The following is a 54,426-nucleotide window of genomic DNA, read 5'->3' as shown; positions in this document are numbered from 1 at the left end:
GCGCAACCAGACCTATCGGCGCGAGCACCTGACGGAGCTCCTGGAAAAGGATGGCGCGCTCTTCGAAAACTGGACGCACGATGCCTCCATCCTGCCGAGCGCCTTCTTCGTCTACTGGAAGCATCGCTTCCGCCGCGAGGATGAGGCGATTATCGCGCGCTGGCGCAAATGGCGGGGCGAGGGGTTCGAGGCGGCTTTCGAGGAAACCTACGAGCGCGTGCTGAAGAACGGCGCCATCACCGCCCGCGAGGTCAAGGCGGAGGATCATGTCTCCGGCGGCTGGTGGAACTGGCATCCGAACAAGACGGCACTCGAATATTTCTGGCGCACCGGCAAGTTCGCGATTGCCGGCCGCACCAATTTCCAGAAGGTCTACGATCTCGTCGAACGTGTGCTGCCGGCCCATTTCCATGAGCCGGAAGTGGAGCATGACGAATTTGTCGATTGGGCCTGCCGCAGCGCGCTGCAGCGTCTCGGCTTTGCGACCTCAGGCGAGATCGCCGCCTTCTGGGATCTGGTGACGCCGCAGGAGGCCAAAAGCTGGGTCGAAACACATCGCGACGAACTGACCGAAGTGTTGATCGAGCCTGCCGGCGGCGGCAAGCCTCGACCGTCGCTTGCTTTCCTCGACTTTCATGACACGCTCGACAGCCACGCCGAAGCGCCGGCGCGCATCCGTGTCCTCAGCCCCTTCGATCCCACGCTGCGCGATCGCAACCGTACCGAACGCCTGTTCGGCTTCTTCTATCGCATCGAGATTTTCGTGCCGGAACCGAAGCGCGAATACGGCTATTACGTCTTCCCATTGCTGGAGGGCGACCGGCTGATCGGACGGATTGACATGAAGGCCGACCGCAAGGCGGGGACCCTTGATGTCAAGCGCCTCTGGCTGGAACCGGGCGTCAAGGCATCGGCCGGCCGGCTGGAGAAGCTGGAAGCGGAACTGGAGCGTGTCGCCCGCTTTGCCGGCGTCGAAAAAGTGGTGTTTCTCGAGGGCTGGCGGGGGTGATCTGCTTTTCCGTTTCGAAAGATCGGCTGCGGATTGCATTGACGCGTAAGCGAAACTGCCTCTGACCTATGGGGACTGCGGTCGCATGGACACTATTCGGATTTTCGATGGGCACAACGACGCAGTCCAGTTCATGCTAGACTATAAGCCCGACGGCCGCGATTTTCTGGCTCGATCGGAAGCCGGACATCTCGATCTTCCACGAGCACTCGAAGGAGGCCTGGCCGGCGGATTGTTCGCGATGTTTGCCTCGCCGGAGCATGAGCCGGTGGATGATCTGACGATCACAGATGACGGATACGAAGTTCGCTATGCCGAAACCCTGCATCCCGACCATGCGCGGCTGCGGATCGATGGGCAGCTTTCGGCCATAGGGAAGCTGATTGGACGCTCTGGCGACAAAATACGCCTTGCGACGAGCGTCAGCGAGATCGAGGCGGCACGACATGACGGCGCCTTTGCCATCGTCCTCCACATGGAAGGCGCCGATGCCATCGGCCCCGATCTCGGCTATCTGGATAGCCTCTATGATGCTGGCCTCCGATCCCTGGGCATCGTGTGGAGCCGCCCGAACATTTTTGGCTATGGCGTTCCCTTCGCTTATCCGAGATCGCCTGACACCGGCCCCGGCCTTACGGATTTAGGCAAGGATTTGGTCAGAAGATGCAATGAACTCGGCATCATGATCGATGTTTCCCATCTGAATGAGCGCGGATTTTGGGATGTCGCGGCATTGAGCACCGCTCCGCTCGTCGCCACGCATGTTTGCGCCCATGCCATATGTCCATCGACCCGCAACCTGACCGACCGGCAATTGGATGCCATCCGCGATACCGGCGGGGTTATCGGGTTGAACCTGGCCGTCAATGACATTCGCGCGGATGCCCATCTTGAGGAAGATACCCCGCTTGAAGCCGTTATTCGTCAGATCGATTATCTCATCGCCCGCGTTGGAGCGGATGGGGTCGCCCTTGGATCGGATTTTGACGGCGCTGTTATGCCTCGTAAGATCAGGGACGCAAGCGGCTTGCCACATCTCATGGAGGCCATGCGCAAAAGCGGGTTCGATGAGCCGATCCTGCGAAAATTCGCCTATGACAATTGGCTTCGCGTATTCGGCCTCACATGGCCTGATTGATCGTGAGCTTTGTCACCTTTCCCTTGAGGGGGAAGGTCGCCGCATAGCGGCGGGTGGGGGTGATCCTGAGTGCGGGGAGACATCACCCCACCCCGGAGCTTCGCTCCGACCTTCCCCCTCAAGGAGAGGGTAAAAGTTCGCAAACTCGGTCTTGGCGATCTTGATGCCGAAGCCTTCCAGGCCAAGATGAGGTTGCGTGCGGCTGGTAGCTTATAGCAAAGTCATTTCCAGACGGTCCCAGCGCGGCGTTACAAGCCTACGCTTTTGATAGAGGTCATAACTTAGGGTGTCGCATAGGCAGAGGCGCCTATCAAAAGGGAGGGTTCGTTGTCGTCACCAATTCTTGAAGGCAGCAACGTCAGGCTCCGCCCGCCATGTGCCGAGGACGCCGATGCGCGTTTCGCCTTGGGGAACCATGCCGAGATCGCGGAGATGTACGGCGTCAACAAGGACGACATGAAGCCGGTTACCCGGGAGGGCATCGCCCGGTGGCTGCAATGGCTCACCGATCATCCGCATGCATGGGTCATCGAAATCAACGGCGCCTTTGCCGGCGAAATCAGATTGGACAACGTCAATCGCGAGGATCGGCGCGCGACGATGGCAATCGGCATCAACAATCCGGCCTTGCTTGGCAAAGGCTTTGGCACGGAAGCGATCACTCTTCTGCTAAACCATGCCTTCGGCGAGATAGGACTGCATCGCATCGGAATCCGCGTGCTCGCCTACAACAAGCGCGCCATCCGCGCCTATGAAAAATGCGGTTTCATCGTCGAAGGAAGGGAGCGGGAGACCGCTTACGTCAACGGCAGCTGGCACGATGACATCATGATGGGCCTGCTGGATCGCGAGTTCTTGTCGAGAAGCGACCGTTAATTTGACTTGGAATCCGGCTGCCTGAAAACCCGTGACGGTGCACGAAAAGCAGATGCAGAATTCCGCTCTACTTGGCAGCCTCGCAAACGAGGCTCGAGGAAACACGATGACTCATCTCAATGGCAGCTCGAAGCTTTGCTTCAGCGTTTCCATCGGTACGTCCGTCTTGACATTCAAAACGCTGGGAATGCGTGTCAGATAGTCGGCCTGGAAGCGCCAATAGCTGTGTAGATCTGCCGTGACAATTCGAAGGATTGCATCGCATTCCCCGGTCGTGAGGTAGCATTCCATCACTTCCGGAAAGCGACGGATCGCCTCGCCAAACTGGACCGTTATCTCGGCATCCTGTGTTTTGAACCAAACGCGGGCAAAGACCGTAAGGCCGGCACCGACCTTCGTCGGATCGAGCACGGCAACGTAGCGATCAATGACGCCTGCTTCCTCCAGCAATCGCACTCTGCGAAGGCAAGGTGAAGGGGACAACCCGACCTCGTTCGCCAACTCGACATTGGAAATACGCCCGTTTCGTTGAAGCGCTCGCAAGATGCGGCGGTCGATATCGTCTAAGACCATTGGTGCTTTCAGCTTCTAAGCCTTCAGTACTTGGCATTTTATGCCAAATTTTGATGCATCTTTGCCTTTTTCGCAAGCTTGTTGCGCATGTGTTAGCCTAACATTCCATCCGTAAAACGCAAAGATGGAAACCCGTTCATGCCGAAAAAGTTCAAGAAGATCGTGCTCTCTTATTCAGGTGGTCTGGACACGTCGATCATTCTGAAATGGTTGCAGGAGACCTATAAGTGCGAAGTCGTAACCTTCACCGCCGATCTGGGCCAAGGCGAGGAGCTGGAGCCGGCGCGCCGGAAGGCTGAAATGCTCGGGACCAGGGACATCCGGATCGTGGATGTCCGCGAAGAATTCGTGCGCGACTTCGTTTTCCCGATGTTCCGCGCCAACACACTCTACGAGGGCCAGTATCTCCTTGGCAGCTCCATCGCCCGTCCGCTGATCGCGAAGCATCTCATCGGCATTGCGCAGGAAGTCGGCGCGGACGCCATTGCCCACGGGGCAACCGGCAAGGGCAACGACCAGGTCCGCTTCGAACTAACCGCCAATGCGCTCGATCCCTCGATCAGGATCATCGCCCCATGGCGCGAATGGGACATTCAGTCCCGGACGCAGCTCATCGACTATGCCGAAAAACATCAAATTCCCGTTCCCAAAGACAAACGAGGAGAAGCGCCGTTCTCGATCGACGCGAATTTGCTGCATACCTCGACCGAGGGCAAGGTACTGGAAGACCCGGCCGATATTGCGCCAGATCATATCTATCAGCGCACAGTCGATCCCATGGATGCACCCAACTTGCCTGAGTTTATTACCATTGGTTTCGAGAAGGGCGACGCGGTTTCCCTCAATGGCGACAAGCTGTCTCCGGCTGCCCTTTTGACCGCGCTCAACGAACTTGGTGGCAGACATGGAGTGGGACGGCTCGATCTGGTCGAGAACCGGTTTGTCGGCATGAAGTCACGCGGGATTTATGAGACACCAGGCGGCACTATCTTACTGGCAGCTCATCGCGGGATCGAGTCAATTACGCTCGACCGCGCCGCTGCTCACCTGAAAGACGAGATCATGCCCCGCTATGCGGAGCTCATCTATAATGGTTTCTGGTATGCGCCAGAACGAGAAATGCTACAGGCGCTGATCGACGCGAGCCAGACCTATGTCAGTGGCGAGGTGACGGTCAGGCTCTACAAGGGGTCGGCCAGCGTCGTCGCGCGCAGCTCGCCCCATTCGCTCTATTCGACGGATCTGGTTACCTTCGAAGAGGGTTCGGGCATTTACGACCATCATGATGCCGAGGGCTTCATCAAGCTCAATGGGCTGCGTCTTAAAAGCTGGGCGGCCCGCAACAGACAATCAGGCAAACCCGGCTTGTTGCAAAATTCATAAGCACCGAGGAAGTGAGCCAGGCCCAGCGAGCGACAGCTTCTATCACCTCCCCCTTGAGGGGGGAGGTCGCGCGGAACGCGCGGGTGGGGTGACAGTTGGCTGGCTGCGGAGGTCGCCGCAATCACCCCACCCCGGAGCGTCGCTCCGACCCTCCCCCTCAAGGGGAGGGTGGTGAAGATCAGCAGATTTCCGTGGTGGCGATCTTGATGCCGAAGCCTTCGAGGCCGACATAGTGCCGCTCGCGGCTGGTCAGCAGCTTGATCGAGCTGACGCCGAGATCTTTGAGGATCTGTGCGCCGAGGCCGATTTCGAGCCACTCGCTGTCGCGCGCCTGCGCCTCGGTATGGCTCTCGCGCTCGGCCTGGCGTGCCTTGCGGCCATTGTCGAAATGGCCGACGCCGACGGAACCTTCACGCAGATAGACGATGATGCCGCGGCCTTCCTCGGCGATCTTCTTCATGTAGAAATCGACAGGCCGGCGCTTGCCGAAAATATCCTCGGCGACGCTTTCAGGATGCAGGCGCACCGGGATGTCGATACCGTCACGGATATCGCCGAAGACGACGGCGAGATGCTGCATCGTGTCCCAGGGCAGAGAATAGGTATGCGCGCGAGCCTTGCCGAAGGCCGTATCGATATCGAAGCTGGTGCCGAGCTCGATCAGCGTTTCCTTGCGCTGGCGATAGGCGATGAGATCGGCAACGGAGACCATCTTCAGCCCGTGTTGTTCGGCGAAACCGGCCACCTGCGGGCCCCGCATCACCGTGCCATCGTCATTGACGAGTTCGCTGATGACGCCGATCGGCGGTAGGCCGGCAAGCTTGCAGAGATCGACTGCCGCTTCGGTATGGCCCGAGCGCATCAGTACGCCGCCTTCGCGAGAAACCAGCGGGAAGATATGGCCGGGGCGGACGAAATCTGCGGGGCCGACATTCGGATTGGCGAGGTTGCGGACGGTCAGCGTCCGGTCGTCGGCGGAAATGCCTGTCGTGGTGCCATGCTTGAAGTCGACGGAGACGGTGAAGGCCGTCGTATGCGCGGAATCGTTTTCCGCCACCATGGCGTTGAGGTTCAGCCGCTTGGCTTCTTCGCGCGGCATCGGCGTGCAGACGATGCCGGATGTATGGCGGACGATGAAGGCCATTTTTTCGGGCGTGCAATGAACCGCGGCGACGATCAGGTCGCCTTCGTTTTCGCGATCATTGTCGTCCATGACAACAACGATCTCGCCGGCCTCGAAGGCCCGGATGGCATCGACAACACGCTTCTGGTCGTAAGACATTTCGAAATTCCTACCTCTGCTGGCCCGTCTGGCCGCGATCCCTCAGATAATGGTCGGCAACGGCGCAGGCAACCATCGCTTCGCCGATCGGCACGGCGCGAATGCCGACGCACGGATCGTGGCGGCCCTTGGTGCGCACATCGACATTGTTGCCGTCGGCATCGATCGACTGGCGTTCCGTTAGGATCGAGGAGGTCGGCTTGATGGCGAAGCGCGCGACGATGGGCTCGCCCGTGGAAATGCCGCCCAGAATGCCGCCGGCATGGTTGGACAGGAAGATGCGCTTGCCGTCGTTGCCCATGCGCATCGCATCGGCATTCTCCTCGCCGGTCAGTTCAGCGGAGGCGAAGCCTTCGCCGATTTCGACGCCCTTGACGGCGTTGATCGACATCAGCAGCGAGGCGATATCCTGGTCGAGCTTGCCGTAGATCGGAGCGCCGAGCCCTGCCGGCACGCCTTCGGCCACGACTTCGACCACGGCGCCGATCGAGGAGCCGGCCTTGCGGATGCCGTCGAGATATTCTTCCCACACCGGCACGATTTCCGGATCCGGGGCGAAGAAGGGGTTTTGGTCCACCTGAGCCCAATCCCAGTTGGCGCGGTTGATCTTGTGCTTGCCGATCTGCACCAGCGCGCCGCGAATCGTTGCGCCGGGCACGACGAGGCGGGCAATGCCGCCGGCCGCGACGCGTGCCGCCGTCTCGCGCGCCGAAGAGCGCCCACCGCCGCGATAGTCGCGGATGCCGTATTTGACGTCATAGGTATAATCGGCATGGCCCGGGCGATAGCGCCGCGCGATCTCGCCATAATCCTTCGAACGCTGGTCGGTATTTTCGATCAGCATCGAGATCGGCGTGCCGGTCGAGATCATCGTCTCGCCGTTCCCGTCCATCATCACGCCCGAGAGAACCTTGACGAGATCATCCTCGCGCCGCTGCGTGACGAAGCGGGATTGTCCCGGCTTGCGCTTGTCGAGCCAGGCCTGAATGTCTTCGAGCTTGAAGCGGAGGCCCGGAGGGCAGCCATCGACGACACAGCCGAGCGCCGGGCCATGGCTTTCGCCCCAGGTGGTGACGCGGAAAAGATGACCGAATGTATTGTGCGACATGGGAAACGACCGGTTTGCTGCAGCCCGATGAACAGACTGCCTTTTCTCTCTTGCAATTTCGGCCCACTCATAGAGCATGATACCGAAAAGTGTAAGCGGTTTTCGGGCGACACCATGCTCTGCTTATTTGATTCCAATGCCGGATGATCGAGGCCAAAAAGCCGGCAAGACAAAATCTTTCTTTTCGCCGTCACGGAAGCGCTGCCCGGCGCCGTCTCCCGCCGGTCATCGGTATGGTAAACAAAGATTAATCCGCACTGTGGATTGTGACGACACATTCACCAATTGGGCGAGCTAAGCCACTATTGGGGGCAACTTCCGCCATATTCGACGTGTTTTCTAAGCCGCATAAGAAATCACAATCAAATCGACCTGAAGGGTGAACAACCATGCGCTTTTTTGTAGCGACGCTTTTGGCCACGGCAAGCCTGCTTGCGCCCGTCGCGGGCTTTGCCGAAAGCGCCGATGTCGAGGCAACGATCAAGAAGGTCGATGCGAAGAACTTCAGTATCACCCTGGATGACGGCAAGAACTATCAGGTACCGGAGGATTTCGATTTCAACGGCCTGCAGACCGGCGTGAAGGTTGTCGTCTTCTACACGGAAGTCGACGGCAAGCGCGTCGTCAACGATCTTGATATCGTTCAGTAAATGATGGTGCCGCCGGGGCAACCAGCGGCTCGGAAATAACTCAAGGCTTCAGGGAACGATCATTCCGGCATGGTTTCGCAGAGCCCCGTCGCCCTTGGTCTCAATGCGGAACCGCTCTACATCCAGCCGATGATTTTCATATGCGGATCGACCCTGAGGATCTGATCCTGATGAATCGGGATTTCGGCCGCCTCTTCCTTTTCGACATCGCCGATCAGGCGGAACAATGTGCGGATGACGCCGCCATGCGTGACGCAGACGGTTGGCCGATCGACAGATGTCAGCCATGAGCCGACGCGCCAGGACAGGATCTCGTAGCTTTCGGCATCATCGCCCGGTGGGATGAAATCCCATTTGTTCGCCTTGCGCTCGGCAAGCCGGTCCGGTTGCGTTGCCTTCAATTCCTTGAGGGTGAAGCCTTCCCAGGCGCCAAAGGACAGTTCGACCAGCCTGTCATCGGTGCGATAGTCCTTGGGCGGCAGGCCCATGGCGTCCCTGGCGATCTCCATCGTCTCGCGCGTGCGGCGCAGGGGACTGGCGATGAAATCGAAGGGTCGGTTTTCGAAGGTCAGGATTTCGGCAAGATCGATGCCGTTCTGCCGCGCCTGTTCGCGGCCGATGGCATTGAGATCGATGTCCCTCTGCCCCTGCAGGCGCCGCTCGGCATTCCAGTCGGTCTGACCGTGACGTATCACATAGAGGATGGGCGACACGGTCAGATTTCCTGTTGTCAGTCCTTCGCGACGGAAATGTCAGGCGCATCCACGGCCTTCATGCCAACCGTGTGGTAGCCGGAATCGACGTGGTGGATTTCGCCCGTGACGGCCGTCGACAGATCGGACAGCAGATAGAGCGCGGAATTGCCGACCTCGTCGATGGTCACAGTCCGCTTCAGCGGCGCGTTGTACTCGTTCCACTTCAGGATGTAGCGGAAATCGCCGATGCCGGAAGCTGCGAGCGTCTTGATCGGGCCGGCCGAAATCGCGTTGACGCGGATGCCGCGGCCACCGAGATCGACGGCGAGATAACGTACGCTTGCTTCCAGGGCCGCCTTGGCGACACCCATGACGTTGTAATGCGGCATGACCTTTTCCGCACCGTAATAGGTGAGGGTGATCATCGAGCCGCCGTCATTCATGATTCGCTCGGCACGCTGTGCAACTGCCGTGAAGGAATAGACGGAGATGTCCATCGTCTTCGTGAAGTTGTCGCGGCTGGTATCGAGGTAGCGGCCGGTCAGCTCGTCCTTGTCAGAGAAGGCGATGGCGTGCACGACGAAATCGATCTTGCCCCATTTCGCCTCAAGCGTGTCGATGACCGCATCGATCGTTGCCGGCTCGGTGACGTCGCAATGGCCTGCCATGAAGGCGCCGAGTTCCTGAGCGAGCGGCTCGACGCGCTTCTTGAGGGCGTCGCCCTGCCACGTCAATGCGATTTCGGCTCCGGCGTCCGAACAGGCCTTGGCAATGCCCCACGCTATGGAACGGTTGTTTGCAACGCCGAGAATGACGCCGCGCTTGCCTGCCATGAGGCCAGTGGCTTGAGCCATATTATGCTCCCTTGAATTACAATTGAACCTGCCTATGGCATAGGCCGATCCCCTGTTCAAGCATTGTCAAGATCATCAACTGTTAGGGATCGTAACAAAGGGTGCTGTTGTCACCAAAATTTCACAGGAAAAACCCTTCACGCATGCTGCGCATCAGATCCGTAACCTTATCATCCGGTTTTTCCCACAGCATCAGCCGCAATTCGACGACGAGATCGCCTTTTCCACCATTGCCATCGGGCAATCCCTCGCCGGGAATGCGCACGATCTGATCCGAACCGGACCAGGCCGGCACCGTGATATTGACCGGCCCGTTCAGCCCCTCGACAGTCGTTTCGCAGCCGAGGACCGCATTCTCGATGGTGACGGGCAATATCGTGCGCACATCGCTGCCGTCGAGCGTGAAGCGCCCGTCGGTCGACAGATGAACGGTGATGGCGACATCGCCGCGCAGCATGCCCTGCAGCTTCAGCCCCTGGCCCTTCAAATGCAGCACCTGGCCGTTGGCAATATCCGTCGTCGCCTGGAAGCGCGCTTCGCGGCCATCCGACAGAGGAACGATGATCCAACGGCTCTTCAACATGTCGTCGAGCGTCACGGTGGCTTCGGCGGCAACCTCGGGCGTCTTTTCCGGCGGCTTTTCCTGGACATTGCCGCCGGTAAAGCGGCGTACGAGCGAGCCGAGAATGCCGAAGGTGGAGCGGGAACCAGCGGGAGAGGTTCCCGTCGCCAGCAGTTCCTCCTCCGCGTGTGTTTCTTCCCCGGCGGATGCGTTGGCCTCCTGTTGCTTCTGCGCAACCGTCTCGGCGGCTGCGGCTTGATCCTGCTGCTGCGCGCGACCCGATTTTACCCCGAATATGCGCTCGACCACATCTTCGGGTGTCTCGCTTGCCGCATTGTGCTGAGCTGATGCCGCGGAGGCCGCCGCCTTGCGCGCATTCGCCCGGGCAAGCTCCTCCATGATCTTCTCGGCATTGGCGCGCGCGGCCCTGGCACGCTCGGCAGCCTCGCGTGCCGCCTGCCGCTGCTGCATGATCGTCTGCTCACGGCTCTGGCCCTTGGCTTCCGCCATGCGCGCGATCTGATCGTAACGGCTGCGCTTCTGCGGATCCTTCAGCGTCTCGTAGGCCAGGCCGATTTCGGCGAAACGCTCCGACGCGGTCGGATCGCCCAGATTGTGATCCGGGTGGGCGGACTTTGCCAGTTTGCGCCAGGCAGCCTTGATTTCGTCGACTCCAGCATCCTGCTTAACGCCCAACACCTTGTAAGGATCGCGCATCTTTCCCGCCATTATTCATGGGTATGCCAAGCTCCATCGCAGCATCCCAAGCAAAGAACCAATTGATCGCGCTTCATCCCCTTGCGTCCCGTTAGGGAGGCATGGCCGAAGCGCGTGTGAACCGATCCTGCGGGAAGAGTTGCTAATCAGGCGTTACGCCGGGCGGGAACCATCGACTTCCATTTCAGCACATGGTTAGCCGATCGCTAACGATGAATGCGGGGAAATCGTAACGACATGGCGCGTCGACTATCCCCGTTCGGCTGGGTCGATGGCATGCGGAAAAAGGGGGAAAAGGCGATCAGCCGGCTTGCTGGAAACTCAGCAGCTGCCATTCGCCCTGACCGACGAGGCAGGTCCTGCCGGAAAAATTGGCGATGCCCTGATAGGAATGACGGCTGGTGCGGAACTGGCGGCAAACCACGCCGGATGCATTGCTTTCGACAATGGCGTCGATGACGCCGGCGCTGCCCGTGGAGGCGTTTGCCCAGGGGATGGATTGGCCGTTGAGCTTCTGAAGATCCGCCGAGGTCACCGCATTGCGCACCGTGGTTTCATCGGAGATGCTGTCCGTGGTTACAGGCGCCGTCGGCACCGTGCCCGTCGATACGCTGCGATCCACCTTGGCCGAGCTCAGGTAGTCCATGCCGCCGCCGACGCAGCCGCCAAGGGTGAAAAGGGAGACAAGGACGACAGCCATCGTCACGCCTTTTGCAAGCTTGCGCTTTGTATGAACGGTCGACTTTGCTATGACTTCCACCCGAACGTTTTTTGGCCTGCCAGAGGGGCCGGCGGTTATTAGGAATTGCGGAGTATTTGAACTAATATGTCGGAAAACGAGTTAACAAGCGGTGACTTCACCGAGCAGAACGAACCTTTCGCTCTTTTCGCGGCCTGGCTGCGCGAAGCAGAGACCACGGAGCCGAACGATCCGAATGCGGTCGCCTTGGCAACGGTGGATAAGGATGGATTGCCAAATGTCCGCATGGTTCTTCTGAAGGGTTTTGATAGCGACGGATTCGTCTTCTATACGAACTTCGAAAGCCAGAAAGGTCAAGAAATTCTTTACCACAAGAAAGCGGCCATGTGTTTCCACTGGAAATCGCTGCGCCGCCAGGTGCGCCTGCGCGGTGTGGTTGAAGTGGTGAGCGACCAGGAAGCGGATGAGTATTTCAAGACCAGGGCGCGCGGCAGCCGCATCGGCGCCTGGGCTTCGAAGCAGTCCCGCCCGCTCGAGGGCCGCTTCGCGCTGGAAAAGGCGGTTGCCGAATATACCGCCCGCTATGCCATCGGCGACATTCCGCGCCCGTCCCACTGGTCAGGCTTTCGCATCCGGCCGCTCTCGATCGAATTCTGGCACGACCGCCAGTTCCGCCTGCACGATCGCATCGAGTTTCGCCGGGAAGTGCCGGAAGGCGCCTGGCAGAAGGTGCGAACGTATCCTTAAGATCTATGCTGTTTCCCGGCGCCCCATCAAGTGCATGGGGATGCCGGAGGCAAGCGCCGATGCGTAGCGTGGCTTCTGGTAGTGGCCGTTCAGCGACAGCCGCGGAAGGAGCATAGGCGCTGCGCCATTCGTCGGCATGATCGTGCCGGGGCGCGTCGTGACGCCGACGGAAAAGCCGAGCTCCGCCGCAAGCCTGCCCTCGCGTGGCGATACAGCTTCAAGCGTGCCGTAAGGGTAGGCAATCGCGATCGGCCGCCGTCCGGTGACATCGGCGACATAATCGGCCGAAAGCGCCATTTCCGCCGCTGCCTCCGCCTCCGGCAGCCGCGACAGCGCGCGGTGGCTCACCGTATGCGCGCCGAGCGAGGCTAGGGGATGGCGAGCGAGCTGCCTCAAGTCAGTCCGATCCATGATCGATGCGCTGACGATGTCGAGCGGTTCCAGACCGTGGCGCCGGGCAAGTTCGTCGATCCGGGCGAGGGCTTCGCTTTCCTCATGGCCGTGGACGAAAGCGGCGAAGCGGGCAAATGCCGCATGCTTGTGGCTCTCCTTGCCGAGCGGCAAGAACTCTTCGCCGGCGCCGAAATCGAATGTCAGCCGATCCAGCCGGCCGAGCAGCTCGGCGAGTGTTTCCCACCATATGCTGTGGCTTCGCTCCGACAGCCCCTGGGCGACGAAGACGGTAAAGGGCGCACCATGACGGGCGAAGACCGGCAGGGCATGTTCGAGGTTGTTCCGATTGCCGTCGTCGAGCGTGAAGGTGACAAAGGGCGGCTTGTCGACGGCATTCGCCAGTCGTGACGGAAGAGCGTCAAGGGCGATGAATTCATAGCCGTCCTTTTTCAGCCGTGCGATCGCGCGGTCGAGAAAATCGGGCGAAACCTCGAGATGCGCATTGGGCGCGAAGCGGCGGGAAAGGGCAGGGCGGACATGGTGAAGGGTGAAGATGGCGCCAAGGCCGGCAACGTCGCGCATCAGGCCGGCACTCTTCAGAATTGCGGCAGCCTCCAGTCCGCTGGAAATCATCCTGCGCTTGAGGCGGACCTTGATGCCCTGTTCCATGCGGATCGACCCGGTTGACCAAGGTCAATGCTGTAGCGCATCCTCGTTAAACCTTACTGAATCTTTGCCATAATTTCCAATGCGTTAATGGTTATTTTACCAGGAACGGCAAAATTGAAGAACTATCGAGGCTGTTGCCTCAATATCGCACCGCTATCAGGTTTTTTGTCGCAAAATCATACAGGGATTGATGCGGTGTGTTGGCATTCTTTCGGTCGGGGACAATTATGAAAAGACTTTTGATGGCTCTGTCAGCGGCCGTCTTGCTGGTGAGCGCTCCTGCGGCGAGCTTTGCCGGCAGCGCTTATTTCATCATGGATGCGAAGACCGGCAAGGTACTGACATCAAGCAATGCCGATGACCTCAACCATCCGGCATCGCTGACCAAGATGATGACCTTGTACATGGCCTTCGAGGCGATCCATCGCGGCAAGCTCAGCTGGAACACAAGAATACCGGTATCACGCGCCGCCGCCGCCAAACCGCCGACCAAGCTCGGCCTGAAGCCCGGCAGCACGGTGACCGTTCGCGAAGCCGTCGACGGCATGATCATCAAGTCCGCCAACGACGCCGCGGCCGCCATGGCGGAAGCGCTCGGCGGCAGCGAAAGCGGCTTTGCCCGATTGATGACGCAGAAGGCGCGGGAAATCGGCATGCGCCGCACCGTTTTCGTCAATGCTTCCGGTCTTCCGAGCATGCAGCAGGTGACGACGGCACGCGATATGTCGACGCTCGCCGTCGCGCTCATCAATAATTATCCGCAGGAATACCGGCTCTTCTCGCAGACGAGCTTCAACTATCGTGGCCGCAGCGTGCGCGGTCACAACAATCTGATGTATCGCTATGAAGGGATGGACGGGATCAAGACCGGTTATACCAACGCCTCCGGCTTCAATCTCGTCAGCGCCGTGCGCCAGGGCAATCGCCGCGTGATCGGCGTCGTCATGGGCGGCGCCACGGCGCGCGGGCGCGACGCGTTGATGGCATCGCTGCTGGATCGCTATATTCCGAAGGCAAGCCCCGTTTCGTCATCGCGGCTGATTGCAAGTGTCGGCGGCGGCAAGGTTCCGCAGCAGGTCGAAGTGGCCTCCGCCTCCGACGACGTTGGGGTCGATGTCGATACCCAGACCACGGCCACGACGACGACACCAGCGCCGGCGCGCAAGCGCGTCGAGGTCGTCCCGATGGCATTTGCCGCGGCCTCGAACGTCACCGTGCCGATGGATCGCCCGGCTGCGATGGATGAGATCCTCGTTGCCAACAAGCCGGTGGCGACCGGCAACTGGCAGGTGCAGATCGCCGCAACCCCGACCGCCCAGGCCGCCAAGGATCTGCTTTCCGAAGCCAAGTCCAGGGCCGGCAATGCGCTCGCCAACGCTTCGCCCTATACCGAAGCCGTCGGCAAGGGCGCTAACACGATCTATCGCGCCCGCTTCGTCGGTTTCGCAAACCGCGACGATGCGAATTCCGCCTGCTCCGCTCTGAAGCGCAAGGATTTCGATTGCATGCTGCTGCCGAGCAAGGGCTGAGCATAGTCCCAATTGGATAAAAGCGAGCCGGCGGGGCAAGCCTCCGCCGGCTCGACTTTTTTGTAGGAATCGTTCATGTATGCTGAGAACATAAGAGGAACGATATCGATGCTGTCAGATCTGATGAAGCAATTCGAAACGGCTTCGGCAATCTATGCCGCCGATAACGGCCTGGAACGAGACGACGACTGGTTTGTCCTGAAGCTCCAGGAGGAAATGGGCGAATTGATCCAGATCTGGAACAAGGTCACGGGCCGAGGGCGCCGCAAGGGCATGAGCGAGTCCGAGCTGGCGACGGCGCTTGCCGATGAAACGGCCGATGTGCTCGGCCATATCCTTCTCTTCGCGCACCGCAACAGCCTCGACCTCAGCGCCGCGGTCGAGCGAAAGTGGCGCTTCCGCCCGCGCGATTAGCAAGGGCAGGGGCCGGCTTAAGCCTTAGTGCCGCCGACGGTGATCTGATCCATCCGCAGATGCGGCTGGCCGACGCCGACGGGCACCCATTGGCCAGCCTTGCCGCAATTGCCGATGCCGGTATCGAGCTTCGTGTCGTTGCCGATCATCGAAACGCGCTTCATGGCATCCGGCCCGTTGCCGATCAGCATGGCGCCCTTAATCGGCGCGCCTATCTTGCCGTCCTCGATGAGATAGGCCTCGGTGCAGCCGAAGACGAATTTGCCAGACGTGATATCCACCTGGCCGCCGCCGAAGGAGACGGCATAGATGCCCTTCTTCACCGAGGCGATAATTTCTTCCGGCGTCTTGTCGCCGCCGAGCATGTAGGTGTTCGTCATGCGCGGCATCGGGGTATGGGCGTAGCCCTGGCGGCGGCCGTTGCCGGTCGCCTTCATGCCCATCAGCCGCGCATTCTGCCGGTCCTGCATGTAGCCGACCAGCTTGCCGTTTTCGATCAGGACGTTATAGGCCGAAGGCGTGCCTTCGTCATCGACCGTGATCGAGCCGCGGCGGTTCTCGATCGTGCCGTCGTCGACGACGGTGACGCCGGGTGCGGCGACCATCTGACCCAGCAGCCCCGCGAAAGCCGAAGTTTTCTTGCGGTTGAAATCGCCTTCCAGCCCGTGGCCGACGGCTTCGTGCAGCATGACGCCCGGCCAGCCGGAGCCGAGCACGACGTCCATCGTGCCGGCAGGCGCCTCGATCGCTTCGAGATTGACGAGCGCCTGGCGCAGGGCCTCGTCGGCGCCATGATGCCAATTGTCCTGGGTGACGAAGTCGCCGAAGCCGATGCGCCCGCCGGTGCCGAAGGAGCCGGATTCCTGCCGGTCGCCGTCACCGACGATGACGGAGATGTTGATACGCGTCATCGGACGGATATCGCGCACGCGATGCCCGTCGGCGCGAAGGATGTCGACCACCTGCCAGCTCGCGGCGATCGATGCCGTCACTTGGCGTACCTTATCGTCCTTGTCGCGCAGATAGGTATCGATCTGCTGCAGGAGCTTCGCCTTCTCCTCGAAGCTCGGCGTGCCGATCGGGTTCTCGTCGCCGTAAAGCACCTTGTTGGTGCGCTGGGGTGCTGCGGCGTAGGAGCCGGCATAGCCTGAAGTGACCGCGCGCACGGCATCGGCGGCGCGCTTCAGCGCAGCTTCTGAAAGGTCGCCTGCATGGGCATAGCCCACGGCCTCGCCGGCAACGGCGCGAAGGCCGAAGCCCTGTTCCGTGTTGAAGCTGCCGCCCTTCATCCGGCCATTGTCGAATGTCAGCGATTCCGCCTGGACATGCTCGACGAAGAGCTCGCCGTCATCGGCGCCCGACAGCGCTTCGGCGACGATGCCGCGCAGCTTGGCTTCGTCGGCATCGAAAAGAGTAAGGAGATCGGTATTCATGGGTCAGTGCTCCGTTCAGAGCCGATGTAGGTTTCGGATGGCGCAAGAGCAAGCCCATCCCCTCAGGGAAGGGCGTCGTAGCCGTCCGCGAAGCCCTTCAAGTCCACAGGAATGCCGATGCCTTCCTCCGGCGACTGGAAGACGATGAAGGTTGCCGTCGCGCCGCTGCGCAGCGTCTTCAGCAATTCGTCCTCGAGCACGACTTCGGCATAGCAGCCATCGGAGAAGCAACGCACGAAATAGGCGCGGCCGATATCCTTGCCGTCGATATTGAGGCCGAGACCGTTCGGCAGGAGCACGCCGAGCGGCGCAAGCACGCGCAGGATCTTCGACTTGCGGTCGGCCGTCTTTAGCACGACGACGGAAAGGCCGATTTCCGGGCGGTCCTCGGCGATAACATTCTGCATCAGCGCGCATTGCTCGGCCGAAGCGCCGGCCGGCTTGTCGCAGACGACGGACCATGCGCCGTGGCTGGAGCGTACCGTGCCCGGAGGTTGCGGAACCTGGCTTGTCGGAACCTGCTGCGTATGCGGCTGCGGCTGGCCCTGCTGTTCGGGCTGCAACTTCTGGGTCTGCTGCGCCGGCGGCTGAGTCTGTTGCGCCCATGCGGGTGCCGCAACCGCAGCAGCGACGCTGCTGGTAACAAGCAAAAGCCGGGCGAGGGAACGAAAGCCCATGGAAACCTCTAGATTCGAATCAGTGCCGATATTGTTGAAGCCCAGGCCGGCAAATGAAAAGCCCCGGTTGCTGGATTCCAACCGAGTGCGGCGGAAATACGACGTCTACTCCATTTTGTCCCGGCGGCGCCATGGACCATCATGCAATTTTTCGTATGATGATGAAATGCTTGCCATGTCCGGGGCGGGCATGGGGGGATATTCGCGCAAAAATGCCGCACTAACAAATCTCTTGAGTTGTTGCGGAGCACCCCAAACTGTGGTTTGAAGCGCAATGGATTGTAGGGATACTGCGTTTGAGGAAGATCTGGGATCAAACGCTGGAGGGAGAGACATCGTGATTAAAAGAGCTTACGCGGCTCTGACGGCTATGATCTGTCTGCTTTTCGCGACAGGCAGTTATGCCGATCAGCCGAGACCCTGGGAAACCGGTATGCAGCAGGCGGCGACCGGCAACATGCATCAAATCCGCTGGTTCGAAGCATACACGCTTTGGTTTATCATTCCGATCACGCTGCTGGTTCTCGTCCTCCTGGTGGTGGTCATGGTGAAGTTCCGGGCTTCCAGGAACCCGGTTCCGTCCAAGACGAGCCACAACACCCTGATCGAAGTCATCTGGACCATCGGCCCGGTCCTCATTCTTCTCTTTCTGGCCATCCCCTCCTTCAATCTTCTCACCGATCAGCTGACATTCCCCGAGCAGACTGACGTGACCGTCAAGGCGACGGCGACGCAGTGGCAGTGGAATTACGAGTATGAGAACGCGGGCGCCACGCCGGTCGCTTTCGATTCCTTCATGCTGAAGGAGCAGGACCGCACCACCGCCGGCAAGGACGACAAGTCGAAATATCCGCGGCTTCTCGCTGTCGACAACGAAATGGTCGTGCCGGTCGGCAAGAACGTCCGCGTCCTCGTCACGGCCGCGCCGGCCGACGTCATTCATTCCTTCGCAATGCCTTCCTTCGGCGTCAGGATCGACGCCATTCCCGGTCGCCTGAACGAAACATGGTTCAAGGCCGATCGCGAAGGCCTTTATTATGGTCAGTGTTCCGAGCTCTGCGGCAAGGATCACTCTTTCATGCCGATCGCCATCCGCGTCGTCTCCGATGATCAGTACAAGCAGTGGCTCGCCTCGGCCGCAACTGATCTGAGCAAGGCGAACAAGGCTCTGATGGCCGCCGTCGACGAACCGACGACCGTCAAGGTCGCCGAAAACACGGCCAAGTAAGAGGGTTAGGAACAATGGCTGGATCCAAGGCACACGACGACCACTCGCACGATCTTCAGGACGCACACGCGCATGACGATCATCACGCGCACAAACAGACCTTCGCCGAGCGTTGGCTGTATTCGACGAATCACAAGGACATCGGAACGCTCTATCTGATCTTCGCGATTTTCGCGGGCGTGATCGGCTTCCTCCTGTCCGTTGCCATCCGCATGGAATTGCAGGAGCCCGGCATCCAGATCTTCAGCGGTCTGGCGTCGATGGTCTATGGCTTTTCGGGCGATGCCGCCATCGATGGCGGCAAGCAGATGTACAATGTTTTCGTCACCGCCCATGCGCTGATCATGATCTTCTTCATGGTCATGCCGGCGATGATCGGCGGTTTCGCCAACTGGATGGTGCCGATCATGATCGGCGCGCCTGACATGGCCTTCCCGCGCCTGAACAATATCTCGTTCTGGCTTCTCGTTCCGGCCTTCCTGCTGCTCATCCTCTCGATGTTCGTCGAAGGTCCCGCGGGCGCCTATGGCGCGGGCGGCGGCTGGACGATGTACGCGCCCTTGTCAGGCACGGTCGGCCATCCGGGCCCGGCGATCGATCTGGTCATCTTCGCGCTGCATATCGCCGGTGCTTCGTCGATCCTCGGCGCGATCAACTTCATCACCACGATCCTCAACATGCGCGCTCCGGGCATGACGCTGCACAAGATGCCGCTGTTTGCCTGGTCGGTGCTGATCACCGCCTTCCTGCTGCTGCTGTCGCTGCCGGTTCTTGCCGGCGCCATCACCATGCTGCTGACGGACCGCAACTTCGGCACGACTTTCTTCTCGCCGGAAGGCGGCGGCGACCCGCTGCTCTACCAGCATCTCTTCTGGTTCTTCGGCCATCCGGAAGTCTACATCCTGATCCTGCCCGGCTTCGGCATGATCAGCCACATCATCTCTACCTTCTCGCGCAAGCCGATCTTCGGTTACCTCGGCATGGCCTACGCCATGGTCGCGATCGGCGCCGTCGGTTTCGTGGTCTGGGCACACCACATGTATGTGACCGGCCTTTCGCTCGACACGCAGCGCTACTTCGTCTTCGCCACGATGGTCATCGCCGTGCCCACGGGCGTGAAGATCTTCTCCTGGATCGCGACGATGTGGGGCGGTTCCATCGAGTTCCGCACGCCGATGATCTGGGCGCTCGGCTTCATCTTCCTGTTCACGCTCGGCGGTGTCACCGGCGTCCAGCTCGCCAATGCCGGCCTCGACCGCGAACTGCATGCGACCTACTTCGTTGTGGCACACTTCCACTACGTGCTGTCGCTCGGCGCCGTCTTCGCCATCTTCGCCGCCTGGTACTATTGGTTCCCGAAGATGACCGGCTACATGTACAATGAGCGGATCGGCAACTGGCACTTCTGGATCACCTTCATCGGCGTGAACATGGTGTTCTTCCCGCAGCACTTTCTGGGTCGTGCGGGCATGCCGCGCCGCTACATCGACTATCCGGATGCCTATGCCGGCTGGAATTTCGTCTCCTCCATCGGCTCCTATGTCGCAGCGGTAGGCCTTTGCTTCTTCTTCTGGGGCGTTATAGATGCATTCTCGAAGAAGCGCGTTGCAGGCGATAACCCCTGGGGCGAGGGCGCAACCACGCTCGAGTGGCAGCTTTCGTCGCCGCCCCCCCATCACCAGTGGGAAGAGTTGCCGCGCATCAAGTAGCCTGTTTCTGGACGCCGTGATAAACGGCGTCCAGCTCAACTGACAATTGGAAGAAAGAATGACGCTCATCGACAATCACGAAGCGCTCGCAAAGAAAGGCGAAACCGGCCTGTCGGAAGCGAGTGCGCGCGATTATTTCGAGCTTCTGAAGCCGCGCGTCATGTCGCTGGTTGTCTTTACCGCTTTCACCGGTCTGGTGCTGGCTCCCGGTCACATCAATCCGGTCCTCGGCTTCATCGCCATTCTCTGCATCGCCGTCGGTGCCGGCGCCTCCGGCGCTTTGAACATGTGGTATGATGCCGATATTGACGCCGTGATGAGCCGCACCGCGCGCCGGCCGATACCTGCGGGTCGCATCAAGCCGTCGGAAGCGCTGGCCTACGGCCTCGTGCTGTCAGGCTTCTCGGTGACGATCCTCGGCCTTGCCATCAATTGGCTTTCCGCGGGCATCCTCGCCTTCACCATTTTCTTCTATGCCGTCGTCTACACGATGTGGCTCAAGCGTTCGACGCCGCAGAACATCGTCATCGGCGGCGCGGCCGGCGCCTTTCCGCCCGTCATCGGCTGGGCCTGTGTGACCGGCAGCGTGACGATCGACAGCATCGTGCTCTTCCTCATCATCTTCCTGTGGACGCCGGCGCATTTCTGGGCGCTGGCCCTGTTCAAGATGGGTGACTATGAGGCCGTCGGCGTGCCGATGCTGCCGAATGTAGCCGGCATTCCGACGACCAAGAATCAGATCGTCGTCTATGCCGTTCTGACCGCCATTGTCGGCGTCGTCCCGGCCTTCATGGGCTTTGCGAGCCTGGGCTATGGTGTCGTCGCCGCGCTGCTGGGCGCGGTCTTCGTGCACTGTTCCATCGCCGTCTGGCGCATGGCCGACGGCGATGTGAAGATGGTGCCGGCAAAGAAGCTTTTCGCCTTTTCCATCTTCTATCTCTTCGCGATCTTTTCCGCGTTGCTGATCGACCGGCTCGTTGCCGTGCTGATATCGGGCGGCATTGGAGGCTGGCTATGATCGATCTGGTCAAGCTCACGGAAGCGCAGAGGAAATCGCGGCGCGGGCGCAACATAGCGCTCGGCCTGGTGCTTGCTGGCCTGGTGATCCTGTTTTACGCGATCACCATCATCAAGGTCGGTTCCGGACACGTTTGAGGAGGCGTGATGGAGGGGGAGGTCACAAAGAGCACGGGAAGCGGCGGCCGTAACAACGGGATGATCGTTGCCATGTGCCTGAGCTTCGTCGTCGGCATGAGTGCCATGTGCGCCGCCGCCGTGCCGCTCTATCGCATGTTCTGCCAGGTGACGGGTTATAACGGCACGACGCAGCGCGTCGAGCAGGTATCCAACCTCATTCTCGACAAGCAGATCCAGGTTTCCTTCGACGCCAATGTCGCACCCGGCCTGCCATGGGATTTCAAGCCGCTGCAGAAGTCGGTAAGTCCGAAGATCGGCGAGACGGTCGAGGTCAAGTTCGAGATCGAGAACAAGTCGGACAAGATGGAGCGCGGTCAGGCGATCTTCAACGTCTCGCCGCTGGAAGCCGGGGTCTATTTCAACAAGGTCCAGTGCTTCTGCTTCAATGAGACGGATCTCGCGCCGGGGGAAAAGCGCGAGATGTCGGTGGTTTTCTATGTCGATCCCGAGATCACCAAGGCTGTGGAAACCAAAACGATCAACGCGCTGACACTGTCCTATACCTATTACCCGCGGGAGGGCGCAAAGCCCGTGGCATCCAATGACGGCGCCGTAAAGCCGGTGGAAAAGAAACTTTGATGGAGAGTGCTTTCGGTTCGACCGGGAGCAATATGGGAAAAAGTTATTCGGGGATTGTTGATATGGCCGAAGTGCATCAGAGAAAACACGATTATCACATTATCGAGCCCAGCGCATGGCCGATTACCGCGGCCCTCGGGGCTTTCGTGATCACCTTCGGCGGTGTCTGCTTCATGCGCTATCTCAATGGCGGCGCGGTGCATCTGTTCGGGATCAATTTCGCGCAGCCCTGGCTGTTTTTCATCGGCCTAGCCGTGATCCTCTACGTCATGTACGGCTGGTGGGCCGATACGATCAAGGAGGCGCACGAGGGCGCGCATACCCGCGTCGTGTCGCTGCATCTGCGCTACGGCATGATCATGTTCATCGCCTCCGAGGTGATGTTCTTCGTCGCCTGGTTCTGGGCCTATTTCGACGTCAGCCTGTTCCCGAACGAGGCGATCCAGGCATCGCGCACGGCCTTCCTCGGCGGCCAGTTCCCGCCGAAGGGCGTCGAAGTCCTCGATCCCTGGCACCTGCCGATCTACAACACCATCATCCTGCTGCTGTCGGGCACCACGGTTACCTGGGCGCACCATGCGCTGCTGCATGGCGACCGTAAGGGGTTGATCCAGGGCCTGACGCTGACGGTCCTACTCGGCGCTTTGTTCTCCTGCGTGCAGGCCTATGAATATGCCCATGCGCCGTTCGAGTTCAAAAATTCGATCTATGGCGCGACCTTCTTCATGGCGACCGGCTTCCACGGTTTCCACGTGTTGGTCGGCACGATCTTCCTGCTGGTCTGCCTGGGCCGCGCCATCAGGGGCGATTTCACGCCGAAGCAGCATTTCGGCTTCGAAGCGGCCGCCTGGTACTGGCACTTCGTCGATGTCGTCTGGCTGTTCCTGTTCTTCTGCATCTATATCTGGGGCAGCTGGGGCGCACCGGTCGCGGCCGGCTGATCGGTATCGATCTTTCGAAAACAAAAGGCGGGCGCTCGGCGTCCGCCTTTTGCTTTTGGGCCTTAATTCCCCGATGTTAATTTCTCGAAAGCAGTCGGGCGTGGCACACCTCCAGCCAGAAATTGCCGGATTTGCTCGGCACAGTCCTCAGGGCTGCTCACCGACGTATCGACTTCCAAATCATAGATGCCGGGCCGGTGCACATGCTCCTGCCAGGCAATGACCGGCACGGGGATAGGCTTGCCGGCTTCAACTCTCACGTAAACCCCTTGTCTTTCCGGTCCTTCCGCCAGCCGTCGCTGCATGACGACATCGAGCGGGCAGCGCACGCCGACGAACAGAGCGGGCAGTCCCGCCAGCAGGCCGGCGCAATCGGCAAGAATGCCAAGCGGTTGCGAATAGGCGTCGTGATGGCCGAATTCGGCGACGACATTCAGCCCCATGCGGCTGTGCGCGGCGATCGAGGCATAGAGTGCGGCATAAAAGCGCTGAACCAGCGGTTCAAGATCGGGCCGCTCGCCGCCGGGGCGCAAGCCGATACCCGGGCGATAGCGCGGGGGCGTCACATGTCGCACATAGGCGTCGACACCGAGATTGACCCACACGCCCTCGAATTCAGCCTGAATCAGCTCGACGATGCTGCTTTTTCCGGATCGCGGCGCACCGTTCAGAATGACGATGTGGCCGAGCGGCGGGGCTTCGCTGGATGGCATGAATCCAATCCTTTTGCATGCTTTCCAGGCCGATGACTACCATATCCGAGCTTTTCGATTGGACGGATGCGCGCATCGCGGTTACTGATGATGAAAGGGGCGAAGTCCATATATTCGCCCGCAATGGCAGGCTGATAGAGACAGAACTTTGAACTCAGAGCAAGACAAGACGCCAGACGGGACATCCCATAGCGACAGCGCTCTCTTTGCGCCCGTCGATCCGTTCAAAATCGGCATCCAGGGATGTTGTCCGCGTTGCGGCCAGGGCAAGCTCTTCAATGGATTATTGTCGCTGAAGCCGCGCTGCGCCGCCTGCGATCTTGACTATGCCTTCGCCGATGCCGGCGATGGCCCGGCCGTCTTCGTCATCCTGATTGTCGGTTTCATCGTCATCGGCCTCGTCCTGTGGACGCAGATCAATTATGCGCCGCCGATCTGGGTCTATATCGTGTTGTTCGCGCCGCTGACCATCATCCTGTCGCTGCTTTCCCTGCGCTGGTGCAAGGGCATTCTGATTGCGCTTCAATATCGCAACAATGCCAGCGAGGGGCGCATCAGCGGTGACTGAGTCAAGCATGCCGGCCCGTCGCACCAATCCCTTGTGGCAGATCGGCAAGGCGTTGCTTCTGCTGGTTGCTCTCATCATCCTGATCGGGCTTGGCACCTGGCAGGTCGAGCGCCTGCATTGGAAGGAAGGGCTGCTGGCCGATATCGCCGCGCGCAAGGATGCGCCGGCCTTGCCGCTGTCGGCGATCGAGGCGATGGCAGCCTCCGGCGGCGACATCGAATATCGCGTGGTGACCGCCACGGGCCACTATCTCAACGACCAGGAGCGGCATTTCCTCACCACCCATGACGGCGATCCCGGCTTTCATGTGTATACGCCGCTGCAGTTGGACGATGGTCGCTACGTCTTCGTCAATCGAGGCTTTGTGCCCTCCGAGGCAAAGGCGCCCGAAAAGCACAAGCAGGGCGAACTGACCGGCGAACAGACGATCACCGGCCTCGCCCGCGCCAAACTTACCGACCGGCCCTCGGGCATGCCCGACAATGATCTCGCCAAGAACATTTTCTACTGGAAGGATCTGGACGTCATGGCGTCCAGCGTCGGCTTGCCGAAGGACAAGGTGCTGCCCTTCTTCATTGATGCCGACAAGACGCCCAATCCGCAAGGCTTGCCGATCGGCGGCGTTACCATCATCGATCTGCCGAACAATCATCTGCAATATGCGGTGACATGGTATGGCCTGGCGGTAGCGCTGGTGGCAATCGTCGCCATATCCTGGTGGCGTAAGCGCCATCCGCACGCGCCCTCACAATAGAGACATGCAATAGAATAGCTTCATTTCGATGGAATATTCGGCTAGAGCATGATCCCAAAAAGTGCGCAGTGGTTTTGGAATAAGATCATGCGGACTAAATAGAGCAGGCGACATAGCGCACCTATCTTGGCTGAGCCACCGTTTGCGGATTTCGGAAGAGACATGAACATAGCCGTTTCCAAACCTGACCTGACCATCCGGCTTTGCGGGCCGCGCGGCTTCTGCGCCGGCGTCGACCGCGCCATCCAGATCGTCGTTCTGGCGCTGAAGGCCTATGGTGCGCCTGTTTATGTCCGCCACGAGATCGTGCACAACCGCTATGTCGTTGAGGGATTGGAAGCTAAGGGCGCCATCTTCGTCGAGGAGCTGGATGAAATCCCGGCCGAACATCGCGCCCAGCCGGTCGTCTTCTCGGCGCATGGCGTGCCGAAGTCCGTGCCGGCCGATGCCGATGCGCGCAATCTCTTCTATCTCGATGCCACCTGTCCGCTGGTCTCCAAGGTGCACAAGCAGGCCATGCGCCACAATCGCCTCGGCCGCCATGTCGTCCTGATCGGCCATGCCGGCCACCCGGAGGTGATCGGCACCATGGGCCAGCTGCCCGAGGGCACCGTGTCGCTGATCGAGACGGTGGAGGACGCCGACGTCTACCAGCCCGCCGACCCCGACAATCTCGGCTTCGTCACGCAGACGACGCTCTCGGTCGACGATACCGCTGGCGTCATTGCGCGCCTGCAGGAGCGCTTCCCCAATTTGACCGCACCGTCAGCCGATTCGATCTGCTATGCCACGACGAACCGCCAGGAAGTGGTGAAGGAGGCGGCTCCGGGCTGCGACCTCTTCATCGTCGTCGGCGCGCCGAATTCCTCCAATTCCAAGCGCCTCGTCGAAGTGGCGCTCAGGGCAGGGGCGAAGAAATCCGTGCTCGTTCAGCGCGCTGCCGAGATCGATTGGGACACTATCGGTGACATCAAAACGGTCGGCCTGTCCGCTGGTGCATCTGCGCCAGAAGTCATCGTCAACGAGATCATCGAAGCGTTCCGTGCTCGCTATAATGCCGTGGTGGAACTCGCTGAAACTGTGAAGGAAACCGAGAATTTCCTCGTCAATCGCGAGCTTCGCAGTATAGAGCTGACGACGGCAGACATGGCTTTCGTCAACGGGGATTGAAGAAGGTTACCTTGTCCTTCGAGGCTTTGCCGCTTGCGCTGACGCTGCATCGGCAAAGCACCTCAGGATGAGGGGACAAGAGTTTCGCCGCCAGACGCCTAGATCAGCCCTCATGGTGAGGAGGCGCTCCTGAGCTTGTCGAAGGGGGGCCGTCTCGAACCACGAGGGCGGATGGTTGCGGCGGCATGCATATATCAAGGGAATAACTCGTGGCCGTTTATACCGATATTACCGAAGACGATTTGAAGTGGTTTCTGACCGAATATGATGTCGGAGAGTTGCTCTCCTACAAGGGCATTGCCGAAGGCGTCGAGAATTCGAACTTCCTGCTGCACACAAGCCGCGATCCGCTGATCCTGACGCTCTATGAAAAGCGCGTCGACAAGGGCGACCTGCCGTTCTTCCTGGGGTTGATGCAGCATCTGGCGAGCCGCGGCCTGTCCTGCCCGTTGCCCCTGCCACGCCGTGACGGCGCCTTGCTCGGCCATCTCTCCGGCCGCCCTGCCGCCCTAATTTCCTTCCTCGAAGGCATGTGGCTGCGCAAGCCCGAGGCGCATCATTGCCGCGAAGTCGGCAAGGCGCTGGCCGCCATGCACATCGCCGGCGAAGGTTTCGACATTCGCCGCCCGAACGCGCTGTCGCTGGAGGGCTGGCAGACGCTTTGGGAAAAGTCCGAGGCGCGTGCCGACGAAGTCGAAGTAGGCCTGCAGGGCGAGATCCGCAGCGAACTCGATTTCCTTGGAAAGCATTGGCCGAAGAACCTGCCGGAAGGCGTCATCCATGCCGATCTTTTCCCTGACAATGTCTTTTTTCTCGGCAACACGCTGTCCGGCCTGATCGATTTCTATTTCGCCTGCAACGATCAGCTCGCCTATGACGTTTCGATCTGCCTCAATGCCTGGTGCTTCGAAAACGATCACGCCTTCAACATCACCAAGGGCATGGCGCTGCTTGAGGGCTATCAGAGTGTGCGGCCGCTGAGTGTAACAGAAATCGCCGCATTGCCGACGCTTGCGCGCGGCTCGGCGCTGCGCTTCTTCCTGACGCGGCTCTATGATTGGCTGACGACGCCAGCCGGCGCTCTCGTCACCAAGAAGGATCCGATCGAATATCTGCGCAAGCTGCGCTTCCACCGCCAGATCGCTTCAGCCGCGGAATACGGGCTGAAGGCATGATGCACGTCGATATTTTTACCGATGGCGCCTGCTCGGGCAATCCCGGTCCCGGCGGCTGGGGGGCAGTGCTTCGCTACGGCGAGGTCGAGAAGGAACTCTCCGGCGGCGAGGCGAATACGACCAACAACCGCATGGAGCTGATGGCGGCGATCTCGGCCCTCGGCGCTTTGAAGGCGCCTTGCGAGGTCGATCTCTATACCGACAGCGTCTACGTCAAGGACGGCATCACCAAGTGGATTTTCGGCTGGAAGAAGAACGGCTGGAAGACCGCCGACAAGAAGCCGGTGAAGAACGCCGAGCTGTGGCAGGCGCTGGACGAGGCCTATGGCAGGCACAAGGTGACGCTGCATTGGGTCAAGGGCCATGCGGGACATCCTGAGAACGAGCGGGCCGACGAGCTCGCCCGCAAGGGCATGGAGCCTTTCAAGCGGAAATAGGTCCGGCGATGGGCCTGGACTCGCCGCGCCGGCCTCGAAGCGATCAGGTCAGGATGTGATCGAGCGAGCTTCTCACGCGCGGCTTTTCGGCTGCGGAGAGTGGCAGGATCGGACGTGGCGGATCGGCCCTGCAAAGATCGAGCGCTTCCGCAATCGCATACATGACGCGGAAGCTGCCGAACTCCTTGAAAAGGCTCCATAGTGGCTGAAATTTTTGATCGAGCCGTTCCGCTTCGGCGGTATCGCCAGCCTGAGCTGCTCGCGTAAGGGCCAGTGCTTCGGCGGGCAGGAGACCGGCGACCACGCTGTACCAAGCGTCACAGCCCGCCAGTAACCCGGCCGCTGCTCCCCAATCGCCGCTATAGCCGATGGAAAAGCCCTGTGGTGTTTCCTTGCGCAGATGTGCCATCTCTCCCTGGAAATCGCCTCCTTGCGGTAAGGGCATCTTCACCGCCGCGATGTTCGCCACCTTTGCCAGCCGCGCAATCAGCTCATTGCTGAAGGTGAATTTCGTCGTGCCTGGATTATTGTAGATGCAGAGCGGCAGGTCGCCGGCCTCTGCGACGGCTACGAAATGCTGATAGACCTCTTCCTCCAGCAGCGGCGTATAGGACATGGGGGCAAGCAACAGCCCGTCCGCGCCGGCAGCCTTGGCGTCGCGCGCCAATGCCTGGGCCTCGTCGGTTCGCAGCGCGCCGACGCCGACGATGACGGGGATCTTGCCGCCGACATTTGTCATCGCCGCCTGCACGGTGCGGCGGCGCTCGTCGCGTGAAAGAAAAGCGTAGCCGCCGGTGCTGCCGAGCAACCCGATGGAATCGGCGCCGGCCAGATGGATGCGTTCAAGCAGGCGCGTGAGCGCTGCAATATCAACGCGTCCGGAAGCATCGGTCGGGGTAATGGGAAAGGCCGAAAGACCGGTAAAGAGCGTCACGATTGTCCTCCTTCTTTGTCAGGCTCCGGACAACCTCGGCGATCGAAAGCCGGCTGTTTGCCCATGAATACGCCGCGCAAGTCATATCCCGCTCAATAGTTTGGTGGCAATCATCCACATGACAAAAGCGATGAGTGTTTCCAGAATGCGCCAGGACGAGGGTTTCGCGAAGATCGGCCTTAGCCATCTCGCGCCAAAGCCGAGCGAAAAGAAGAACAGGAAAGAGCCCGTCATGGCACCGGTTGCAAACGAAATCTCATGCCCGGGAAACCGCGTCGAGATCGTGCCGAGCAGCACGACGGTATCGAGATAGACATGCGGATTGAGCCAGGTGAGCGCCAGGCACATGGCGAGCGTCTGCTGAAAGCTCGATGATTTCGCCTCTCCGGCAGCCAGAACCGCGGAAGAGCGCAAGGCGGAATAGAGGCTCTTGGCCCCATACCAGATGAGGAACGCCGCTCCCGCATAGCGCATGACCGGATCGAGCCAGGGCAGCAGGGCGGAAATCTGGCGAAAGCTCGTCACGCCAAGCACGATGAGCGCGGCGTCGGAGAGGGCGCAGGCTAGGCAGACAGCGAACACATGTTCGTTGCGCAGGCCCTGGCGCAGGACGAAGGCGTTTTGTGCGCCGATCGCGACAATCAGGCTGAGCCCCATCGTGAGGCCCGTCATGTAAATCGAAAAATTCATGCTTAAGCAATTCCAGGAAAAGTGCGAAGCGGTTTTCCGTCCGGAATTGCGCGAAAACGAAAGGCTCTAGCGACATGCTCCAAAACGAATGAGCATTTCGGTATCGCCATATGTGGATTTAAGCTAATTAATGTTGCTAATCCGGATTAAGAAAAACTAAGCCATGCTCGATTATTCAGCTCTCCGTGCCGTCTCCATAGTCGTACAAACCGGCAGCTTCGAAAAGGCTGCGGGCATTCTGAACGTGACGCCGTCGGCAGTCTCGCAGCGAGTGAAGCAGCTTGAGGAACGCCTCGGCCTCGTCCTGATCGTCAGGGGCAATCCCTGCACCGCGACGGAGAAGGGTGAATGGCTCTGCCGCCATATGGAGAATGTCGGCATGCTCGAAGACGAGCTGTTCGGGCGCCTGCCGGCGCTCGTCGATCCCGGCGAGCCCAAGCAAAAGGTAACGCTTCACATTGCCACGAATGCCGACAGCGTCGGCACGTGGTTCTTAAAAGCCATATCGGGCTTTGCCAAGCACTCTCCCTATCTGCTGAATATAGCCATCGATGACCAGGATCATACCGCCGAATGGCTGCGGCGCGGGCGGGTGATCGCGGCCGTCACTGGCCTGGAAAAGCCGATCCAGGGATGCCGGCGCACATCCCTTGGCGCGCTCCGCTATCATGCGACCGCAAGCCCCGATTTCATGGCCCGGTATTTTAAAGCGGGCGTGACCCCGGAAGCGATCATGAATGCGCCGGCTTTGACCTTCAACCAGAAGGACAGGCTTCAAAGCCAGTGGATACGCCAGACATTCGGAAAGGATTTTGCCTATCCGAGCCACTGGCTGCCCTCGACACAAGGCTTCGTCGATGCCAGCCTTGCAGGCATGGGGTGGGGCATGAACCCCATCCAGCTCGTGCGGGAACATCTGGAGGCCGGACGCTTGGTCGAGCTGATCCCCGGCTCCCCGTTGGACATTCCATTATATTGGCAGGTGAACCGCCTCGCCGCCGATCGGCTCTCCGAATTGACGCGCGAGATCACCGCGGCGGCCAAATACCGTCTGCTGGCGTGAGCTATGCTTCGAGCCGAACACGCTGGCATTCGCCCCGCCACCTGGAACGCAATGTTCGCGAATCGGTACCTTGCCCCGCAGCCCTTTCCCTCTATGCTGACCGCGATTTCCAGGGAGGCTGACTTATGATCCTGCATTGCGTTTTTCTTCGACTCAAATCCGCCACCACACAGGACGAGAAGAGGGCACTCTTCGAATCCGTCGCCGCCTTGCAGAAAGTCATTCCCGGCATAGTCGACGTGAAATATGGGCCGAACGTCTCGCCCGAGGGACTGCATGGCGGTTTCGCGGATGGCTTTGTCGTCACCTTCGAAAGTGTCGAAGCGCGCGATGCCTATCTGGTGCATCCCGATCACGTCGCCGTCGGCGAGCGCATCATGTCTTCTACGGATGGCGGCCTGGCCGGCCTGATGGTCTTTGATTTCAATCTCTAGGCTGGAAGGGGCTGCAGGTAAAATATACCTACAGCCCCGATCGCGCGGTGTTCGCTCAGCTCGATTTCGCCATCGCTGCCGCGAGCTGATCAACGTTATAACGGAACATTTTTTCGTAAGTCGAAGCCGGCCCATTGGCCTTTGAAAGCGATTCGACATAGAGCTCGCCGCCAGGCTCCGCTCCGGTTGCCTTGGCGACCTGCTTGACGAGGCGCGGATCGTTCGAGTTTTCGAAGAAATAGGTCTTCACATGCTCGGTCTTGATCTGCTCGATCAACTTGGCGACTTCGGCGGCCGACGCTTCCGTTTCCGTGGAAACGCCGAGCGGCGACAGGAAGCTGACCTTGTATTCGCGGCCGAAATAGCCGAAGGCGTCGTGGCTCGTCAGCACCTTGCGGCGATCGTCCGGGATCTTGTCGAACTTGCCGTGCGCATAGGCATCGAGCTCGGTCAGCACCTTGGTGTAGCGCTCGGCATTTGCCTTGAAGTCTGCGGCGTCGGACGGATCGGCAGCAGAAAGAGCCTTCTCGATATTGGCAACCCAGATCTTCACATTGACCGGGCTGTTCCAGACGTGCGGATCGGTGACCGTCTTGCCGTCATCGACCATGGTGCGGGTGTTGATGCCCTCGGAGGCGACAACGGGCGTTCCCTTGTAGCCGGATGCAGTGATCAGACGGTCCATCCAGCCTTCCAGTCCTTCGCCGCTGACGAAGACGACCTTGGCGGCGTTCAGCGTCTTGGCATCGGCCGGCGAGGGCTCGAATTCATGGGGGTCGCCATTCGGGCCGACGAGGCTCGACACTTTCACATGGTCGCCGCCGACATGCTTGACGACATCGGCAAGCACGGTGAAGGACGCAACGACATTGAGCGTTTCGGCGGAAGCGGGTGCTGCGACGCCAAAGGCGACGAAGGCCGTTGCTGCTGCAGAGAGAAGCAGTTTCCGTTTGTTCATACTAGTCTCCTTGTTCGGATTAGCCCCGGAGATGGGGACGGGGGAAGAACCGCCGGGCAAGGCCCGAAGGTGCGAAGAGAATGGAGAAGCAGTAGATCAGGCTGGCGGTGATGATGATCGTCGGGCCCGAGGCAAATTCGAGATGATAGGAGGCGATGAGACCGAGATAGCCTGAAGCCATCGCCGTGCCGGTGGCGATCGCCATCATCGCAGGCAGGCTGCGCGACCAGAGCTGCGCCACGGCCGCCGGCAGCATCATCAGCCCGACTGCCATCAGCGTGCCGAGCGCCTGAAAGCTTGCGACGAGATTGAGCACGACCAGCAGCAGGAACAGGAAGTGATAGAGCGGCCCGCGTCCGCCGACGGCACGCAGGAAACCGGGATCGAAGCATTCCATGACGAGCGGCCGATAGATGATGGCGAGCGCCAGCAGCGTCGCCGTCGTGATTGCGCCGATCTGGTAGAGGGCAGGCGCATCAATTGCGAGAATGGTGCCGAAGAGCACATGCAGCAGATCGATGTTGGAGCCGCGCAGCGATACGATGAGAACGCCGAGCGCCAGCGAGGTCAGATAGAAGCTCGCAAAGCTCGCATCTTCCTGCAGCACGGTCGCGCGGCTGACGAGGCCGGACAACAGCGCCACGGACAAGCCGGCCACGAGCCCGCCAAGCCCCATGGCCGTCAGCGACAGCGAGCCGGCAATGAGATAGCCGATGGCCGCCCCGGGCAGGACGGCATGGCTCATGGCATCACCCATCAGGCTCATGCGCCTGAGCATCAGGAAAACGCCGATCGGCCCGGAGCCGAGGCCGAGGCAGACGCAGGCAATGAGCGCGCGCCGCATGAAGCCATAATCCGCGAAGGGTGCGAGGAATATATCATAGGCGGTCATTCGGCCGGCTCCCTCTTTGCCAGGCCGCCTTCGTCGTGCTCTTCTTCCGGCAGGCATGCCTCGGCTTCTTCATCCCAGCGTTCGGCCATGGCGCGCGCCTTGATGAGGTTGGTTGCGCTCATGATCTCCTGCGTCTTGCCCCACCCGACCAATTCGCGGGCGATCAGCAGCGTTTCGGGGAAATAGGCTCGCACCTGCTCGAAATCGTGCAGCACGGCAATGACCGTACGTCCCTCCCTGTTCCATCGCAGCACGAGGTCGAGAAGATCGCGTGTCGTGCGCTGGTCGATCGCGGTGAACGGCTCGTCCAGCAATATGACCCGGGCATCCTGCAGCAGCAGCCGCGCAAAGAGCACGCGCTGAAACTGCCCGGCCGAAAGTGAGCCGATATACCTGTTTTCGAAGCCTGAAAGCCCGACGATGCCGAGCGCTTCGCGCGCCCGTTCGGCATCATTTCGGGAGAACTGGCCGAAGGCGCCGGCATTCCTCCAGGCACCGAGCATGACGGTATCGGCAACCGAAATTGGAAAGCGTCTGACCATCTCTGCTGCCTGCGGCAGATAGCCGAAATCATTGCGCGTCAGCGCGCCGCGGTCGATCGAGCCCTCCGCCGGCCGCAGTTCGCCGACGATTGCTTTCAGAAGCGTCGACTTGCCGGCCCCGTTCGGCCCGGCAATCGCCGTCAGGCTGCCGGCGGCAAATCCGCCCGAGATGTGGTGCACGGCCGGGTGACGCTCATAGGTGACGGTGAGATTGTTGAGCCGGATCAGATCGTTCATGCCAGCGCCACCGCCCAGCCGATGGCCGCCCAGAGCACCGCAATGCCGATCGCCACATAGGCAAGGCGCGTCAAGGCGGAGCGCCCCATAAGGGACGGTGCGAAAGGATCACGGTCAGAAGGCATTTCGGGGCTTTCAATAATGTAATAACATTACGTGTAGTAGCCGATGAAATACGGCAAAAAAGAGGCGGAGAGCGGATCGATGGTAGTTGAGCATCGGCAATTGGCGTTCCGCGTCAATAATGCTATAAATAGCGCATTATTTGTTATTCAGCGGTCTGACTTTAAGGGAGCGATGCTTATGAATGTTTCTATCGGCGAGCGCTGGGAAAAATTCGTGGAGAAAACGGTGGAAGAGGGACGTTACAGCTCCGCCAGTGAAGTGGTGCGGGAAGGTCTCCGGCTCGTGGAGGAACGTGAGGCGAAAATTGCGGCCTTGCGGCATACTCTGGAGGCATCGATCGCTCGTGGAGGCGATATATCCGACGAGGAGTTGGGTGCCGCTTTGGAAGCTAAGGCTGCTGAATTGGCAAAGGAAGGTTATTAAGTGGCTCGGCTTCGTTATACAGCCGATGCTCAAACCAATATTCTTGATATTCTCGTATATATAGCGCGCCAAAGTGGCAGCCAAAAAGTCGCTTTGAAATTTACGGAGCAACTACGCCGATGGTGTCTTCGAGGTTTTGAATGTGCTCGAGGGACACCGCGATTTCGATACTCATTTCATCGAAGAAGAATAAAGCGAGAGCGCCTCTGAGGCGCTCTGCATCTTCCATCTGAATAATATCAGAGTTGCTCGATCATCGCCGCAGCGCCCGAGACTGTCGCCTGGCCAGGGCTTTCCTCAATGTTAAGCGTCTTGACCACGCCGTCTTCCACCAGCATCGAATAACGCTTCGAGCGGATGCCGAGGCCGCCGGCGGAGAGGTCGACGTCGAGGCCGAGCGCCCTGGTGAAGGAGCCGTCCCAGTCGGCGAGGAAATGGATCTTGCCGAGGCCGCCTGATGATTGCGCCCAGGCGCCCATGACATGCCAGTCGTTGATGGAGACGACCGCGATGTCGTCGATACCCTTGGCGAGAATGGTGTCGCGATTCTCGAGAAAGCCCGGCAGGTGATTGAGCGAACAGGTGGGCGTGAAGGCGCCGGGAACGGCAAAAAGCACGACACGCTTGCCGGCAAACAATTGCTCGGTGCTGATCTCGACCGGGCCGTCGGCGGTCTTTTCCTTGAAGGTGGCGGCAGGCAGCGTGTCGCCGATGGCGATAGACATGGGTTCTCTCCTCTGGTCGTGAATTCGGGGCGCTCGAACGGCCGCCGATGGCATGAAGACGGTTTCGCGAACTATAGATCCGGCCTATTCGAACGCAAGTGTGGTTTCCATAGCCCGATCGCCGTCGACGACCAGAATGCCCCAGCGCTTGCCCTTCGGATCGTAATTCTTCGGCAGCTTGCCGATCTCGATATCGGTCGAGAAGCTGTTTCCATCCCGCTTTGCGTTCATTTGCTGGAAGAACACATAGCCCGACGGTCCCGTCACGTAGATCGTCGGCGCATCGCCGGTTGCCTCCGGCAAGGTTAGCTGCAGCGAAAGCTTCTTCGCATCGGCGGAGACTTTGTGGCTTTGGATGGCGAAATCGGATGAAGGGGCTTCCGGCAGCAGCGCTTTCGCCGCGTCCAGCACGGCCAGTTCATGCGGGGTCGGCTGCTCGCCTGCCGGCAGCGGCAATGCATACTCAGCCTGGAAGGGGATGCAGATTTCTTTGCAGAGGCCTACGAAAGCGGTCAGCTTGAGTTCTGTGGGTGTCTTGCCGGCAACGCGAAAATCGAGCGGCAAGGTCACCGGCGCATCATAGCCGATCTCCCTGATATTGCCGACCGTGATCTGCTTCGGCACGGGATAGCCGGCCTTTTCCAGCGTCACGCCGCTATCGGGTGCCGGCGTCACCTGGGGCGGAATTCCGCCCTGGCCCGGCTCGCGCCAATAGGTGATCCAGCCGGGTTCCGGCTCGATCTGCAGGGCGGCGCGGATATGCCCTTCAGCATCGGACGCAAGCGCCACCAGGCGCATGCGTCCGCCCTGATTGCCCACCCATTCGCTCGTGGCGGCATGAGCCGTTGCGGCGGTGAATAGAGTGGCAGCGAACAATGCCGAGAGGCGTGCGAGAGTGCTTATTCCAATCATGAAACAAGGATTTAACGGATCGGGCCGTCGGGAGCCAGCATGACGGAAGAGGGAAATGATCATTTTCAGTTGATTGATTTATGACATTGCCCCATCTTGATTATAGGCGGTGCAGTTGCAGACTGCGGTCAGGAGGCACGATGTCCCTATCGACGCTGAAGAATAGACGGGAAAGAGGTTTTCTCGACGGTCAGTTCCTGATCGCCATGCCGGGTATGGAGGATCGGAACTTCCACCGGACGGTGGTTTATATCTGTGCCCATTCCGATGCAGGTGCCATGGGTTTCGTCATCAATCGGGGCCAGAAACTGACATTCACCGACGTCCTCTTGCATCTCGAAATGATCAAGGACGACGATGCCATCGTGCTTCCGCAAGGCGCGCGAGATTTTCCCATCCAGACCGGCGGTCCGGTTGAAAGCGGGCGCGGCTTCGTCCTGCATTCCGACGATTACATCAGCGACAGCAGCATTCCGGTCAGTGACGATATCAGCCTGACGGCGACGCTCGATATCGTTCGGGCCATTTCCAAGGGGAGCGGTCCGAAGCGCGCGACGATGCTGCTCGGCTATGCCGGCTGGGGCGCCGGTCAGCTCGAGGCGGAGATCGGCAATAACGGCTGGCTGAATTGCCCGGCGAACGAAGAACTGATCTTCGATCGCAGCCTCGACAACAAGTATGACCGCGCCTTGGCGCTCATGGGCATCAACCCCGCAATGTTGTCGCCGCACGCCGGCCATAGCTGAGCGATTTGCGCTGTTTCGGAACGAAATAGCGAATGTGACGTTTTCCAGGCAGTGCAACGGCAATACCGCCGTGCAAGCCAGGGAGGCGTCAGACATGAGCAGCACGACCGACAAGATGTCCGGCAAGGTGAACGAAATCGCCGGCAAGGCCAAGCAGGCGACCGGCAAGGCGACCGGCAACAAGAGCATGCGCGCCAAGGGCGCTGCGCAGGAAGCCAAGGGCAAGATGCAGACCGCCGTTGGCAAGGCCAAGGACAAGGTCAAAGGCGCAGTCGACCGGATGTGACCGGCTGTTTGTATTTACCAATCCATGGTCGCTGCTCCGTCCGAATTGACGTTGCAGCAGCGATGTTGGGAGGAGGAGCCTGTTACGGAAACGTGGCAGGCTCTTTATTCTCGCCTATACGTCTTTTCCGAGGGGAACATGCGGCTTTTCACCTGCGACCATTGTGGCCAGCCCGTCCATTTCGATAATAGACAATGCGTCCGCTGCGGCCATCAGCTCGGCTTCCTTCCCGACCGCCTGGCGATTTATGCACTCGAGGCCGATGACGATGCGACATGGCATGCGGTTTCCGAGCCCGAACGGCCTGTACGCTTCTGTGCCAATGCCGAACTCGACATCTGCAACTGGCTCGTCGATGCTGACGATCCGCAGCCCTATTGCGTCGCCTGCCGTCATAATCGACTGGTACCGAATACCGATACGCAGCAGGGTATAGACCGCTGGCGGCGTATCGGTCAGGCTCAGAGGCATCTGTTCTATTCCCTGCTGCGCTGGAATTTGCCGCATCCCGATCGGCAGCAGGATCCGGCTGGCGGTCTGGTGTTCGATTTCCTCGAGGATGAAGTGCAGGGTGGCACCATCGTTCCGGCCATGACCGGCCACGAGGAAGGGCTGATCGCCATTCGTGCCGCCGAAGCGGATGACGCGACGCGCGAACAGACGCGCACCTCCATGAACGAGCCCTATCGCACCTTGCTCGGTCACTTCCGCCACGAGACCGGCCATTTCATCTGGAACAAGCTTGTCCGCGACCGCGGACAATTTGACGGCTTCCGCGCGGTCTTCGGCGATGAGCGCGCCGACTACGGCATGGCGCTTCAGGCCCATTACGACAACGGTCCGCCTGCGAACTGGCAGGAGAGCTTCATTAGCGCCTATGCCAGCGCCCATCCGTGGGAGGATTTTGCCGAATGCTTCGCGCATTATCTGCATATCGTCGATACGCTGGAAACGGCGCGTTCCTTCGGCCTGGCGATAGACCCCTATCGCTATCACGACATGGCCGCCGAAGTGGATTTCGATCCCTATAAGGCCGAAAGCGCCGAACAACTGGTCAATGCCTGGATCCCGTTGAGCGTGGCGATCAATTCCATCCAGCGCAGCATGGGACAGCCGGATTCCTATCCCTTCATCCTCTCGCCGCCGGTGGTTGCGAAGCTCGACTACATAAGGCAGCTGATCGACGGGCCGTGATCATTACCCTCCCCTTGAGGGGAGGGTCGGAGCAACGCTCCGGGGTGGGGTGATTTCCGAGCGGGGTCACCCCCACCCGCGCGTTCCGCGCGACCTCCCCCCCTCAAAGGGGGGTGGACCTTGTTGTTAGGCGCGCTTCGTCAGCGGAAAGCGTTCCTTCAACAGACGTATCACCGAATCCGATCCCATCGGCGGGCCGAAGATGAAGCTCTGTCCGTAGCTGCAGCCGATCTTGGCAAGCTCCAGCGCGTCTTCTTCAGATTCGATGCCTTCGGCGACCACGCGCATATTGAGTTCGCGCGCCATGGAGATGACCGAGCGCAGCAGAACGGCCTTCTTGTCGCTGTCGTCGCGGACCATGGCCTTGTCGAGCTTGATCGTGTCGAACGGGAAGCGGGTGAGGTAGGCGAGCGACGAATAGCCGGTGCCGAAATCGTCGAGCGCCAGGCCGATGCCGGCGTCGCGCAGTTTGTTGAGCACGAGCCGCGCCTGTTCCGGATTTTCCATCACCTGCGATTCCGTCAGCTCCAGCTTGATGCGGCTCGGATCGCAATGGGTCTTGGCGAGCAGGGCACGGATATCGTCGTAAAGCTCGTTGTTGAGCAGCTGCACGCTGGAAAGATTGATGGAGACGAACAGCGGCAGGTCGCCGGTCTGTCGCTGCCAGGCCTTCAGGTCATTGGTCGCCTGTTCGAGCGCGAACATGCCGAGCGGGCCGATAATGTCGGAAGCCTCCGCGATCGGAATGAATTCCGTTGGCGGAATATTGCCGCGCTTGGGATGCTCCCAGCGCATCAGCGCCTCGAAGCCTGCGACTTCGGCATCTTCCAGGCGGACGATCGGCTGATAGACGAGCGAAAGCTCCTTACGCTCGACGGCGCGGCGCAGATCGGTTTCAAGCTGCAGCCGGTCGGTGCCGAAGCTACGGAAGGCCGGCTGGAACGGCTCGACGCGATTGCCGCCAGCACGCTTGGCGCGGTACATGGCGAGTTCCGCGTCGCTCAGCATGCCGGCCGCATTTTCCTGCTGGTCGACCCACGATGTCAGCCCGACCGATGCCGTCAGGATGATTTCGCGATTGGCGAAATTGATCGGCACCATGATCGCCTTGCTGATCGCATCGGCAAAATCTGCGACCTTGGCCGGATCGCGTTCGGAAATGAGGATGAGGCCGAACTGGTCGCCGGAAAGGCGCGCGAGTGTATCCTGCGGCTTCATCAGGCGGCGAAGGCGCCGGGTCAGCGCGATGAGAATATTGTCGCCCGCCGCGAAACCGAGCGTATCGTTGACGAGCTTGTAGCGGTCGATGTCGATGACCATCACGGTCGGCCTGAGCTGATTGCCATCCGACGCCAGCGTCAAAACAGCCTGCAGGCGGTCGAGGAAGACCTGCCGGTTCGGCAATCCTGTGAGGTTATCGTGCACGGCGTCATGCAGCAGCCGCTCGACCGAATTCTTCTGCTCGGTAATGTCGACGATCGTGCCGACGCAGCGGATGATCTCGCCATTCGACCCCAGCACCGGCCGGGCACGGATGGACAGCCAGTGGAAATGCCCATCCTCCGCACGAATGCGGAACTCGTGGTTCAGCCGGCCGCGCCGGTGTTCCAGCAGTACATCGAGCGTCGCGCGGAAGCGGTCGCGATCGTCGGGATGCAGCCGCGGCAGCCAGTTACGCGCGGCGCCATGCATGGTGCCGGGCGAAAGGCCGAGCTTCATCGAGATATCAGGCGTCGTCACGACGCGGTCGCGGGCCACGTCCCAATCCCAGACGGTGTCGCCGGAGCCGGTCAGTGCTAGGGATTGCCGCTCCAGATCCGAAAACAGGCCCTGCTGGAAGGCGCCGCCGGCAAAGGCGTGCTGCATGACGGTAAAGCCGATCAGCAGGACGATGAGCACGAGGCCGCCGCCGAGTGCGGGCTGGATGATGTCGTTGTCGAGCTTGCCCATGACCGTCATCCAGGCTCCGAACAGCCAGACGAGGATCAGTGCCCAGGCGGGCACGAGCAGGATGGCGCGGTCATAGCGGCTGAAGCCGAGATAGATGATGAGCAGCAGGCCCGCCGTCGCCGTCAGCGCCAGCGACAGCCGCGCAATGCCGGCCGCGATCGATGGATCGTAGATCGCCACGCCGAAGAGCAGGGCAAGGCCGAGAACCCAGGCGAGCGTCACGTAGCCGAGATGGGCATGCCAGCGATTGAGATTGAGATAGGTGAACAGGAAGATCACCAGGCTCGATGCGAGCGCCACCTCCGCACAGGCGCGCCATATTCGCTGGTCGCCGGAAGTTATGGTGATGAGCTTGCCGAGGAAGCCGAAATCCACGCAGATATAGCCGAGCACCGCCCAGGCGAGAGCCGCCGTTGCCGGCAGCATCGACGTGCCCTTGACCACGAAAAGGATAGTCAGGAAGACGGCCAGCAGGCCGGCGATGCCGAGCACGATGCCGCGATATAGCGTGAAGGCGTTGACCGTATCCTTGTAGGCGTTCGGTTCCCAGAGGTAGAGCTGCGGCAGGTTTGGCGACGAAAGCTCGGCAACGAAGGTGACGACGGCGCCGGGGTTCAGCGTGATGCGGAAGACATCGGCCTCGTCGCTTGGTTGACGATCGAGCGCGAAACCTTCGCTCGGCGTGATCGCGACGATGCGCTGCGAGCCGAGATCGGGCCAGAAGACCTTCGAATTCACCAGGCGGAAATGCGGGGCGACGATGACGCGCTCCAGCTGCTCTTCGGAGACATTGGCAAGCGCGAAGACCGCCCAGTCGCCCTGGTGGTTCGGCGAGGAGGAGCGGACCTCGATGCGGCGGCGAATGCCGTCGGCTCCGGCCGCCGTCGAAACCTGAAAGGCTTCACCTTGATTTCTGTAGATCTCCGTCGTTGCCGTCAGGTCGAGAGCGGTATCGTCGCGCGAAATCTTCACGGGTTCCGCCGCATGCGCCATTCCGGCGATCAACAGCATCATGGTGGCCGCAAGCGTTGCGATAACAGCGCCTAGCCGCCGGGCCATCGTCCCCGTCTGCGTGAATCTGGCGATCATCGCTGGTCGAGGCTTCGGTTCGGGTTGGTATCGGATGCCAACCTTGAAAACATCACATGGTCGCGCCACTGACCGTTGATTTTAAGATAACCGCGCAAATGACCTTCCCGCTGGAAACCGGCTTTTTGCAAAAGCCGCATGCTACGCTCATTGTCCGGAATACAGGCTGCTTCAATTCGGTGCAACTCAAGTCCGGAAAAGATATAGGGTATAACCAATTGAAGTGCGGCGAACATATGGCCCTGGCCGGAATAGCGCTCGCCCATCCAATATCCGATCATGCAGCTTTGCGCGGCACCGCGTCGAATATAGCCGATCGTAATCCCGCCAACCAGCGTCATGTTTCCTCTGAGGAAGATGAACAGCGGTATGGCCTGGCCGGAAGTGTATTCCTGCTTGCCGCGAATGACGCGTGCCCGATAGGCGCCCTCCGTCAGCTCGTCATGCCGCCAGGTCGGCTCCCAGGGTTCCAGGAAGCGGCGGCTCTCCGCCCGGAGCCTGTGCCATTGGTTGAAATCGGAGTAGCGCGGCAGGCGTAGCAAATATGTGTCGTTTTCGAGTTCAACCGCGTCCGGATGACGTGAGAGAAACCGAAAGACAGATTTTTGCATGCCGCCAAGCACTCCCCCGAGAATTGAACCCATAGGCTCGCGGCGTGCCCTTAGCCGCTTGCGCTTTTGGAGGCGGGGGCCGGCGACGACAGCGACGTGACGATGTCTTCCATCGGTGCGAGCTGCTCCAGCGGCCCGATCGCCGAAAGCGTCGGTACTGTATCGAAGAACAGCCGGCCGGCAAGGTCCGTCAAACGGTCGATGGTAATGCCCTCCAGGCGTTCCAGCATCTCCTGGTTCGGGATGGGGCGGCCGTAAAGCATCATCTGCCGGGCGATCTGGCCGGCACGGGCGGCCGGGCTTTCCTGGCCCATCAGCAGCTGCGCGCGGATCTGGGCGCGGGCGCGCTCGATTTCCTGCTGCTGGATATCATGGGAAGACTTGCGCAACTCGTCGACGATGACGGGCAGCAATTCCGGCAGGTTCTCGCCGCCGGTCGCGGCGTGGATGCCGAAGATGCCGGTGTCGGAGAAGCCCCAGTGGAAGGCATAGACCGAATAACAGAGGCCGCGGAACTCACGCACTTCCTGGAACAGGCGTGAGGACATGCCGCCGCCGAGGATGTTGGCGAGGATCTGCGAACAATAAAAATCGCGGGTGTGATAGGCGCGCCCCTCGAAGCCGAGCAGGATCTGCGCATCCATCAGGTCGCGCGTTTCCCGGATGTTGCCGCCGATATAGCGGGCCGGTTCGATAACGGGCGGAGCGGACGGTTTCGTCGGCAGGCTGGAGAAGCGCTCCTCGACCTGACGCACGAAGCTTTCATGATCGACCGCGCCGGCCGCCACTACAAACATGCGGTCGGTCGTGTAGTTGCGGCCGAGATAATGGCGGATCTGTTCCGGCGAGAAGGAGACGACGGTTTCCGGCGTGCCGAGAATGGCGCGCCCGAGCGTCTGGCCGCGATAGGCGACCTCGGAAAATTTGTCGAAGACGACATCGTCGGGCGTGTCGTTCGCGGCATTGATTTCCTGCAGGATGACCTGCTTTTCACGCGCCAGCTCTTCCTCGTCGAAGGCGGATTCCGTCAGGATATCGGCAAGGATATCGACGGCGAGCGGCACGTGATCCCTCAAGACGCGGGCATAATAGGACGTGGTTTCGGTCGAGGTGGCAGCGTTGACTTCGCCGCCGACATTCTCGATTTCCTCGGCGATCTCGCGGGCGGTGCGCCGCCCCGTGCCCTTGAACGCCATATGCTCGAGCAGATGCGCGATACCGTGTTCTGCTTCCGTCTCGTTACGCGAACCCGATTTGATCCAAACGCCGAGTGCCACGCTTTCGAGGTGTGGCATCGATTGGGTCGCTACTGTCAGCCCGGACGCAAGCCGGGTGCACTCCACTGTCATCGCTTGTCTTTCCGCGTCTGCTATTCGCCGGTCCGGGCGTGCTTGCCGATAAAGTTTTCAACGGCTTTGAGTTCCGGATCGAGAATGTCGAAACGCTCCTCCCTGGTCATCAGACCAGCAAGCCACGTCGGAAGCGCCGGGTCAATACCGGATGCGGATTTTACTGCCGCGGGGAATTTTGCGGGATGCGCGGTGGCAAGCGTCACCATTGGGCTGCTGGGACGCTCGTTCTTTTCGGCAACGAAAGCGCCGATCGCCGTATGCGGATCGAGCAGATAGCCCGTATCCGCAAGGGTTTTCCGGATGGTTTCGGCCACCTGCTTCTCGCTGGCGCGGCCGGCGCGAAAGTCCTTCTTGACGAACTTCAGGGCCTCTTCGCTGATCGAAAAGCCGTTCGACTGCTTCAGGCTTTCCATGGCGGCGCGCACCTTGGAAGCATCGCGGCCGTTGGCCTCGAACAGCAGCCGTTCGAAGTTGGAGGAGATCTGGATATCCATCGACGGCGAGGTGGTGGCCTTGACGGAACGCATCTCGTAGCGGCCGGTTTTCAGCATGCGCGCCAGGATATCGTTCTCGTTTGTGGCTATGACCAAGCGCTCGATCGGCAAGCCCATGCGCTTGGCGACGTAGCCCGCGAAAATATCGCCGAAATTGCCCGTGGGCACGGTAAAGGAAATCTTACGGTCCGGGCCGCCAAGGGCGACTGCGGTGGTGAAATAATAGACCACCTGCGCCATGATTCGCGCCCAGTTGATGGAGTTGACGCCGGAAAGCTTGACCTTGTCGCGGAAGGCGGCATCGTTGAACATGGCTTTGACGAGGTTCTGGCAATCGTCGAAATTGCCCTTGACCGCCAGCGCGTGAACATTTGCCGCCGTCGAGGTGGTCATCTGCCGCTGTTGTACCGGCGAGACCTTCCCATGCGGGAAGAGAATGAAGATGTCAGTGCGCTCGCGGCCGGCAAAGGCGTCGATGGCAGCACCGCCGGTATCGCCCGACGTGGCGCCGACGATGGTGGCCCGTTGTCCGCGTTTTTCCAGCGCATAGTCCATCAACCGCGCCAGCAGCTGCATGGCGACATCCTTGAAGGCGAGCGTCGTGCCGTGGAAGAGCTCCATGACGAAACTGTTCGGCCCGGTCTGGACGAGCGGTGCCACCGCGGGGTGCCGGAAGGTGGCGTAGGCATCGTCGATCATGCCGCGGAAAACATCCGCCGGGATCTCGCCGTTTGTGAAAGGCGAGAGGACCGTGAAAGCGACCTCCTGATAGCTCTTGCCGCGAAAGGCGCGGATTTCCTTCTTTGTCAGGACAGGCCATTCACGGGGGACGTAGAGCCCGCCGTCGCGAGCAAGGCCGGCCAGAAGGGCGTCGCAGAAGCCAAGGGCAGGGGCTTCTCCCCGCGTTGAAATGTAATCCACGGTCTTAGAATTCCTTTGGTCGCAAAATTGCCTGAGTGATCGATTGAGAGGGTAGCGGAGCGAAACGATGGCGGCCCGTCTTTTTGCGTCGGATCAGCCGCGTGGTTTTCGCGTTTGCGCAAGGCGCGTGGGATCGGCGCCATCCGGCCGCTGTTTATGGCAATGTGTCGATCTCGAAAAGTGAGCCAAAACGGTGTCTACCCAATCGATTTTTTGCTGCGTCGCTGGTATAGACCATCGCCAAGTGTCATAAAAGGCCCGTTTGACAGGCTGCAGGCCGATAATGTGAAATATATGGAGAGGGTGGATTAATAGTGTTTGGCAAGGTTTCGCGTCGTCTTTTCTCCGCTTCGCTTCTGGCATTGCTGACGGGTTGCAGCACTCTCGGTATCGGCGGCAATAGTGAAAAACAGCCGGCAACGGATGTAACGGTTGCGCCGCAAGCAGGGGCCGCGACTGCGGCTCCGACCGGCGGTCAGACCTACGTCGCCGGCAAATGCCCTCAGGCCGTCATTCGCGACGAAGACTCGGTCTATCGCGTTTACGCCAAGGGCGCCAAGGACGATCCGAACCAGCTAGCCTATCAGGCCTCACTCGCGCAGGCGACACGCCAGTGCACCAGCGACGGCACCAGCCTCGGCATTCATGTCGTCGCGCAGGGGCGCCTGGTCGCGGGCCCGATGGGCAGCTCCGGCAAGGTCACCTTGCCCATCCACGTTGCCGTCATGGACAATGATAACGCCCTTTACAGCAAGACCATCATGTACACGGCGGAAATTCCGCCGGGCGAGACCACGGCACAGTTCCTCTTCACCGATAACGATATCCAGGTTGCCGGCGGTTCCGGCGGCTTCACGATCGTCCAGCTCGGCTTCGACCAAGGCCCGCAGAAGCCTGTAAAGGGCGAGAAGCCGGCCCGTAAGAAGCGCCGCTAAGGTTGGGATCAGGCAGTAGGCAGTAGGCAGTAGTAAAGGATCACCTTGTCCTTGCTACCGCCGGCACGCTAGCAGCAACATCTATTGCCTATTGCCTATTGCCTATTGCCTATTGCCTATTGCCTATTGCCTCACAAAACGCCGTCCCACTCAGCCAGCGCCATCACCACGCCGGGCAAATCGGCCATGCGGCTGACGACGGTCTCGGCGCCGGCATCGGTCAGCCGGTCAGCATGCGAAGGATAGGTATGCGACGCGCCGGTGAAGCCGATGACGCGCATGCCGGCGGCGCGTGCCGCCTGGACGCCATGAACCGAATCCTCGACGACAATCGTATTGGCCGGGCTGACATTCATCTGCTGGGCGCCATGCAGGAAGATGTCGGGCTTCGGTTTCACGCGGTCGGCGCCGAGATCCTTGGCGGAATAGATATGCGGCGCAAAGAATTTGATGTAGCCGACCTTGGTCAGCATCATCTCAAGGCGTTCGGAACTGGAATTCGAACAGATGCAGCGTGGCATCGGCAGTCGCGATAGCGCAAGCGGAACGCCGGGAATAGCCTGAACCTCATTAGCAAGCTTCAGGTCGAGCAGCTTTTCCGATTTGTCGAGCAGCGACGCGGAGAGCGGGATGCTCGCCTCGCGCTCGACTTCAAACAGGATGTTGCGCCAGGTCATGCCGGCGAAACGCTCGCCCATTTCCTCGGTGCTGATCGGATAGCCGGCATCGGTCAGCAGCTTCGATTCCACCTGCGCCGCGATGATTTCCGAATCGACCAGAACGCCGTCGCAGTCGAAGATGATGAGGTCGAAGCCGTTGCTCATGAGAGGTACTGCCTTTGATATGGGCTGGATTCGCATGCTTCACGGAAGGCCGTCGATGGTTCGGAGCATGCTCTGGAAAATGACGGTGGGGCTTTACACGATATGCGGCCAAAGCTCAACCAATTGGCGGACATGGCTGCGCTGCAGTTAGCGAAAGGGTCGAAATGTGCAAAAGAGGTAATGGCTTTTGCTTGCCGCTCGACATCCGGCAGGCCCGCCTTTAAGGATCGGCCATGGCCAAGGAGCGCGACGACACCATTGCCAGCCGCATCAGCCGGGTGCTTGCCGACCGCATCATCCGTGGAGAGATCGCGCCCGATGCCCGCCTGCGGCAGGATCACATCGCCGAGGAATTCGGCACCAGCCATGTGCCCGTGCGCGAAGCGTTCCGGCGGCTGGAGGCGCAGGGGTTGGCGATCAGCCTGCCGCGCCGTGGCGTTCGCGTTGCCTCCTTCGATCTCAAGGAAGTCCGCGAGGTCGCGGAAATGCGGGCGGCGCTCGAGGGCCTTGCGCTCAAGCATGCGGCACCGCACCTGACACCTGCCATTCTCGACGAAGCCGAGCAGGCGGCGCGTGATGGCGATGCCGCCGGCGACGTCGATGCCTGGGAGGAGGCAAATCGCCGCTTCCACCGCCTGATACTGGCCCCCTGCGGCATGGTGCGGCTGCTCGCGTCGATCGATGACCTGCACGCCGCCAGCGCCCGCTTCCTCTTTTCCGCCTGGCAATCCGGCTGGGAGAAGCGCACCGATCACGACCACCGCGCCATATTAGCGGCGCTGCGCCAGGGGCGGGCGGACGAGGCGGCCGGGATCCTGCAGAAGCATGTGCAATGGATCGGCCGTGCGCCGGTGCGCACACCTTCCGGATCGACGCGCGAAGCCTTCGCAATCGTCGGCTAACTGCCTCTATAAATCATGGGCGATTTCGCGCTGGGCTCGTGGGTTTTTAGCCTACAGCGCCGTGCGTCATATATGACGCGCAAAGGTCGCTGTAGTACTTTAAATCTGCTGCATAATTTTATCCTTAAATCGATTCCGATTTAAGGAATTATGCAGTAGGGGCGTCACCCAACTCGAGCGGAAAGAATGCCAGAAAGCGGCGCTCTCCTTCGGGCGTGAAGAAGATCGAGCGGCTGTTCTCAGTTCGCCGCGCCCAACCCTTGTCTAAGAAGTTCGAAAGCAGTGCCTTGCCGAGGCTGCCGGCCAGATGCGCCCGCCGCTCGCTCCAGTCCAGGCAGGATCGGCAAAGCGGGCGGCGGCTCGAGCGCAACCCGGAGACATCGATGCCGATCGATCCCAAATGCTTCTCGCCCTGCGTCGTCAGGTTCAAACCCTCACCCATGACCGAAATCGATCCGGCCTCCACCAGGCTGTCGAGCATGCGCACGCCGTAATCGCCGGCAAGATGGTCGTAGCAGATGCGTGCCTTACGCAGCGCCGGTTCCTTCGGGCCGGGACGATGGCGAAGGTGCCCGCGGCTTGCGGCAAAACCCATGATGCCCTCAAGCAGCTTGCCGACGCGATCGTCGGCAAGAGCGAAGTAGCGATGGCGACCCTGCTTGCGTTGCGTGAGCAGACCGCCCGCTTCGAGCTTGGCAAGATGGGCGCTCGCGGTCTGCAGCGTCACGCCGGCCGCGCCCGCAAGTTCGGTTGCCGTCAATGCGCGGCCGCCCATCAGCGCCGTCAGCATGTTCGCTCGTGCCGGATCGCCGATCAGCGAGCCAATCTGCGCTATGTCTGGACCTTCTTTCATACTTCGATCGTAACCGAAGCATCTCCGTTCCGCAATGTGAGAAAACACTCCCATCAGCAAAGGAGAAAGCCAATGATCACCTGTCTCATCCGCTATCAGATCGATCCGTTCAAGCAGGAAGCTTTCGCGGAATATGGCAAGGCCTGGGGCCAGGTCATCCCGCGCAACGGCGCGGATCTGATCGGCTACTTCGCACCGCACGAGGGCTCGCTGACGACGGCCTACGGCATCTACAACATCGAAAGCCTGGCTGCCTATGAGGCCTATCGTAAAAGTCTCGCCGTCGATCCGCTGGCACAGGCTAATCACGATTTCTCCCGCCGCGAACGTTTCATCTTGCAGGAGGATCGCATTTTCCTGAAAAATGTATCCTTGCCACATGCTCCGAGGATATCGCCATGATCGCAGTTATTTTCGAAGTCGTTCCGCATCCCGATGAGCGTCAGCACTATCTCGACATTGCCGGACGGCTGCGTTCGGAACTCGAAACCATCGACGGCTTCGTCTCCATCGAACGCTTCGAAAGCCTGACACAGCCGGGCAAGATCCTGTCGCTTTCGTTCTGGCGCGACGAGGCCGCCGTTCGTGAATGGCGAAACCGCGAGGCCCACCGCGCCGCGCAGAAAGCGGGCCGTAAGACGGTATTTGCCGATTATCGTTTGCGCGTCGCGCAGGTGCTTCGCGATTACGGCATGACGGAACGGGCCGAAGCGCCCGAAGACAGCCACGCGGTGCACGACATCTAAAGCAGCTCCACGTCATCTCGCTATTCGGTTAGCCCTGCATTCCCGGCGTCTTCGCCGGGAAATTCGAAAATATGCCGCCGCTTTAGCCTTTGGTAACCAAGTTAGGTAACCATAACACTCAGTTAAGAACACCGAGTAAGTGTAACAGAGCGAGTATCACATGGCGTCAGTTTTCCCGCTTGCCGACCTCAGGACCTCCGCAGTTCCGGGGTCCTGGATCGACACGATCATCAAGGGCGATTGCGTGGCCGCTCTTGAAGCACTGCCCAATCAATCCGTCGACGTCATCTTCGCCGACCCGCCGTACAACCTCCAGCTTGGCGGCACACTGCATCGTCCGGACCAGTCGCTGGTCGATGCCGTCGATGACGAGTGGGACCAGTTCGCCTCCTTCGAAGCCTATGATGCCTTCACCCGCGCCTGGCTGCTTGCCTGCCGCCGCGTGCTGAAGCCGACGGGCACGATCTGGGTCATCGGCTCCTATCACAACATCTTCCGCGTCGGCGCGACCATGCAGGATCTGAACTTCTGGATCCTCAACGACATCGTCTGGCGCAAGACCAACCCAATGCCGAATTTCAAGGGCCGCCGCTTCCAGAACGCCCATGAGACGATGATCTGGGCGAGCCCGAACGCCAAGGCCAAGGGCTATACCTTCAATTACGATGCCATGAAAGCCGCCAATGACGACGTGCAGATGCGCTCCGATTGGCTGTTCCCGATCTGCAATGGCAATGAGCGGCTAAAGGGCGACGACGGCAAGAAGGTGCATCCGACGCAGAAGCCGGAAGCGCTGCTGGCCCGCGTCATCATGGCCTCGTCCAAGCCCGGCGACATCATCCTCGATCCCTTCTTCGGATCGGGCACGACGGGCGCTGTTGCCAAGCGTCTCGGCCGTCATTTCGTCGGCATCGAGCGCGAGCAGGATTATATCGATGCGGCAAGCGCTCGCATCGCAGCCGTCGAGCCGCTCGGCAAGGCGGAGCTGACCGTCATGACCGGCAAGAAGGCCGAAGTGCGCGTTGCCTTCAACGTGCTCATCGAGAGTGGCATGATCAAGCCGGGCCAGGTGCTGACGGATGCGAAGCGCCGCTATAGCGCCATCGTGCGTGCCGACGGTACGGTCGCCTCGGGTGGCGAGGCCGGCTCCATTCATCGCCTCGGCGCGAAAGTCCAGGGGCTTGATGCATGCAACGGATGGATGTTCTGGCACTTCGACGACGGCAGTTCCCTGCGCCCGATCGACGAACTCAGAGCCATTATCCGCAGCGATCTGGCGAAGGTTGAGTAGTCTCAGTCATTTCCCGGAAGCACACCCGCCTTCTTCCGTCGTGTACCTCCAGTTAGGGAAGAAGGTGAAACGCTCAGGGCCTTGCCGGACGATATATCCGGCAAGGCCCTGAGCGTCTTTCGTTTCAGATGTCAGAATTCCTGATAGTCCGTGACGTCGACGCGCACGACGCGGCCGTCTTCGTTGAACGTAATCGTTTCCTCGCCTTCGCGGATCAGCGGCTTGCCCGTCTTGCTGTTGGTGGCGCGAACCGACCAGACGGCACGGCCGGAAAGCGGCGTCAGTGTTTCCACCAGCGAGTTCGATGCCGTCTGGTCCGGATAAGTGTCGAAATAGCCGCGGAAGGCTTCCATGATCGCCGCGCGGCCAGCAAGGCTGCCGACGCCGTTGGAGACATAGGTGGCATCCTCTGCGAAGAAGCTCTCTATCGCCTCATAGTCCAGGCGATTGATTGCGTCATGGAACAGATCGATGCGTTGTGCGGGATCGAAGGTCATCGGCTCAAACCTTTATGCCATGGACGGCGAGATCGCTGCGCAGCTTCTCGGCGCCTGTGAAGTGAATTGCATGCCAGCCGGCGGCCCGTGCGCCTTCGACGTTCGGATAGGAATCATCGATGAAGATCGTCGAGGCCGGATCGAGGTCGAAGCTCTTGGCGTGGGTATCGTAAATCGCGACATCCGGCTTGATCAACCCGATATCGCCGGAAACCGTGACGCCGCGCGGCTTATTGAGGAACGGGTAGCGCAGCTGTGCCTCGCGAAACGTATCGGAAGCGAAGTTGGTCAGCATGGTGACGTCGCGTCCCTCGGCGATCAGCTGTTCCAGAATCGCGACGCTGCCGTCATAGGCATGCGGAACCATCTCGTGCCAATATTTGCGGAAGCTGCGGATTTCTTCTTCCCGTTCGGGATGATCGGCGATCAGCAATGCCTCGGCATCGCTCCAGGTGCGGCCGCGATCCTGCTCAAGGTTCCATTCATGAGTGCAGACATTGGCGAAGAACCACTCGCGCTCGGCAGAGTCCGGAATAATCCGGCTGTAGGGAAGGTTTGGATCATAGTGGATGAGAACCTTGCCGATATCGAAAACGATATGCCGTATTTCTGTCGTCATAAATGAATTCCTGAATTTGGTCTAAACGCTTTTTGCGAACGCATTGGGAATAGCCTGCGCGATCGCTTTTTTCATGACTGTCGGCAGTGCCTGGTCTTCAAGATTTGTAACCGGCGCCCACCATCCGTCATGGTTGTCATTCTGCGAGGCCGACTTGGCGCGCCAGATCGACAGCCGCAGTTCGAAATGCGTAAAGACATGCGTCACCGTGCCCGCCGGCTGCCAGTCGGCCGGGAAGGGGGCTGCCTCGATACCGGTCTCGCCGTCGATGCGCGCCGTCCACCCCGTCGTCGGCACTTCGGTCATTCCCCCAAGCAGACCGCTTTCGATGCGACGGCGCAGAAAGATCTCGCCCTCGTCGTTAACGGCAACGAAGGCAGCCCCCTGGCGCACCGGCTTTTCCTTCTTGGCGGCCTTGACCGGAAAACGCTCGGGATCATGCCAGGCCAGCGCCTGACAGGCTCCATTGAAGGGACAGAGCGAACAGACCGGGCGTTTCGGTGTGCAGATCGTCGCGCCGAGATCCATCATCGCCTGGGCGAAATCGCCCGGCCGGTCGGCTGGTGTCAGCAAGGCGACTTTCTGCTTCATCAGCGGCTTGGCGCCGGGCAGGGGCGCCGAAATCGCATAAAGGCGGGAAATGACGCGCTCCACATTGCCGTCCATCACGGCTGCCTGGCGGTTGAATGCGATCGCGGCAACGGCGGCAGCCGTGTAGTCGCCGATGCCGGGGAGGGCACGCAAGCCATCCTCGGTATCGGGAAAGCGCCCGCCATGATCGGCTGAAACGGCCTCGGCGCATTTCTTCAGGTTGCGGGCGCGGGCGTAATAGCCGAGCCCGGCCCAGGCGGCCATGACGTCGTCGTTCGCGGCGGCGGCGAGATCATCGACCGTCGGCCAGCGCTCCAGGAATTTGGCGAAATAGGATTTGACCGCCGGCACGGTCGTCTGCTGCAGCATCACTTCCGACAGCCAGATGCGATAGGGATCGGGCTTGACCCCGCGGGCGGCCATGGGCGGTGAGACGCGCCAGGGCAGGTCGCGGTGGTGTCGATCGTACCAGGCAAGCAGGGATGCGGCCGTGGGGGATTCTAAAGTGGTGGTCATGATTTGCCGCGTCGAGGGGAAGTGCTCTATACTTGGCCAAGCTGCGCCGGACGATCAAGGTCCCGGACGTATAAAGCATACGTAGAGACTTGGATGAGATGAGTTATCCCCGAAAAGGCGTACGGCAGATTTCCGAGCTGACCAACGGCATCGTCGATCCGGTGCTGGCAAAGCGCGCCGGCATCAACACGACGCTGCTCGGCTGCTGGGATGAGATTGCCGGCGAGGACTTTGCCGACTGCACACGGCCGGAAAAGATCGCCTGGGCCAAGCGAACAGGCCCCGGCATGGATGACCGCTATCAGCCGGGCGTGTTGACGATTGCCTGCGAGGGCGCCCGCGCGCTCTTTTTGATCCATGCACAGGGCGAGCTTATCCAGCGCATTAACAGCTTCTTCGGCTTCTATGCCGTCAATCAGATCCGCATCGTGCAGAAACCGGTTTCGGCTGCGTCCAAACGTTCCCGCACGCCGCCGGCATTGAAGGGCGAGGCGGCGCGGAAGTTGGCTGACATGATAGATGGCATCGAGGATGAGAAGATCAGGGCTGCCGTTCAACGTTTGGGCACGGCGATAGCGTGGAAGCGGGGTAGGACGTAATCCAGACTTGCCTTTGCTAATGACACTGTCATACTCGGGCGGAGTATTTGTAAGGGAACTGGATATGCGAAGCAGTCGGCCGATAACGGTTACACTGGGTAATCAGCAGCGCGGTGTCGATGCGAGACTGGAATCAGGAGCATACGATTCTGCTAGCGAAGTCCTGCGTGCTGCTTTGAGGGCATTGGACCGCGAAGAAGAAGTCATAAATCAAATCATGCGCGCAAAGATCCAGGAAGCGCTTGATGACCCGCGACCCGGCAGAGATGCCGACGAGGTTTTCGATAGAATTAAAAGAATACATGCCGAGCGAATGAAAGCAGCTGGTCGTGAATTATAGGATTGTTTTCAGCGCTCTTGCCGAAGACGATCTTCTAGGCATTTATGAATTCATTGCGAAAGATAGCCCGAGCCGCGCATTGTCGTTTATCCAACGGCTCCAACAGCAGTGCAAAACACTTGAGACGATGGCCGATCGAGGTCCTCAACGTGAGAATTTAGGGCCGGGTGTTCGGATATTGGTGTTTGAGCGGCGGGTTACCGCCGCTTACCATATCAAGAACGAGCAAGTCATTATTCTACGTCTCTTTTATGCTGGCCAGAATATTCCATCGACCTTGATCGACGAGCATTGAACTCGCATGCATTCCTATCAATTCCGACGAAAATTTAACCTCTCCGTCTTTCCCAGGTCACAATTCTTTGAAGAAAGTTGGTCAACCGTGCCTTGTTAGCGGCAAGCTGCCGTTATATCGCATGAACATTCGAAGACCTCTTTCAACGACGGGTGACTCTATGCCGATGTCCGACATGTTCTTGACCAAACGCCATCTGCTGGGCGGCTCTGCCTTTGCAGCCCTTTCCGTGGCGTTCTCTGCCTTTGCCGACACCGCATCCGCCGCGACCGCCGAAGACGAAGTGCCGCCGTCGGACGGCAATGTCGACATGAACGAAGTGCTGAAGCCCGGCCCGCTGCCGGAAATCGCATTCGGCAAGGAAGACGCCCCTGTCAAGATCGTCGAATACATGTCGCTGACCTGCCCGCACTGCGCGCATTTCGCTGTCACGACCTTCGACACGATTAAGCAGAAATATGTCGATACCGGCAAGGTCCGCTTCATCATCCGCGAATTCCCGTTCGATCCGCGTGCAGCCGCCGCCTTCATGCTGGCCCGTTGTGCCCCACAGGAACAGTACATGCCGATGGTCGAAATGCTGTTCAAGCAGCAGATCGCTTGGGCTTCGCCTGACGTCGACGGCCGCGCCGCATTGCTGCAGATGTCGAAACTCGCTGGTTTTACTGAGGATAGCTTCACGAAATGCTTGACGAACCAGAAGCTTCTGGATGATGTCAACTCTGTACGGGAACGCGCAGCCAAGGATTTCGGCGTCAATGCGACGCCGACCTTCCTGGTCAATGGCAAGCGCTATGCAGGGGACATGTCTGTTGGTGCCATGTCGAAGCTTATCGACAGCCTGCTCTGATCCGCGACTTGTGTCATCACAGGCGGGCGGCCGAGGTCGTGCGCCTGCTTTCTATTACCTCCCCCTTGAGGGGGGAGGTCGCGCGGAACGCGCGGGCGGGGGTGATTTC

62 protein-coding genes (1 of these 62 only partly in view) are annotated in these 54,426 nt (G+C 60.1%); 34 read left to right on the top strand and 28 right to left on the bottom strand.

The genetic code is table 11. The features are described 5' to 3' along the window. From ACPYOP_RS16755 to ACPYOP_RS16745, 3 genes are all read left to right on the top strand, one after another. On the top strand, positions 1-1,009 hold the 3' portion of the coding sequence (locus tag ACPYOP_RS16755) for a winged helix-turn-helix domain-containing protein (RefSeq protein WP_481411488.1). The gene continues 182 nt to the left of window position 1, outside the view; only the last 1,009 of its 1,191 coding nucleotides appear in the window; its start codon lies off the left edge, out of view; it ends in the stop codon at positions 1,007-1,009. 85 nt (positions 1,010-1,094) lie between these two features. Further along, positions 1,095-2,147, top strand: a complete 1,053-nt coding sequence (locus tag ACPYOP_RS16750) for a dipeptidase (protein WP_481411487.1) — start codon at positions 1,095-1,097, stop codon at positions 2,145-2,147. Between the two features lie 327 nt (positions 2,148-2,474). Further along, the gene (locus tag ACPYOP_RS16745) at positions 2,475-3,023 is read left to right on the top strand and encodes a GNAT family N-acetyltransferase (RefSeq protein WP_481411486.1); all 549 of its coding nucleotides are present in this window, start codon (positions 2,475-2,477) and stop codon (positions 3,021-3,023) included. Between the two features lie 111 nt (positions 3,024-3,134). Here the strand turns inward: ACPYOP_RS16745 and ACPYOP_RS16740 are convergent, their stop codons facing one another. Beyond that, positions 3,135-3,596, bottom strand: a complete 462-nt coding sequence (locus ACPYOP_RS16740) for an Lrp/AsnC family transcriptional regulator (RefSeq protein WP_481411485.1) — start codon at positions 3,594-3,596, stop codon at positions 3,135-3,137. A gap of 138 nt (positions 3,597-3,734) precedes the next feature. Between ACPYOP_RS16740 and ACPYOP_RS16735 the strand changes: the two genes are divergently transcribed. Continuing rightward, positions 3,735-4,979 (top strand): argininosuccinate synthase, encoded by a 1,245-nt coding sequence (locus tag ACPYOP_RS16735; protein ID WP_481411484.1) that lies wholly within the window; start codon positions 3,735-3,737, stop codon positions 4,977-4,979. Positions 4,980-5,157: 178 nt separating this feature from the next. Here ACPYOP_RS16735 and ribB read toward each other — a convergent pair whose 3' ends face one another. Both ribB and aroC read right to left on the bottom strand, forming a co-directional pair. Continuing rightward, on the bottom strand, positions 5,158-6,261 hold the full coding sequence (gene ribB / locus ACPYOP_RS16730) for a 3,4-dihydroxy-2-butanone-4-phosphate synthase (RefSeq protein WP_481411483.1): 1,104 nt from the start codon (positions 6,259-6,261) through the stop codon (positions 5,158-5,160). 10 nt (positions 6,262-6,271) lie between these two features. Continuing rightward, positions 6,272-7,369: a chorismate synthase gene (gene aroC, locus ACPYOP_RS16725; protein WP_481411482.1), complete on the bottom strand. Its 1,098-nt coding sequence runs from the start codon at positions 7,367-7,369 to the stop codon at positions 6,272-6,274. A gap of 389 nt (positions 7,370-7,758) precedes the next feature. Between aroC and ACPYOP_RS16720 the strand changes: the two genes are divergently transcribed. Next, positions 7,759-8,019 carry a DUF1344 domain-containing protein gene (locus tag ACPYOP_RS16720; RefSeq protein ID WP_481411481.1) on the top strand — a complete coding sequence of 87 codons (261 nt, stop codon included), beginning with the start codon at positions 7,759-7,761 and terminating at the stop codon, positions 8,017-8,019. A 116-nt stretch (positions 8,020-8,135) separates the two neighbouring features. On the opposite strand, the gene ACPYOP_RS16715 is transcribed toward ACPYOP_RS16720, so the two are convergent. From ACPYOP_RS16715 to ACPYOP_RS16700, 4 genes are all read right to left on the bottom strand, one after another. Next, positions 8,136-8,732 (bottom strand): histidine phosphatase family protein, encoded by a 597-nt coding sequence (locus tag ACPYOP_RS16715; protein ID WP_481411480.1) that lies wholly within the window; start codon positions 8,730-8,732, stop codon positions 8,136-8,138. Positions 8,733-8,749: 17 nt separating this feature from the next. Further along, a complete protein-coding gene (gene fabI, locus ACPYOP_RS16710) occupies positions 8,750-9,568 on the bottom strand; it encodes an enoyl-ACP reductase FabI (RefSeq protein ID WP_481411479.1) in 819 nt (272 codons plus the stop codon). 121 nt (positions 9,569-9,689) lie between these two features. Then, positions 9,690-10,847 carry a DnaJ domain-containing protein gene (locus tag ACPYOP_RS16705; protein WP_481411478.1) on the bottom strand — a complete coding sequence of 386 codons (1,158 nt, stop codon included), beginning with the start codon at positions 10,845-10,847 and terminating at the stop codon, positions 9,690-9,692. A gap of 301 nt (positions 10,848-11,148) precedes the next feature. Beyond that, a complete protein-coding gene (locus ACPYOP_RS16700; protein ID WP_481411477.1) occupies positions 11,149-11,607 on the bottom strand; it encodes an RT0821/Lpp0805 family surface protein in 459 nt (152 codons plus the stop codon). A gap of 66 nt (positions 11,608-11,673) precedes the next feature. On the opposite strand from ACPYOP_RS16700, the gene pdxH reads away from it, so the two are divergent. Next, positions 11,674-12,294, top strand: a complete 621-nt coding sequence (pdxH, locus tag ACPYOP_RS16695) for a pyridoxamine 5'-phosphate oxidase (protein WP_481411476.1) — start codon at positions 11,674-11,676, stop codon at positions 12,292-12,294. A gap of 3 nt (positions 12,295-12,297) precedes the next feature. Here pdxH and ACPYOP_RS16690 read toward each other — a convergent pair whose 3' ends face one another. Further along, positions 12,298-13,356, bottom strand: coding sequence for a polysaccharide deacetylase family protein (locus ACPYOP_RS16690; protein WP_481411475.1), 1,059 nt, complete (start codon positions 13,354-13,356; stop codon positions 12,298-12,300). Positions 13,357-13,583: 227 nt separating this feature from the next. On the opposite strand from ACPYOP_RS16690, the gene ACPYOP_RS16685 reads away from it, so the two are divergent. Further along, positions 13,584-14,885: a D-alanyl-D-alanine carboxypeptidase gene (locus tag ACPYOP_RS16685; RefSeq protein WP_481411474.1), complete on the top strand. Its 1,302-nt coding sequence runs from the start codon at positions 13,584-13,586 to the stop codon at positions 14,883-14,885. 108 nt (positions 14,886-14,993) lie between these two features. After that, positions 14,994-15,299 carry a pyrophosphatase gene (locus ACPYOP_RS16680; RefSeq protein WP_481411473.1) on the top strand — a complete coding sequence of 102 codons (306 nt, stop codon included), beginning with the start codon at positions 14,994-14,996 and terminating at the stop codon, positions 15,297-15,299. A 17-nt stretch (positions 15,300-15,316) separates the two neighbouring features. Here the strand turns inward: ACPYOP_RS16680 and tldD are convergent, their stop codons facing one another. Continuing rightward, on the bottom strand, positions 15,317-16,732 hold the full coding sequence (gene tldD / locus ACPYOP_RS16675; RefSeq protein WP_481411472.1) for a metalloprotease TldD: 1,416 nt from the start codon (positions 16,730-16,732) through the stop codon (positions 15,317-15,319). 62 nt (positions 16,733-16,794) lie between these two features. Further along, positions 16,795-17,409: an invasion associated locus B family protein gene (locus tag ACPYOP_RS16670; protein ID WP_481411471.1), complete on the bottom strand. Its 615-nt coding sequence runs from the start codon at positions 17,407-17,409 to the stop codon at positions 16,795-16,797. A 337-nt stretch (positions 17,410-17,746) separates the two neighbouring features. On the opposite strand from ACPYOP_RS16670, the gene coxB reads away from it, so the two are divergent. The 6 genes from coxB (at position 17,747) to ACPYOP_RS16640 (ending at position 23,063) form a co-directional block, all read left to right on the top strand. After that, positions 17,747-18,637, top strand: a complete 891-nt coding sequence (gene coxB / locus ACPYOP_RS16665) for a cytochrome c oxidase subunit II (RefSeq protein ID WP_481411470.1) — start codon at positions 17,747-17,749, stop codon at positions 18,635-18,637. 14 nt (positions 18,638-18,651) lie between these two features. Next, positions 18,652-20,346 (top strand): cytochrome c oxidase subunit I, encoded by a 1,695-nt coding sequence (ctaD, locus tag ACPYOP_RS16660; RefSeq protein WP_481411469.1) that lies wholly within the window; start codon positions 18,652-18,654, stop codon positions 20,344-20,346. 58 nt (positions 20,347-20,404) lie between these two features. Then, positions 20,405-21,364: a heme o synthase gene (locus tag ACPYOP_RS16655; RefSeq protein WP_481411468.1), complete on the top strand. Its 960-nt coding sequence runs from the start codon at positions 20,405-20,407 to the stop codon at positions 21,362-21,364. Further along, on the top strand, positions 21,361-21,501 hold the full coding sequence (locus tag ACPYOP_RS16650) for a hypothetical protein (protein ID WP_169644670.1): 141 nt from the start codon (positions 21,361-21,363) through the stop codon (positions 21,499-21,501). The genes ACPYOP_RS16655 and ACPYOP_RS16650 overlap by 4 nt, the downstream gene beginning before the upstream one ends. A 9-nt stretch (positions 21,502-21,510) precedes the next feature. Next, on the top strand, positions 21,511-22,122 hold the full coding sequence (locus ACPYOP_RS16645; protein ID WP_481411467.1) for a cytochrome c oxidase assembly protein: 612 nt from the start codon (positions 21,511-21,513) through the stop codon (positions 22,120-22,122). 62 nt (positions 22,123-22,184) lie between these two features. Beyond that, positions 22,185-23,063 (top strand): cytochrome c oxidase subunit 3, encoded by an 879-nt coding sequence (locus tag ACPYOP_RS16640; RefSeq protein WP_481411466.1) that lies wholly within the window; start codon positions 22,185-22,187, stop codon positions 23,061-23,063. A gap of 62 nt (positions 23,064-23,125) precedes the next feature. Here ACPYOP_RS16640 and ACPYOP_RS16635 read toward each other — a convergent pair whose 3' ends face one another. Further along, positions 23,126-23,776, bottom strand: a complete 651-nt coding sequence (locus ACPYOP_RS16635) for a chloramphenicol phosphotransferase CPT family protein (RefSeq protein WP_481411465.1) — start codon at positions 23,774-23,776, stop codon at positions 23,126-23,128. A gap of 148 nt (positions 23,777-23,924) precedes the next feature. Between ACPYOP_RS16635 and ACPYOP_RS16630 the strand changes: the two genes are divergently transcribed. The 5 genes from ACPYOP_RS16630 (at position 23,925) to rnhA (ending at position 27,880) form a co-directional block, all read left to right on the top strand. Continuing rightward, positions 23,925-24,344, top strand: coding sequence for a DUF983 domain-containing protein (locus ACPYOP_RS16630; RefSeq protein WP_481411464.1), 420 nt, complete (start codon positions 23,925-23,927; stop codon positions 24,342-24,344). 7 nt (positions 24,345-24,351) lie between these two features. Continuing rightward, positions 24,352-25,098: an SURF1 family protein gene (locus ACPYOP_RS16625; RefSeq protein WP_481411463.1), complete on the top strand. Its 747-nt coding sequence runs from the start codon at positions 24,352-24,354 to the stop codon at positions 25,096-25,098. Between the two features lie 162 nt (positions 25,099-25,260). Beyond that, complete coding sequence (gene ispH / locus ACPYOP_RS16620; protein WP_481411462.1) at positions 25,261-26,268, top strand: 4-hydroxy-3-methylbut-2-enyl diphosphate reductase; 1,008 nt, start codon at positions 25,261-25,263, stop codon at positions 26,266-26,268. A 209-nt stretch (positions 26,269-26,477) separates the two neighbouring features. Then, complete coding sequence (locus ACPYOP_RS16615) at positions 26,478-27,443, top strand: homoserine kinase (RefSeq protein ID WP_481411461.1); 966 nt, start codon at positions 26,478-26,480, stop codon at positions 27,441-27,443. Then, positions 27,440-27,880 (top strand): ribonuclease HI, encoded by a 441-nt coding sequence (rnhA, locus tag ACPYOP_RS16610; RefSeq protein WP_481411460.1) that lies wholly within the window; start codon positions 27,440-27,442, stop codon positions 27,878-27,880. Before ACPYOP_RS16615 ends, rnhA begins: the two co-directional genes overlap by 4 nt. Positions 27,881-27,923: 43 nt before the next feature. On the opposite strand, the gene ACPYOP_RS16605 is transcribed toward rnhA, so the two are convergent. After that, entirely contained in the window at positions 27,924-28,814 is an 891-nt protein-coding gene (locus ACPYOP_RS16605; RefSeq protein ID WP_481411459.1) for a dihydrodipicolinate synthase family protein, read from the bottom strand. Between the two features lie 81 nt (positions 28,815-28,895). Continuing rightward, positions 28,896-29,504: a LysE/ArgO family amino acid transporter gene (locus ACPYOP_RS16600; RefSeq protein WP_481411458.1), complete on the bottom strand. Its 609-nt coding sequence runs from the start codon at positions 29,502-29,504 to the stop codon at positions 28,896-28,898. A 163-nt stretch (positions 29,505-29,667) separates the two neighbouring features. Between ACPYOP_RS16600 and ACPYOP_RS16595 the strand changes: the two genes are divergently transcribed. Continuing rightward, the gene (locus tag ACPYOP_RS16595; RefSeq protein WP_481411457.1) at positions 29,668-30,567 is read left to right on the top strand and encodes a LysR family transcriptional regulator ArgP; all 900 of its coding nucleotides are present in this window, start codon (positions 29,668-29,670) and stop codon (positions 30,565-30,567) included. 125 nt (positions 30,568-30,692) lie between these two features. Continuing rightward, a complete protein-coding gene (locus ACPYOP_RS16590) occupies positions 30,693-31,001 on the top strand; it encodes a Dabb family protein (protein WP_481411456.1) in 309 nt (102 codons plus the stop codon). 55 nt (positions 31,002-31,056) lie between these two features. On the opposite strand, the gene ACPYOP_RS16585 is transcribed toward ACPYOP_RS16590, so the two are convergent. Genes ACPYOP_RS16585 through ACPYOP_RS16570 form a run of 4 tightly spaced genes read right to left on the bottom strand, consistent with a single transcriptional unit; the run spans position 31,057 to position 33,755 of the window. Next, a complete protein-coding gene (locus ACPYOP_RS16585; RefSeq protein WP_481411455.1) occupies positions 31,057-31,959 on the bottom strand; it encodes a metal ABC transporter substrate-binding protein in 903 nt (300 codons plus the stop codon). 19 nt (positions 31,960-31,978) lie between these two features. Continuing rightward, positions 31,979-32,851, bottom strand: coding sequence for a metal ABC transporter permease (locus ACPYOP_RS16580; protein ID WP_481411454.1), 873 nt, complete (start codon positions 32,849-32,851; stop codon positions 31,979-31,981). Then, on the bottom strand, positions 32,848-33,630 hold the full coding sequence (locus ACPYOP_RS16575; RefSeq protein WP_481411453.1) for a metal ABC transporter ATP-binding protein: 783 nt from the start codon (positions 33,628-33,630) through the stop codon (positions 32,848-32,850). The genes ACPYOP_RS16580 and ACPYOP_RS16575 overlap by 4 nt, the downstream gene beginning before the upstream one ends. After that, on the bottom strand, positions 33,627-33,755 hold the full coding sequence (locus ACPYOP_RS16570) for a hypothetical protein (RefSeq protein ID WP_481411452.1): 129 nt from the start codon (positions 33,753-33,755) through the stop codon (positions 33,627-33,629). The genes ACPYOP_RS16575 and ACPYOP_RS16570 overlap by 4 nt, the downstream gene beginning before the upstream one ends. Positions 33,756-33,798: 43 nt before the next feature. Here ACPYOP_RS16570 and ACPYOP_RS16565 point away from each other — a divergent pair, with 43 nt between their 5' ends. Continuing rightward, positions 33,799-34,179: a type II toxin-antitoxin system ParD family antitoxin gene (locus tag ACPYOP_RS16565; protein ID WP_481411451.1), complete on the top strand. Its 381-nt coding sequence runs from the start codon at positions 33,799-33,801 to the stop codon at positions 34,177-34,179. A gap of 239 nt (positions 34,180-34,418) precedes the next feature. Here the strand turns inward: ACPYOP_RS16565 and ACPYOP_RS16560 are convergent, their stop codons facing one another. Together ACPYOP_RS16560 and ACPYOP_RS16555 are read right to left on the bottom strand one after the other, a co-directional pair. Further along, positions 34,419-34,904, bottom strand: a complete 486-nt coding sequence (locus ACPYOP_RS16560) for a redoxin family protein (protein WP_481411450.1) — start codon at positions 34,902-34,904, stop codon at positions 34,419-34,421. Positions 34,905-34,988: 84 nt separating this feature from the next. Continuing rightward, on the bottom strand, positions 34,989-35,816 hold the full coding sequence (locus ACPYOP_RS16555) for a protein-disulfide reductase DsbD domain-containing protein (RefSeq protein WP_481411449.1): 828 nt from the start codon (positions 35,814-35,816) through the stop codon (positions 34,989-34,991). A 140-nt stretch (positions 35,817-35,956) separates the two neighbouring features. Between ACPYOP_RS16555 and ACPYOP_RS16550 the strand changes: the two genes are divergently transcribed. From ACPYOP_RS16550 to ACPYOP_RS16540, 3 genes are all read left to right on the top strand, one after another. Continuing rightward, complete coding sequence (locus ACPYOP_RS16550; protein ID WP_481411448.1) at positions 35,957-36,562, top strand: YqgE/AlgH family protein; 606 nt, start codon at positions 35,957-35,959, stop codon at positions 36,560-36,562. Positions 36,563-36,656: 94 nt separating this feature from the next. Continuing rightward, the gene (locus ACPYOP_RS16545; RefSeq protein ID WP_481411447.1) at positions 36,657-36,848 is read left to right on the top strand and encodes a CsbD family protein; all 192 of its coding nucleotides are present in this window, start codon (positions 36,657-36,659) and stop codon (positions 36,846-36,848) included. 138 nt (positions 36,849-36,986) lie between these two features. Next, a complete protein-coding gene (locus tag ACPYOP_RS16540; protein WP_481411446.1) occupies positions 36,987-38,042 on the top strand; it encodes a zinc-binding metallopeptidase family protein in 1,056 nt (351 codons plus the stop codon). 126 nt (positions 38,043-38,168) lie between these two features. Here the strand turns inward: ACPYOP_RS16540 and ACPYOP_RS16535 are convergent, their stop codons facing one another. The 4 genes from ACPYOP_RS16535 to thrC are packed head-to-tail and all read right to left on the bottom strand — an operon-like array spanning position 38,169 to position 44,459. Beyond that, on the bottom strand, positions 38,169-41,081 hold the full coding sequence (locus tag ACPYOP_RS16535; protein WP_481411445.1) for an EAL domain-containing protein: 2,913 nt from the start codon (positions 41,079-41,081) through the stop codon (positions 38,169-38,171). After that, a complete protein-coding gene (locus ACPYOP_RS16530; protein WP_481411530.1) occupies positions 41,078-41,692 on the bottom strand; it encodes a GNAT family N-acetyltransferase in 615 nt (204 codons plus the stop codon). Before ACPYOP_RS16530 ends, ACPYOP_RS16535 begins: the two co-directional genes overlap by 4 nt. A gap of 50 nt (positions 41,693-41,742) precedes the next feature. Next, positions 41,743-43,041, bottom strand: coding sequence for a M16 family metallopeptidase (locus ACPYOP_RS16525; RefSeq protein ID WP_481411444.1), 1,299 nt, complete (start codon positions 43,039-43,041; stop codon positions 41,743-41,745). Between the two features lie 20 nt (positions 43,042-43,061). After that, positions 43,062-44,459: a threonine synthase gene (thrC, locus tag ACPYOP_RS16520; protein ID WP_481411443.1), complete on the bottom strand. Its 1,398-nt coding sequence runs from the start codon at positions 44,457-44,459 to the stop codon at positions 43,062-43,064. A 314-nt stretch (positions 44,460-44,773) separates the two neighbouring features. On the opposite strand from thrC, the gene ACPYOP_RS16515 reads away from it, so the two are divergent. Beyond that, the gene (locus tag ACPYOP_RS16515; RefSeq protein WP_481411442.1) at positions 44,774-45,394 is read left to right on the top strand and encodes a hypothetical protein; all 621 of its coding nucleotides are present in this window, start codon (positions 44,774-44,776) and stop codon (positions 45,392-45,394) included. 131 nt (positions 45,395-45,525) lie between these two features. Here the strand turns inward: ACPYOP_RS16515 and ACPYOP_RS16510 are convergent, their stop codons facing one another. Further along, a complete protein-coding gene (locus ACPYOP_RS16510) occupies positions 45,526-46,218 on the bottom strand; it encodes an HAD family hydrolase (protein WP_481411441.1) in 693 nt (230 codons plus the stop codon). Between the two features lie 233 nt (positions 46,219-46,451). On the opposite strand from ACPYOP_RS16510, the gene ACPYOP_RS16505 reads away from it, so the two are divergent. Further along, positions 46,452-47,120 carry a GntR family transcriptional regulator gene (locus tag ACPYOP_RS16505; protein WP_481411440.1) on the top strand — a complete coding sequence of 223 codons (669 nt, stop codon included), beginning with the start codon at positions 46,452-46,454 and terminating at the stop codon, positions 47,118-47,120. A 148-nt stretch (positions 47,121-47,268) separates the two neighbouring features. Here the strand turns inward: ACPYOP_RS16505 and ACPYOP_RS16500 are convergent, their stop codons facing one another. Beyond that, positions 47,269-47,973 (bottom strand): ArsR/SmtB family transcription factor, encoded by a 705-nt coding sequence (locus ACPYOP_RS16500; protein WP_481411439.1) that lies wholly within the window; start codon positions 47,971-47,973, stop codon positions 47,269-47,271. Between the two features lie 72 nt (positions 47,974-48,045). Between ACPYOP_RS16500 and ACPYOP_RS16495 the strand changes: the two genes are divergently transcribed. The 3 genes from ACPYOP_RS16495 (at position 48,046) to ACPYOP_RS16485 (ending at position 50,010) form a co-directional block, all read left to right on the top strand. After that, complete coding sequence (locus tag ACPYOP_RS16495; protein WP_481411438.1) at positions 48,046-48,375, top strand: NIPSNAP family protein; 330 nt, start codon at positions 48,046-48,048, stop codon at positions 48,373-48,375. Beyond that, a complete protein-coding gene (locus tag ACPYOP_RS16490) occupies positions 48,372-48,719 on the top strand; it encodes an antibiotic biosynthesis monooxygenase family protein (RefSeq protein WP_481411437.1) in 348 nt (115 codons plus the stop codon). The genes ACPYOP_RS16495 and ACPYOP_RS16490 overlap by 4 nt, the downstream gene beginning before the upstream one ends. A 160-nt stretch (positions 48,720-48,879) precedes the next feature. Further along, a complete protein-coding gene (locus ACPYOP_RS16485; RefSeq protein WP_481411436.1) occupies positions 48,880-50,010 on the top strand; it encodes a DNA methyltransferase in 1,131 nt (376 codons plus the stop codon). 131 nt (positions 50,011-50,141) lie between these two features. Here the strand turns inward: ACPYOP_RS16485 and ACPYOP_RS16480 are convergent, their stop codons facing one another. The 3 genes from ACPYOP_RS16480 to mutY are packed head-to-tail and all read right to left on the bottom strand — an operon-like array spanning position 50,142 to position 52,236. Continuing rightward, positions 50,142-50,507, bottom strand: coding sequence for a nuclear transport factor 2 family protein (locus ACPYOP_RS16480; RefSeq protein WP_481411435.1), 366 nt, complete (start codon positions 50,505-50,507; stop codon positions 50,142-50,144). 4 nt (positions 50,508-50,511) lie between these two features. Then, positions 50,512-51,126, bottom strand: coding sequence for an HAD family hydrolase (locus tag ACPYOP_RS16475; protein ID WP_481411434.1), 615 nt, complete (start codon positions 51,124-51,126; stop codon positions 50,512-50,514). A gap of 21 nt (positions 51,127-51,147) precedes the next feature. Then, entirely contained in the window at positions 51,148-52,236 is a 1,089-nt protein-coding gene (mutY, locus tag ACPYOP_RS16470) for an A/G-specific adenine glycosylase (protein WP_481411529.1), read from the bottom strand. A 95-nt stretch (positions 52,237-52,331) separates the two neighbouring features. On the opposite strand from mutY, the gene ACPYOP_RS16465 reads away from it, so the two are divergent. From ACPYOP_RS16465 to ACPYOP_RS16450, 4 genes are all read left to right on the top strand, one after another. Next, positions 52,332-52,832, top strand: coding sequence for a DUF721 domain-containing protein (locus tag ACPYOP_RS16465; protein ID WP_481411433.1), 501 nt, complete (start codon positions 52,332-52,334; stop codon positions 52,830-52,832). Positions 52,833-52,851: 19 nt separating this feature from the next. Next, positions 52,852-53,172 carry a type II toxin-antitoxin system ParD family antitoxin gene (locus ACPYOP_RS16460; RefSeq protein WP_481411528.1) on the top strand — a complete coding sequence of 107 codons (321 nt, stop codon included), beginning with the start codon at positions 52,852-52,854 and terminating at the stop codon, positions 53,170-53,172. Further along, positions 53,162-53,467 (top strand): type II toxin-antitoxin system RelE/ParE family toxin, encoded by a 306-nt coding sequence (locus tag ACPYOP_RS16455; protein WP_481411432.1) that lies wholly within the window; start codon positions 53,162-53,164, stop codon positions 53,465-53,467. Before ACPYOP_RS16460 ends, ACPYOP_RS16455 begins: the two co-directional genes overlap by 11 nt. Before the next feature lie 160 nt (positions 53,468-53,627). Then, positions 53,628-54,317, top strand: a complete 690-nt coding sequence (locus ACPYOP_RS16450; RefSeq protein WP_481411431.1) for a DsbA family protein — start codon at positions 53,628-53,630, stop codon at positions 54,315-54,317. The last annotated feature ends 109 nt before the right edge of the window (positions 54,318-54,426 follow it).

This window comes from Rhizobium sp. KNZ2-6A (genome assembly GCF_056755475.1).
This window is presented reverse-complemented; position numbering and strand designations above follow the sequence as displayed.

Bases quoted from the DNA above. Each gene is read 5' to 3' on its own strand.
- ACPYOP_RS16645 (WP_481411467.1), top strand. From the start codon at position 21,511: ATGGAGGGGGAGGTCACAAAGAGCACGGGAAGCGGCGGCCGTAACAAC.
- ACPYOP_RS16540 (WP_481411446.1), top strand. From the start codon at position 36,987: ATGCGGCTTTTCACCTGCGACCATTGTGGCCAGCCCGTCCATTTCGAT.
- ACPYOP_RS16570 (WP_481411452.1), bottom strand. From the start codon at position 33,755: ATGCCTTCTGACCGTGATCCTTTCGCACCGTCCCTTATGGGGCGCTCC.
- ACPYOP_RS16485 (WP_481411436.1), top strand. From the start codon at position 48,880: ATGGCGTCAGTTTTCCCGCTTGCCGACCTCAGGACCTCCGCAGTTCCG.
- ACPYOP_RS16550 (WP_481411448.1), top strand. From the start codon at position 35,957: ATGTCCCTATCGACGCTGAAGAATAGACGGGAAAGAGGTTTTCTCGAC.
- ACPYOP_RS16490 (WP_481411437.1), top strand. From the start codon at position 48,372: ATGATCGCAGTTATTTTCGAAGTCGTTCCGCATCCCGATGAGCGTCAG.
- ACPYOP_RS16475 (WP_481411434.1), bottom strand. From the start codon at position 51,126: ATGACGACAGAAATACGGCATATCGTTTTCGATATCGGCAAGGTTCTC.
- ACPYOP_RS16580 (WP_481411454.1), bottom strand. From the start codon at position 32,851: ATGACCGCCTATGATATATTCCTCGCACCCTTCGCGGATTATGGCTTC.
- aroC (WP_481411482.1), bottom strand. From the start codon at position 7,369: ATGTCGCACAATACATTCGGTCATCTTTTCCGCGTCACCACCTGGGGC.
- ACPYOP_RS16690 (WP_481411475.1), bottom strand. From the start codon at position 13,356: ATGGAACAGGGCATCAAGGTCCGCCTCAAGCGCAGGATGATTTCCAGC.
- ribB (WP_481411483.1), bottom strand. From the start codon at position 6,261: ATGTCTTACGACCAGAAGCGTGTTGTCGATGCCATCCGGGCCTTCGAG.
- ACPYOP_RS16655 (WP_481411468.1), top strand. From the start codon at position 20,405: ATGACGCTCATCGACAATCACGAAGCGCTCGCAAAGAAAGGCGAAACC.
- ACPYOP_RS16505 (WP_481411440.1), top strand. From the start codon at position 46,452: ATGGCCAAGGAGCGCGACGACACCATTGCCAGCCGCATCAGCCGGGTG.
- ispH (WP_481411462.1), top strand. From the start codon at position 25,261: ATGAACATAGCCGTTTCCAAACCTGACCTGACCATCCGGCTTTGCGGG.
- ACPYOP_RS16450 (WP_481411431.1), top strand. From the start codon at position 53,628: ATGCCGATGTCCGACATGTTCTTGACCAAACGCCATCTGCTGGGCGGC.
- ACPYOP_RS16575 (WP_481411453.1), bottom strand. From the start codon at position 33,630: ATGAACGATCTGATCCGGCTCAACAATCTCACCGTCACCTATGAGCGT.
- ACPYOP_RS16600 (WP_481411458.1), bottom strand. From the start codon at position 29,504: ATGAATTTTTCGATTTACATGACGGGCCTCACGATGGGGCTCAGCCTG.
- tldD (WP_481411472.1), bottom strand. From the start codon at position 16,732: ATGAATACCGATCTCCTTACTCTTTTCGATGCCGACGAAGCCAAGCTG.
- ACPYOP_RS16460 (WP_481411528.1), top strand. From the start codon at position 52,852: ATGACACTGTCATACTCGGGCGGAGTATTTGTAAGGGAACTGGATATG.
- ACPYOP_RS16650 (WP_169644670.1), top strand. From the start codon at position 21,361: ATGATCGATCTGGTCAAGCTCACGGAAGCGCAGAGGAAATCGCGGCGC.
- ACPYOP_RS16750 (WP_481411487.1), top strand. From the start codon at position 1,095: ATGGACACTATTCGGATTTTCGATGGGCACAACGACGCAGTCCAGTTC.
- ACPYOP_RS16525 (WP_481411444.1), bottom strand. From the start codon at position 43,041: ATGACAGTGGAGTGCACCCGGCTTGCGTCCGGGCTGACAGTAGCGACC.
- ACPYOP_RS16720 (WP_481411481.1), top strand. From the start codon at position 7,759: ATGCGCTTTTTTGTAGCGACGCTTTTGGCCACGGCAAGCCTGCTTGCG.
- rnhA (WP_481411460.1), top strand. From the start codon at position 27,440: ATGATGCACGTCGATATTTTTACCGATGGCGCCTGCTCGGGCAATCCC.
- ACPYOP_RS16705 (WP_481411478.1), bottom strand. From the start codon at position 10,847: ATGCGCGATCCTTACAAGGTGTTGGGCGTTAAGCAGGATGCTGGAGTC.
- ACPYOP_RS16640 (WP_481411466.1), top strand. From the start codon at position 22,185: ATGGCCGAAGTGCATCAGAGAAAACACGATTATCACATTATCGAGCCC.
- ACPYOP_RS16500 (WP_481411439.1), bottom strand. From the start codon at position 47,973: ATGAAAGAAGGTCCAGACATAGCGCAGATTGGCTCGCTGATCGGCGAT.
- ACPYOP_RS16560 (WP_481411450.1), bottom strand. From the start codon at position 34,904: ATGTCTATCGCCATCGGCGACACGCTGCCTGCCGCCACCTTCAAGGAA.
- ACPYOP_RS16495 (WP_481411438.1), top strand. From the start codon at position 48,046: ATGATCACCTGTCTCATCCGCTATCAGATCGATCCGTTCAAGCAGGAA.
- ACPYOP_RS16735 (WP_481411484.1), top strand. From the start codon at position 3,735: ATGCCGAAAAAGTTCAAGAAGATCGTGCTCTCTTATTCAGGTGGTCTG.
- ACPYOP_RS16680 (WP_481411473.1), top strand. From the start codon at position 14,994: ATGCTGTCAGATCTGATGAAGCAATTCGAAACGGCTTCGGCAATCTAT.
- ACPYOP_RS16465 (WP_481411433.1), top strand. From the start codon at position 52,332: ATGAGTTATCCCCGAAAAGGCGTACGGCAGATTTCCGAGCTGACCAAC.
- ACPYOP_RS16555 (WP_481411449.1), bottom strand. From the start codon at position 35,816: ATGATTGGAATAAGCACTCTCGCACGCCTCTCGGCATTGTTCGCTGCC.
- ACPYOP_RS16565 (WP_481411451.1), top strand. From the start codon at position 33,799: ATGAAATACGGCAAAAAAGAGGCGGAGAGCGGATCGATGGTAGTTGAG.
- ACPYOP_RS16635 (WP_481411465.1), bottom strand. From the start codon at position 23,776: ATGCCATCCAGCGAAGCCCCGCCGCTCGGCCACATCGTCATTCTGAAC.
- pdxH (WP_481411476.1), top strand. From the start codon at position 11,674: ATGTCGGAAAACGAGTTAACAAGCGGTGACTTCACCGAGCAGAACGAA.
- ACPYOP_RS16590 (WP_481411456.1), top strand. From the start codon at position 30,693: ATGATCCTGCATTGCGTTTTTCTTCGACTCAAATCCGCCACCACACAG.
- ACPYOP_RS16510 (WP_481411441.1), bottom strand. From the start codon at position 46,218: ATGAGCAACGGCTTCGACCTCATCATCTTCGACTGCGACGGCGTTCTG.
- ACPYOP_RS16740 (WP_481411485.1), bottom strand. From the start codon at position 3,596: ATGGTCTTAGACGATATCGACCGCCGCATCTTGCGAGCGCTTCAACGA.
- fabI (WP_481411479.1), bottom strand. From the start codon at position 9,568: ATGGCTCAAGCCACTGGCCTCATGGCAGGCAAGCGCGGCGTCATTCTC.
- ACPYOP_RS16530 (WP_481411530.1), bottom strand. From the start codon at position 41,692: ATGCAAAAATCTGTCTTTCGGTTTCTCTCACGTCATCCGGACGCGGTT.
- ACPYOP_RS16685 (WP_481411474.1), top strand. From the start codon at position 13,584: ATGAAAAGACTTTTGATGGCTCTGTCAGCGGCCGTCTTGCTGGTGAGC.
- ACPYOP_RS16535 (WP_481411445.1), bottom strand. From the start codon at position 41,081: ATGATCGCCAGATTCACGCAGACGGGGACGATGGCCCGGCGGCTAGGC.
- ACPYOP_RS16480 (WP_481411435.1), bottom strand. From the start codon at position 50,507: ATGACCTTCGATCCCGCACAACGCATCGATCTGTTCCATGACGCAATC.
- ctaD (WP_481411469.1), top strand. From the start codon at position 18,652: ATGGCTGGATCCAAGGCACACGACGACCACTCGCACGATCTTCAGGAC.
- ACPYOP_RS16595 (WP_481411457.1), top strand. From the start codon at position 29,668: ATGCTCGATTATTCAGCTCTCCGTGCCGTCTCCATAGTCGTACAAACC.
- ACPYOP_RS16625 (WP_481411463.1), top strand. From the start codon at position 24,352: ATGCCGGCCCGTCGCACCAATCCCTTGTGGCAGATCGGCAAGGCGTTG.
- ACPYOP_RS16670 (WP_481411471.1), bottom strand. From the start codon at position 17,409: ATGGGCTTTCGTTCCCTCGCCCGGCTTTTGCTTGTTACCAGCAGCGTC.
- ACPYOP_RS16585 (WP_481411455.1), bottom strand. From the start codon at position 31,959: ATGAACAAACGGAAACTGCTTCTCTCTGCAGCAGCAACGGCCTTCGTC.
- ACPYOP_RS16545 (WP_481411447.1), top strand. From the start codon at position 36,657: ATGAGCAGCACGACCGACAAGATGTCCGGCAAGGTGAACGAAATCGCC.